Annotated in this window: 46 protein-coding genes (2 of these 46 cut by a window edge); 33 read left to right on the top strand and 13 right to left on the bottom strand. The window is 65.1% G+C overall.

Annotation, left to right across the window (positions count from 1 at the left end):
- Window positions 1-2,292, bottom strand: partial view of a S8 family peptidase gene (locus tag HGB41_RS12345; RefSeq protein WP_171084666.1) — the 5' portion only. It extends 912 nt beyond the left edge of the window; only the first 2,292 of its 3,204 coding nucleotides appear in the window; the start codon lies at window positions 2,290-2,292; its stop codon lies beyond the left edge, outside the window.
- 37 nt (window positions 2,293-2,329) lie between these two features.
- Entirely contained in the window at window positions 2,330-3,142 is an 813-nt protein-coding gene (locus HGB41_RS12340) for an NF038120 family PEP-CTERM protein (protein ID WP_212760911.1), read from the bottom strand.
- A gap of 501 nt (window positions 3,143-3,643) precedes the next feature.
- Here HGB41_RS12340 and gspG point away from each other — a divergent pair.
- The 11 genes from gspG to HGB41_RS12285 are packed head-to-tail and all read left to right on the top strand — an operon-like array spanning window position 3,644 to window position 13,233.
- Window positions 3,644-4,069, top strand: coding sequence for a type II secretion system major pseudopilin GspG (gspG, locus tag HGB41_RS12335; protein ID WP_229422988.1), 426 nt, complete (start codon window positions 3,644-3,646; stop codon window positions 4,067-4,069).
- A 46-nt stretch (window positions 4,070-4,115) separates the two neighbouring features.
- Window positions 4,116-5,306, top strand: a complete 1,191-nt coding sequence (locus HGB41_RS12330; RefSeq protein WP_171084660.1) for a type II secretion system F family protein — start codon at window positions 4,116-4,118, stop codon at window positions 5,304-5,306.
- 24 nt (window positions 5,307-5,330) lie between these two features.
- Window positions 5,331-7,013: a GspE/PulE family protein gene (locus tag HGB41_RS12325; RefSeq protein WP_171084658.1), complete on the top strand. Its 1,683-nt coding sequence runs from the start codon at window positions 5,331-5,333 to the stop codon at window positions 7,011-7,013.
- Window positions 7,006-7,827, top strand: a complete 822-nt coding sequence (locus tag HGB41_RS12320; RefSeq protein ID WP_171084656.1) for a hypothetical protein — start codon at window positions 7,006-7,008, stop codon at window positions 7,825-7,827. Before HGB41_RS12325 ends, HGB41_RS12320 begins: the two co-directional genes overlap by 8 nt.
- Complete coding sequence (locus HGB41_RS12315; protein ID WP_171084654.1) at window positions 7,824-8,387, top strand: PilN domain-containing protein; 564 nt, start codon at window positions 7,824-7,826, stop codon at window positions 8,385-8,387. The genes HGB41_RS12320 and HGB41_RS12315 overlap by 4 nt, the downstream gene beginning before the upstream one ends.
- Complete coding sequence (locus HGB41_RS12310; protein ID WP_229422987.1) at window positions 8,384-8,953, top strand: hypothetical protein; 570 nt, start codon at window positions 8,384-8,386, stop codon at window positions 8,951-8,953. Before HGB41_RS12315 ends, HGB41_RS12310 begins: the two co-directional genes overlap by 4 nt.
- Entirely contained in the window at window positions 8,950-9,519 is a 570-nt protein-coding gene (locus HGB41_RS12305) for a hypothetical protein (protein WP_171084651.1), read from the top strand. The genes HGB41_RS12310 and HGB41_RS12305 overlap by 4 nt, the downstream gene beginning before the upstream one ends.
- A complete protein-coding gene (locus HGB41_RS12300) occupies window positions 9,519-11,600 on the top strand; it encodes a secretin GspD/PilQ domain-containing protein (RefSeq protein ID WP_171084649.1) in 2,082 nt (693 codons plus the stop codon). The genes HGB41_RS12305 and HGB41_RS12300 overlap by 1 nt, the downstream gene beginning before the upstream one ends.
- 19 nt (window positions 11,601-11,619) lie before the next feature.
- Window positions 11,620-12,093 (top strand): type II secretion system protein, encoded by a 474-nt coding sequence (locus HGB41_RS12295; protein WP_171084647.1) that lies wholly within the window; start codon window positions 11,620-11,622, stop codon window positions 12,091-12,093.
- A 5-nt stretch (window positions 12,094-12,098) separates the two neighbouring features.
- Window positions 12,099-12,485 carry a type II secretion system protein gene (locus tag HGB41_RS12290; RefSeq protein WP_229422986.1) on the top strand — a complete coding sequence of 129 codons (387 nt, stop codon included), beginning with the start codon at window positions 12,099-12,101 and terminating at the stop codon, window positions 12,483-12,485.
- A gap of 1 nt (window position 12,486) precedes the next feature.
- Window positions 12,487-13,233 carry a type II secretion system protein gene (locus tag HGB41_RS12285; RefSeq protein ID WP_212760910.1) on the top strand — a complete coding sequence of 249 codons (747 nt, stop codon included), beginning with the start codon at window positions 12,487-12,489 and terminating at the stop codon, window positions 13,231-13,233.
- Window positions 13,234-13,245: 12 nt separating this feature from the next.
- Here HGB41_RS12285 and murJ read toward each other — a convergent pair whose 3' ends face one another.
- Window positions 13,246-14,796, bottom strand: coding sequence for a murein biosynthesis integral membrane protein MurJ (gene murJ, locus HGB41_RS12280; protein WP_171084643.1), 1,551 nt, complete (start codon window positions 14,794-14,796; stop codon window positions 13,246-13,248).
- Window positions 14,797-15,049: 253 nt separating this feature from the next.
- Here murJ and rpsT point away from each other — a divergent pair, with 253 nt between their 5' ends.
- Complete coding sequence (rpsT, locus tag HGB41_RS12275; protein ID WP_027864728.1) at window positions 15,050-15,316, top strand: 30S ribosomal protein S20; 267 nt, start codon at window positions 15,050-15,052, stop codon at window positions 15,314-15,316.
- Window positions 15,317-15,627: 311 nt separating this feature from the next.
- Complete coding sequence (locus HGB41_RS12270; protein WP_171084641.1) at window positions 15,628-17,862, top strand: NADP-dependent isocitrate dehydrogenase; 2,235 nt, start codon at window positions 15,628-15,630, stop codon at window positions 17,860-17,862.
- A gap of 168 nt (window positions 17,863-18,030) precedes the next feature.
- On the opposite strand, the gene HGB41_RS12265 is transcribed toward HGB41_RS12270, so the two are convergent.
- Window positions 18,031-18,579, bottom strand: coding sequence for a pseudouridine synthase (locus tag HGB41_RS12265; RefSeq protein WP_171084639.1), 549 nt, complete (start codon window positions 18,577-18,579; stop codon window positions 18,031-18,033).
- A gap of 254 nt (window positions 18,580-18,833) precedes the next feature.
- On the opposite strand from HGB41_RS12265, the gene icd reads away from it, so the two are divergent.
- Window positions 18,834-20,087, top strand: coding sequence for an NADP-dependent isocitrate dehydrogenase (icd, locus tag HGB41_RS12260; RefSeq protein ID WP_171084637.1), 1,254 nt, complete (start codon window positions 18,834-18,836; stop codon window positions 20,085-20,087).
- 90 nt (window positions 20,088-20,177) lie between these two features.
- Here icd and HGB41_RS12255 read toward each other — a convergent pair whose 3' ends face one another.
- Window positions 20,178-20,381, bottom strand: a complete 204-nt coding sequence (locus tag HGB41_RS12255) for a cold-shock protein (protein ID WP_171084635.1) — start codon at window positions 20,379-20,381, stop codon at window positions 20,178-20,180.
- 319 nt (window positions 20,382-20,700) lie between these two features.
- Here HGB41_RS12255 and clpS point away from each other — a divergent pair, with 319 nt between their 5' ends.
- The 5 genes from clpS (at window position 20,701) to HGB41_RS12230 (ending at window position 29,813) form a co-directional block, all read left to right on the top strand.
- Window positions 20,701-21,003 carry an ATP-dependent Clp protease adapter ClpS gene (gene clpS / locus HGB41_RS12250; RefSeq protein WP_171084632.1) on the top strand — a complete coding sequence of 101 codons (303 nt, stop codon included), beginning with the start codon at window positions 20,701-20,703 and terminating at the stop codon, window positions 21,001-21,003.
- Window positions 21,000-23,300, top strand: coding sequence for an ATP-dependent Clp protease ATP-binding subunit ClpA (gene clpA, locus HGB41_RS12245; protein ID WP_171084630.1), 2,301 nt, complete (start codon window positions 21,000-21,002; stop codon window positions 23,298-23,300). Before clpS ends, clpA begins: the two co-directional genes overlap by 4 nt.
- A 285-nt stretch (window positions 23,301-23,585) precedes the next feature.
- A complete protein-coding gene (locus HGB41_RS12240; protein ID WP_171084628.1) occupies window positions 23,586-26,945 on the top strand; it encodes a S41 family peptidase in 3,360 nt (1,119 codons plus the stop codon).
- A 306-nt stretch (window positions 26,946-27,251) separates the two neighbouring features.
- Window positions 27,252-28,856: a methyl-accepting chemotaxis protein gene (locus HGB41_RS12235; protein WP_171084626.1), complete on the top strand. Its 1,605-nt coding sequence runs from the start codon at window positions 27,252-27,254 to the stop codon at window positions 28,854-28,856.
- A 108-nt stretch (window positions 28,857-28,964) separates the two neighbouring features.
- The gene (locus HGB41_RS12230; RefSeq protein WP_229422985.1) at window positions 28,965-29,813 is read left to right on the top strand and encodes an oxygenase MpaB family protein; all 849 of its coding nucleotides are present in this window, start codon (window positions 28,965-28,967) and stop codon (window positions 29,811-29,813) included.
- Between the two features lie 10 nt (window positions 29,814-29,823).
- On the opposite strand, the gene HGB41_RS12225 is transcribed toward HGB41_RS12230, so the two are convergent.
- The 3 genes from HGB41_RS12225 to prpR all read right to left on the bottom strand — a co-directional run bounded on the left by HGB41_RS12225 (window position 29,824) and on the right by prpR (window position 34,300).
- Entirely contained in the window at window positions 29,824-30,996 is a 1,173-nt protein-coding gene (locus tag HGB41_RS12225; protein ID WP_171084621.1) for a trans-sulfuration enzyme family protein, read from the bottom strand.
- A complete protein-coding gene (locus HGB41_RS12220) occupies window positions 30,993-32,390 on the bottom strand; it encodes a pyridoxal-phosphate dependent enzyme (RefSeq protein ID WP_171084619.1) in 1,398 nt (465 codons plus the stop codon). The genes HGB41_RS12225 and HGB41_RS12220 overlap by 4 nt, the downstream gene beginning before the upstream one ends.
- Before the next feature lie 302 nt (window positions 32,391-32,692).
- On the bottom strand, window positions 32,693-34,300 hold the full coding sequence (prpR, locus tag HGB41_RS12215; RefSeq protein ID WP_171084617.1) for a propionate catabolism operon regulatory protein PrpR: 1,608 nt from the start codon (window positions 34,298-34,300) through the stop codon (window positions 32,693-32,695).
- Between the two features lie 190 nt (window positions 34,301-34,490).
- Between prpR and HGB41_RS12210 the strand changes: the two genes are divergently transcribed.
- From HGB41_RS12210 to HGB41_RS23845, 7 genes are all read left to right on the top strand, one after another.
- Window positions 34,491-34,799: a DUF485 domain-containing protein gene (locus HGB41_RS12210; RefSeq protein ID WP_171084615.1), complete on the top strand. Its 309-nt coding sequence runs from the start codon at window positions 34,491-34,493 to the stop codon at window positions 34,797-34,799.
- Window positions 34,796-36,457 carry a cation acetate symporter gene (locus HGB41_RS12205; protein ID WP_171084613.1) on the top strand — a complete coding sequence of 554 codons (1,662 nt, stop codon included), beginning with the start codon at window positions 34,796-34,798 and terminating at the stop codon, window positions 36,455-36,457. The genes HGB41_RS12210 and HGB41_RS12205 overlap by 4 nt, the downstream gene beginning before the upstream one ends.
- A gap of 251 nt (window positions 36,458-36,708) precedes the next feature.
- A complete protein-coding gene (prpB, locus tag HGB41_RS12200) occupies window positions 36,709-37,599 on the top strand; it encodes a methylisocitrate lyase (protein WP_171084611.1) in 891 nt (296 codons plus the stop codon).
- Window positions 37,600-37,623: 24 nt separating this feature from the next.
- On the top strand, window positions 37,624-38,784 hold the full coding sequence (gene prpC, locus HGB41_RS12195) for a bifunctional 2-methylcitrate synthase/citrate synthase (protein ID WP_171084609.1): 1,161 nt from the start codon (window positions 37,624-37,626) through the stop codon (window positions 38,782-38,784).
- 285 nt (window positions 38,785-39,069) lie between these two features.
- Window positions 39,070-41,676, top strand: a complete 2,607-nt coding sequence (gene acnD, locus HGB41_RS12190) for a Fe/S-dependent 2-methylisocitrate dehydratase AcnD (RefSeq protein WP_171084607.1) — start codon at window positions 39,070-39,072, stop codon at window positions 41,674-41,676.
- Window positions 41,677-41,766: 90 nt separating this feature from the next.
- The gene (gene prpF, locus HGB41_RS12185) at window positions 41,767-42,957 is read left to right on the top strand and encodes a 2-methylaconitate cis-trans isomerase PrpF (RefSeq protein WP_171084605.1); all 1,191 of its coding nucleotides are present in this window, start codon (window positions 41,767-41,769) and stop codon (window positions 42,955-42,957) included.
- 135 nt (window positions 42,958-43,092) lie between these two features.
- Entirely contained in the window at window positions 43,093-45,735 is a 2,643-nt protein-coding gene (locus HGB41_RS23845; protein WP_171084603.1) for a sensor domain-containing protein, read from the top strand.
- A gap of 204 nt (window positions 45,736-45,939) precedes the next feature.
- Here HGB41_RS23845 and xth read toward each other — a convergent pair whose 3' ends face one another.
- Window positions 45,940-46,707 (bottom strand): exodeoxyribonuclease III, encoded by a 768-nt coding sequence (xth, locus tag HGB41_RS12175; RefSeq protein ID WP_171084601.1) that lies wholly within the window; start codon window positions 46,705-46,707, stop codon window positions 45,940-45,942.
- A 560-nt stretch (window positions 46,708-47,267) separates the two neighbouring features.
- On the opposite strand from xth, the gene HGB41_RS12170 reads away from it, so the two are divergent.
- From HGB41_RS12170 to HGB41_RS12160, 3 genes are all read left to right on the top strand, one after another.
- Entirely contained in the window at window positions 47,268-47,621 is a 354-nt protein-coding gene (locus HGB41_RS12170; protein WP_171084599.1) for a phiTE_015 family protein, read from the top strand.
- 20 nt (window positions 47,622-47,641) lie between these two features.
- Entirely contained in the window at window positions 47,642-47,869 is a 228-nt protein-coding gene (locus HGB41_RS12165; RefSeq protein WP_171084597.1) for a DUF1653 domain-containing protein, read from the top strand.
- Window positions 47,870-47,936: 67 nt separating this feature from the next.
- Entirely contained in the window at window positions 47,937-48,395 is a 459-nt protein-coding gene (locus HGB41_RS12160) for a hypothetical protein (protein ID WP_229422984.1), read from the top strand.
- Window positions 48,396-48,512: 117 nt separating this feature from the next.
- On the opposite strand, the gene HGB41_RS12155 is transcribed toward HGB41_RS12160, so the two are convergent.
- A complete protein-coding gene (locus HGB41_RS12155) occupies window positions 48,513-50,015 on the bottom strand; it encodes a leucyl aminopeptidase (protein ID WP_171084594.1) in 1,503 nt (500 codons plus the stop codon).
- A gap of 72 nt (window positions 50,016-50,087) precedes the next feature.
- On the opposite strand from HGB41_RS12155, the gene lptF reads away from it, so the two are divergent.
- From lptF to HGB41_RS12135, 4 genes are all read left to right on the top strand, one after another.
- Window positions 50,088-51,257 carry an LPS export ABC transporter permease LptF gene (gene lptF, locus HGB41_RS12150; RefSeq protein ID WP_171084592.1) on the top strand — a complete coding sequence of 390 codons (1,170 nt, stop codon included), beginning with the start codon at window positions 50,088-50,090 and terminating at the stop codon, window positions 51,255-51,257.
- Window positions 51,254-52,438 carry an LPS export ABC transporter permease LptG gene (lptG, locus tag HGB41_RS12145; RefSeq protein ID WP_171084591.1) on the top strand — a complete coding sequence of 395 codons (1,185 nt, stop codon included), beginning with the start codon at window positions 51,254-51,256 and terminating at the stop codon, window positions 52,436-52,438. Before lptF ends, lptG begins: the two co-directional genes overlap by 4 nt.
- Entirely contained in the window at window positions 52,438-52,806 is a 369-nt protein-coding gene (locus tag HGB41_RS12140) for a sirohydrochlorin chelatase (protein WP_171084588.1), read from the top strand. The genes lptG and HGB41_RS12140 overlap by 1 nt, the downstream gene beginning before the upstream one ends.
- 203 nt (window positions 52,807-53,009) lie before the next feature.
- The gene (locus HGB41_RS12135; protein WP_171084586.1) at window positions 53,010-55,271 is read left to right on the top strand and encodes a DUF4214 domain-containing protein; all 2,262 of its coding nucleotides are present in this window, start codon (window positions 53,010-53,012) and stop codon (window positions 55,269-55,271) included.
- Window positions 55,272-55,422: 151 nt separating this feature from the next.
- Here the strand turns inward: HGB41_RS12135 and cobA are convergent, their stop codons facing one another.
- The 3 genes in view from cobA to cysD are tightly spaced (at most 16 nt apart) and all read right to left on the bottom strand, a layout consistent with a single transcriptional unit that may run on beyond the window.
- The gene (gene cobA / locus HGB41_RS12130; RefSeq protein ID WP_171084584.1) at window positions 55,423-56,157 is read right to left on the bottom strand and encodes a uroporphyrinogen-III C-methyltransferase; all 735 of its coding nucleotides are present in this window, start codon (window positions 56,155-56,157) and stop codon (window positions 55,423-55,425) included.
- A 16-nt stretch (window positions 56,158-56,173) separates the two neighbouring features.
- Window positions 56,174-57,484 carry a sulfate adenylyltransferase subunit 1 gene (locus HGB41_RS12125; RefSeq protein WP_171084582.1) on the bottom strand — a complete coding sequence of 437 codons (1,311 nt, stop codon included), beginning with the start codon at window positions 57,482-57,484 and terminating at the stop codon, window positions 56,174-56,176.
- Window positions 57,484-57,671, bottom strand: partial view of a sulfate adenylyltransferase subunit CysD gene (gene cysD / locus HGB41_RS12120; RefSeq protein ID WP_171084580.1) — the end only. Its footprint extends 751 nt past the window's final position; only the last 188 of its 939 coding nucleotides appear in the window; its start codon lies off the right edge, out of view; the stop codon is at window positions 57,484-57,486. Before cysD ends, HGB41_RS12125 begins: the two co-directional genes overlap by 1 nt.

The following is a 57,671-nucleotide window of genomic DNA, read 5'->3' as shown; positions in this document are numbered from 1 at the left end:
GGTAGCCGTGGCGTTATAGGTCGCAGGCTTGTCGCTGACGTTGGTGACGGTGCGCGTCATGGTCAGCTTGCCCAGCACGTTGCCGGCGGTCAGCGAAGCCAGGTTCAGGTTGTAGGCCGGGATGCTGCCGACTGTCTGGCAGGTCGACGCGCCCACAATGCCGCCCACGCCGCACAGGTAGCGCAGGTAGTCGGTGGTGCCGGCGTCGTACACCAGGCCAGGATCGGTGGCCTTGTTCGGCACCACATGGCCGGCGCCCTGGGCCCATGGCAGGCGGCCGTTGGCGGCGCCCGGCTGCCCGTCGTTGAAGGTAGCGCCGGCGGTGGTCATCAGGGCCGACTTGATGGCGGCTGGCGACCAGGTCGGGTGCAGCTGCTTGAGCAGCGCGGCCAGGCCGGCCACGTGCGGGCTCGACATCGAGGTGCCCTGGATCGAGGCCCATGCCGCTTCCGGCACCGCGCTGCCGTCGGCGATCGCGTTGCGCTCGGCTTCGGTCTTGACTGGCGTATAGCCGGCGATGATGTCGACGCCCGGCGCGGTCAGGTCCGGCTTGAGGATGTTGTTATAGCCACGGTTCGGGCCGCGCGACGAGAAACTGGCCATCACGGGGGCAGGAGCGCTGCCGATCTGCGGGCTCCAGGTGCCGATCGACACGGTCGCGTTGGCGTTGCCCTGCACATAAGTGCGCAGGGCGCTGCCGTCTGCCAGGCTCAGGTGAACGGTCGGAACGGCGTGGGTTTCGGATACCAGCGAGTTCGCGGTGTCGATCAGGACCATGCCCTTGCCGCCGGCTTCGGCCACGGCGCGGCTCTTGTCGACGCGGGCGCTGTTGCCACGCTCGCACAGGACGACCTTGTCGGCGACCAGGCTGGCGTCGAGCGCCCCGGCGGCAGTGCCACCGAAAGCAGTGCGGTCGGCTGCGGTATAGCACAGGCGGCGTGCCAACTGGTCGGCAGCGCTCAGGGTTGCAAACGGGACCAGGCCGGCGTCGCGCGCCGAAATCGCCGCCGTCAGCGGTAGCGCCGTGGTGTTCAGCGACGCGCCAACGTAAGAGACGCCGGCGCCGGTGGTGGCGGTGGCGCCGTTCAGGCGGTTGTGGGTCGACGCGCCGACGGTGGTGATCCATGGGCTCAGGTGGGCCACGGTATTGGCCGGCCCGGAGTTGCCGGCCGAGGCGGCCACGAACACGTTGGCATCGGCCGCGCCGAAGAAGGCCAGTTCGACCGCGTCGGCCACGCTGGTCTGCGAACCGCTGATCGAGAAGTTGATGACATTGACGCCGTCCATGACTGCCTGGTCGATCGCGGCCACGCTGTCCGAGCTGTAGCAGCTGTTGCGGGTGCCGCTGCCGTCCGGGTTGGTAGCATCGATGAAAGTCCAGCAGACCTTGTAAGCCGCGATGCGGGCGTGCGGGGCAACACCGCTGACCCTGTTCATCGACAGGCCATTGAGGTTCGCTGCCACGCCGCCATTGCCGCCCGCTGTGCTGGCGGTGTGGGTGCCGTGGCCGCCGTGGCCGCTCGGACCGTTGACCGAGTCGCGTGGCGAGGTGAAGTCGGACCAGTGCTGGGTACGGCCGCTCAGCTTGAAGGTCTTGTTGAAGAAGCGCGCGCCGATCAGCTTGTTGTTGCAATGGCTTGCGGCAAAGCCCTCGCCGGTCTCGCAGGCACCTTTCCAGCCGGCTGGGGCCGCGCCGAAGACTTCGGTGCCACCCGCATCGAAGGTCGGGTTGCCGTCGGCGTCGATGCGGTCGGCAAACGCCTTGTTCTCCGGCCAGATGCCGCCGTCGACGACACCGATGATGACTCCGTCGCCAGCTTTCTGCTTGCCGCCGGCCTGCTGGTTCCACAGGCCGTCGGTTGGCTTGTCGAGGCCCAGGAAGGCAGGGGTGTAGTTGGTGTCGAGCTGGCGCTCTTCGTCGGCGGTGATGGCGGCAACCGCCGGGTTGCCCTTGAGTGCCTTGACTTCGGCATCGGTCATCAAGGCTGCGAAACCGTTGAAGACGACTTTGTACTTGTGGGTGACCTGGGCCGCGGTGACGCTCGACAGCACGCTGTTCTGCTTCTGGTCGAGGTAGGCGACATAGGCTTGCACGTCGCCGGCACCGACGTTGAGCTGCTGGCCGGCGGCCGGCTTGGTTGCCTGCAGGCCGGCAACGCCGCCGGTGTAGGAGGCGACTGGCTTGTCGGCCAGTTGTACGATATAGGAGCGGCGCACGTCATCGGCGGAAGCGCTCATGGCCACGCTCGACAGCAGCGCGAGCACGGCGAGGGATACAGGACGCAGTTTCATATTATTTTTTCCTTGTTCGGTAGAGGTCGGCGGGCGCTTAGTTACTACCCTTGTTGCTGGCCTTGCGGCGGCGGGCGGCGGTGAGGCCGGCCACGCCCATCAGCATCAGGCCAATCGTGGCCGGCTCCGGCACTTCGGCCAGGTTGATGTTATCTACGGCGAACTGGGCCTGGTTCTGAGTAAGCTGGTGGTCTGTCTGGCAGACGTCACCATCGAACAGGCAGGCATTGATGGTCAGGCTGGTCAGCACAGCGGAACTGAAGGCATTGTCGACCGCGAGATCTGAGAACACGAAGGCGCCGCTCGCGTTCTGGCCAGGAAAATCGAACGAGTTGGTGATCTTGTCATTGGCGCTGGTGGTGCCGCTCAGGATCAGGCGGCCATAGCTGAAATTCACCAGTCCCTGGACCGGCGCCACGAAGGCAAACGACAGGCCTTGCAGCCGGAACCAGCTGTTGGCGAGCGTGCTGGTGATCCGGACGGAGCCGTCGTTCAGGCCGGCGTAATACGCGCCGTCGCCGTCGGCCGGGCAAGCGGTAATCAGGCAGGCGAAATCATTGTTCGACTGAATCTGGGCGCCGACGAATCCGACCTCGCCAGCATCCGCGGTCGAGCTGCTTTGCACTTGCAGCAGGAAATGCTGGTCCATGAACTGGTCGCCGGTGTTGTAAATAGTGTCGCCGTCCTTGAGCGCGCTGGTCACGACGTTCTGGACGTTTTCAAACGTGAGGACGGTTGCCTGCGCAGGAGCGAAGGCGCCCAGGGCAGCGACGACCGATGCGCACAGCAGGTTTTTCAGGACAGCGGGCACGGCGGAGGTGCGCGCATCGGTTTGGTTTTCGCGTTTCATCAGTCTGGTTACCTTTATTAGTTGGTTTGTTTGGTAGTGCCGATTGCTGTGCCGTTCCCAGCGTTTGTTTTCCACCCGCATTTTCCGTTACGGGTTGCAACCGAATATAGCAAAGGAAATAATGATTATGTAAAAAATTTTAACGTAGGAAATTTTTTGCGCAAGCAAGTGAGCCGTAGAAAATTCTGTTTCTCCTAACAAAGTGCGGTTTCAAGTAACCATCTTTTTCTGTCCGAAATCCGCCACATTCTTGTGGGCAACGATGACAGCACATCGGAAAGTATGGCAGGGCGGATATGCCCCGCCGGGAGACAGATCGCGCCAAGTTGACTGGCTTGAAAGAAAAGTTGTCGCGACTAATAAGGCCGTGGTAGCCTGCTCGGCGCAGGGCGTCGTAACCCTCCGGCCGGAGTGGCTTGGAACAGGGGGCACGCAGCCAGGATGCAATACACAAAGTCTTGTCGGTGGAGCAACAGAGGAGTCAGTCGGATGTATGCAGTAATGAAACAAAACCGGACCCAGCGCACCCGCGGCTTCACGCTGCTCGAACTGCTGGTGGTGATCGTGATCATCGGCCTGCTAGCCGCCTATGTCGGCCCGAAATATTTCTCCCAGCTTGGCAAATCCGAAGTCACGGTCGCCAAGGCCCAGATCGAAGCCTTCGACAAATCGCTCGACACCTACCGCCTCGACGTCGGCCGCTACCCGAGCGCCGAAGAAGGTCTGGGCGCCCTGATGACCGCGCCGCCGAGCGCCGGCGCCAAGTGGAACGGTCCCTACCTGAAAAAAGGCGTGCCGCAGGATCCATGGGGCCGCGTCTACCAGTACCGCTCGCCGGGCAGCAAGGCCGAGTACGAGATCCTCTCGCTGGGCAAGGATGGACAGCCTGGCGGGACCGGCGACAACGCCGACATCTCGTCGCAGTAATCCGCTGCTGCGCCACTTTTCCCAGTTCTAAGCCGGGCACGCCTCCATGCAGTTTGCCGTTCGTACCCTTGCGCCCGACATGTCGATCGCGAACATCGTCGTCGACGCCGCCGATGCGCTCGAAGCGCGCCGCCAGGTCGAGGCGCGCGGCCTGTTCGTGAGCGCCATCGAACCCGCGCGCGGCGGCACGCGCCTGGCGCGCCAGCGCGCAGGCAAGCTGTCCATCGTCCTGTTCAGCCAGGAGCTGCTGGCCCTGCTCAACGCGGGCCTCGGTATCGTCGAAAGCCTGGAAGCCCTGCTGGAGAAGGAAGCCAGCCCCGGCGCGCGCAGCGTGCTGGAACGCCTGCTCGGCGGCCTGCGCGAGGGCAAGCGCTTCTCCGCCGTACTGGCGGCCCAGCCTGATCTGTTCCCGCCTTTATATGTCGGCATCGTGCGCGCCGCGGAGGGCACCAGCGATTTGCCGCGCGCACTGACGCGCTACATCGACTACCAGCAGCGCATCGATATCGTGCGCAGCAAGATCGTCAGCGCCTCCATCTATCCCGTCATCCTCCTGATCGTGGGCGGCGGCGTGAGCGGCTTCCTGATCGGCTATGTGGTGCCCAAATTCGCCGAGGTCTACCAGGGGGCAGGGCGCTCGCTGCCGTGGATGTCGCAGCTGCTGCTCGACTGGGGCCAGTTCGCGTCCAGCCACGGCACTGCCATCGGGATCGCCGCCTTGGTGCTGCTCGGCAGCCTGGTGGCGGGCGTGCGCCACCTGCTCCGCAGCGGCGGCGTCGCCCGCCTGCTGGCGCGCCTTCCCGGCATCGGCGAACGCGCCCGCATCTACGAGCTCTCGCGCCTCTACCTGACGCTGGGCATGCTGACCGAAGGCGGCATCACCATCGTCAACGCCATCGAGACCGTGCAGCCGATGGTCTCCAGCACGGTGCGCAAGGGCCTGGCGAATGCGCGCGCCGCCATCGAATCGGGCCAGCCGCTGTCGAATGCTTTTGAAGCCAACGGCCTGACCACGCCGATCTCGCTGCGCATGCTGCGCGTGGGCGAGCGCACCGGCGACATGGGGCCGATGCTGACCCAGTCCGCCGCCTTCTACGATGGCGAGATCACGCGCTGGATCGACCGTTTCACGCGCACTTTCGAGCCGCTGCTGATGGCGGCCATCGGGCTGGTGGTCGGGGCGATCGTGGTCCTTCTTTATATGCCGATCTTCGATCTAGCCGGAGATATGTCGTAAATGCGATGTCATGAAAGCGAAACCATGAGCGCCGTACTCGACGCGACCCTGCTGGCACGCGCCCGCGCGCTGGCCAAGGGCTCCGCCCGCGGCCTGGTGGCCGAACTCGAAGGCTTGACCGGCCAGGAGCCGCGGAGAATCGTGCGCGACCTCGCCGCGCCCTTCGGGCTGCCCGTGATGGAAACTGCTGCCATGCTGGCGCAGTCGCCGGCCTTCGATTTGCTGCCGCTGGCGCAAGCGATGTCGCGCCACTGCGTGCTGCTGCGCGGCCTCGATGGCCGCCTGATTGGCGTGCTGGCCGATCCCTTCGACCTCGATTTGCAGACCTGGCTGGGCGCGCAGGCGCGCGCCAGCGCCAGATCCCCGCTCGACCTGTGCCTGGCGCTGCAGTCCGATATCCAGGCTTATTTGTCGAAGCAGGAAGAATCCGCGCGCGCGGTGGACAGCCTGGTTGGAGGGGGCACCGAGACGCGGCGCGACGGCAAGGCCAACCAGGTGCTGTCCTTCGCCTCGGTGTCCGAGGCCGGCAGCCCGGCCGTCAAGGTGGTCAACTCGACCCTGTACGACGCGCTCAAGGCGGGCGCCTCCGACATCCACCTGGAAAGCACCGCCGGCGGCCTGTCGGTGAAATACCGGGTCGACGGCGTGCTCGATCATGCGGCCACGGTGGGCGGCATCGAGCTGGCCGAGCACATCATCTCGCGCATCAAGGTGCTGGCCGAACTCGACATCGCCGAGCGCCGCATCCCGCAGGATGGCAGCTTCCGCGTCGAATCGGGCGGGCGCGACATCGACCTGCGGGTATCGATCATGCCGAGCATCCACGGCGAGGATGCGGTGATCCGTATCCTGGACAAGCGCGCCATGATCGAATCCTACGGGTCGCTGACCCTGGAAGCGCTGGGCTTCGACGCGCCCTCGCTGGTCACGCTGCGCAAGCTGGCGCAGGAAGCCTACGGCATGCTGCTGGTGACCGGCCCGACCGGTTCCGGCAAGACCACCACGCTGTACGCGGCGCTGACCGAAATCCACAACGGCCGCGAGAAGATCATCACGATCGAAGACCCGGTCGAATACCAGCTGCCGGGCATCCTGCAGATCCCGGTGAACGAAAAGAAGGGCCTGACCTTTGCCAAGGGCCTGCGCTCGATCCTGCGCCACGATCCCGACAAAATCATGGTCGGCGAGATCCGCGACCGCGAGACCGCCGAGATCGCGGTGCAGTCGGCGCTGACCGGCCACCTGGTGCTCACGACCGTCCACGCCAATAACGTGTTCGACGTGTTCGGCCGCTTCACCCACATGGGCATCGACCCGTATGCCTTCGTGTCGGCGCTGAACGGCATCTGGGCCCAGCGCCTGATCCGCATGAACTGCCCGCACTGCGCCGTGCAGTACGAGCCCGACGCGCTCGAACTGGCCTCGGTGCACCTGGAGCGCGCGGAAGTGCTTGATTACGTCTTCATGCGCGGCAAGGGCTGCGGCGACTGCCGCGGCACCGGCTACCGCGGGCGCCGTTCGATCGCCGAGATCCTGACGCTCAACGACGAGATCCGCGAACTGATCGTGGACAAGCAGCCGATCCGCCGCATCAAGGCCGCGGCCCATGCCAATGGCACCCGCAGCCTGCGCCTGGCCGCCCTCGACCTGGTCAAGCGCGGCGCCACCACCATCGACGAAATCAAACGGGTGACCCTGCATGCCTAATTGGCCCACCCAGCGACTTGGACAATCCCTGCGCCTCGGTATCGCCGCCGACGGCCTGGCGCTGCTGCGCGTGCGCGGCTTGCTGGCGGCGTCAAGCGAGGTGCTGGCGGTGCAGCCGGTCGAAGCCGGCGCGCCCGATGCGCTGGCCAATGGCCTGCGCGCGCTGCTGCAGGAAGCCGCCCCGCATGGATGGCCAGTGACCGTCGTGCTGGCCGACGAGCTGGTGCACCTGTGGCAGGTGCCGCCCCCAGGCGGCGCCTCGCGCCTGGGCGACTTGCAGGCCGCCGCCGCCTTCCGCTTCCAGGGCCTGTTCGGCGCCCCGGCGCACGAGTGGCGCATCAGCGCCGACTGGCATGCCAGCCGTCCGTTCCTCGCTGCAGCCGTCCCTACCGGCCTGGTGGAACTGCTGGAAGTCCTGGCGCGCGAACACCGGTTTACCCTGGTCGAGGTGGTGCCGCAATTCGTCGCCGCCATGAACGCCTGGCGCCGCGAGCGCCGTCCGGGCGCCTGGTTCGGCCTGGTGCACGGCGGCGTGCTGTCGCTTGCCGCCTTCGAGGGCATGGCGCTGGCGGCCGTGCGCACTGCCGTCATTCCGGCAGGGATCGGCCGCGACTGGCTGGAAGCCCATGTGGCGCGCGAGGCGCTGCGCGTGGGCGTGGGGCGTCCCGAACGCCTGCAGCTGTGCGGGGCAGTGCCAGCCGGCTGGGCCATTTCTGCCGCCCACCCGGAATTCGCCTGCACCTTGCTCGAAGACGACAGCGCCGGCGACTGGCCGCTGCACGTGCGCCTGGCGCGCACAGGAATCCCCGCATGAAACCTGTCCATATCGATTTCGCGCCGACATCGCTGCGCCGCACCCTGTTCCGCACTTCCGCCGGCAGCGCCGCGCTGCTGTTTGCCATCGCTTCCCTGTGCTTCGGCGCGGTGATGCAGTTCAAGGCCTACCAGGAAGAGCGCGAGCAGCTCGATGCCGTGCACCTGGCCCTGGCGGCGCGCAGCCAGGCCGCGCGCCCGGTCCAGCTGGCGGCCCAGCCAAAGCTGGCGCTGCCGGAAGCCCAGGTGCAGGCGGTCAACGACGCCGTCATGCAGCTCAACCTGCCGTGGCGCGATCTGTTCGACGCCGTGCGCGCGGCGACGCCGTCCAACGTCGCGCTGCTGGCGCTGGAACCCGACGCCAAGCGCCGCACCCTGCGCATCACCGCCGAAGCCCGCAACAGCGACGACATGCTGGCCTATGTGGCGCGGATGCAGGAGCAAAGCTGGTTCGGCTCGGTCGTGCTGACGCGCCACGAGATCGCGGAGCAGGACCCGAACCGTCCCCTGCGCTTCCAGGTCGCCGCACAGTGGGGCGGCCCACGAGAGGGCGCACAATGAACGGCGCGGCATTTTCCCTACTGTGGCTGCGCCTGCAACTGGCCTTGCGCCGCATGAATCCGCTGATTGGCGGCGCTGTGCTGCTGCTGGTGGCGCTCATCGGCGCGATGATGTGGACCGCCATGGCGCGCGCCGCCGTGCAACAGGAATATGCGGCGGCCCGCCTGCAGGCCGCCGTGCCGGCCCCACCGCCGCCGCCGGCTGCGCCGCCGAGCGCCGACCAGAACCTCGCGCATTTCTACGGCGCGCTGGGCGAGCGTGGCAAGGTGGAGCGCCAGCTCAAGCTGGTGTTCGCGCTGGCCGGGAAGAACGGCCTGCTGCTGCGCCAGGGCGAATACCGCAGCACCTACGACCGCAACGCAAAACTGTACACCTACCAGCTCAACCTGCCGGTGACCGGCAAGTATGCGGCGATCTGGCAGTTCGCCTTCGATGCGCTGCGCGCGGTGCCGCATGCCTCGCTCGACGACGTGAGCTTCCGCCGCGACGCGATCGGCGACGAGAACGTCGAGGCGCGCCTGCGCATGACGCTCTACTTGTCCGCCACCGCAGGAGTGCCGCGATGAAGCGCCGTCACATCGCCATGGGGGCTGCGCTGGTGCTGGCTGCCGGCCTGGTCGTATTCGGCGACCGCACGCCGGAAGACGCCGTAGCGGAACCGGTCGAGCGTGCCCCGGCCACGGCTGCCGCCGCACCGGTGCCTGAGGATGCCGTGCCTGCCGCCAAGGCCGGCGCACCGGCCATCCTGCGCCTGGTGCCGCGCGAGACCCTGATCGGCGGGGGAGAGGACCGCTTCGGCGCCAGTGAGGGCGAAAATACGGGCGACGACAGGGGCGCGGTATTCGGCCGCCAGGACTGGACCCCGCCGCCCCCACCGCCACCGCCGCCCGAACCGGCGCCGCCAGCGCCGGCTCCCGTCGCGCCGCCGCTGCCCTTTACGTATATCGGCAAATCGCTGCAGGACGGCACCTGGGAGATCTACCTGGTGCGCGGCGACCGTACCCACCTGGTGCGCGAAAACATGGTCATCGACGGCACCTACCGTGTCGACGCGATCAAGCCGCCGGTACTGACCCTGACCTACCTGCCGCTGAACCAGGTTCAACAGCTTAATATTGGAGTATTCGACTAATGGTTCGTTTCCGGAATACTGCGCTCGCAGCCAGCTTGATAGTCGTGCTGCTCGGCGGCTGTGCGGGGCAGCGCGCCTACCAGGAAGGCAATGCCCTGGTCGCCAAAGACCAGGTGGCGGCCGGCCTGGTGAAATACCAGGAGGCGGTCGCCGCCGACCCGAACAACGCGCAGTACAAGACGGCCTACCTGCGCGCGCGCGACAGCGCCGCCGGCCGTTTGATGGGCCAGGCCGAGCAGGCCCTGGCCGCCGGCCAGCCCGAGCTGGCGCTGCAGGACTACCGCCGCGTTCTGGCTTTCGACCCGGCCAACGAACGCGCCCGCGCCGGCCTGCGTGCGATCGAAGCCGACCGCCGCCACACCGGCACGATGGATGCGGCGCGCGCTGCCTTCGACAAGAACGAGCTCGATACCGCGCGCCAGAAACTGAACGCGGTCCTGACCGAACGCCCGGGCCACGAGCCGGCGCGCCAGCTGCTGCTTGAAGTGAACGAAAAGGCCGAGGCGGCACCGGCCGGCGAGGCCGCGCTGGCAGCGAGCTTCCGTAAACCCATCAGCCTGGAATTCCGCGACGCCCCGCTCAAGCAGGTGTTCGAGGTCATCTCGCGCCATTCGGGCCTGAACTTCGTGTTCGACAAGGACGTCAAGGCCGACAACCGCACCTCGATCTTCCTGAAGAACAGCACCGTCGAAGCGGCCGTCTACTACCTCCTGATGACCAACCAGCTCGAACGCCAGGTCATGGATGGCAATACCATCCTGATCTACCCGAACATCGCGGCCAAGCTGAAGGAATACCAGGAGATGACGGTCAAGACCTTCTTCCTGGCCAATGCCGACGCCAAGAACATCGCCAATACCTTCAAGACCATCCTGAAGTCGCGCGACGTGGTGGTGGACGAAAAGCTCAACCTGGTGATCCTGCGCGACAGCCCGGAAGCGGTGCGCGTGGCGACCCAGCTGGTGGCCCTGCAGGACGTGCCGGAGCCGGAAGTGATGCTCGATGTCGAGGTGCTCGAGATCAAGCGCAGCCGCATCACCGACCTCGGTATCTCCTGGCCTGGCTCGCTGTCTTTCGCGCCGCTGGCAGGCCTGGATGGCGCCCCGCTGACCATCGACCAGCTGCGCGGCCTGAACCGCGGCAATATCGGCGTGATCAGCGAACTGACCGCCACCGTCAATGCCAACAAGACCGACGGCGACTCCAATACACTGGCCAACCCGCGCATCCGCGTGCGCAACAAGGAGAAGGCCAAGGTCGTCATCGGCGACAAGATCCCGAACATCTCGACCACGATCTCGTCGGGCGTGGGCGGCTTCGCCTCGGAGTCGGTGAATTACGTCGATGTCGGCCTGACCCTGAACGTCGAGCCGACCATCTACCTGAACAACGAAGTGGCGATCCGCATCTCGTTAGAGGTGAGCACGCTGGGCGAATCGGTGACGACCCGCTCGGGCACCGTGGCCTACCGCATCGGCACCCGTTCGGCGACCACGCTGCTGCAACTGAAGGATGGCGAGAACCAGGTGCTGGCTGGCCTGATCAGCAACGAAGACCGCTCCAGCGGCAGCAAGGTGCCGGGCATCGGCGACCTGCCGATCCTCGGCCGCCTGTTCGGCAGCACCCGCGACCAGAACGACCGCACCGAGATCGTGCTGTCGATCACGCCGCGCCTGGTGCGCACCGTGCAGCGTCCTGCCGCATCGGCGTCGGAATTCGGCGCCGGCACCGAGGCCAGCTTCCGCCGCCGCCCCGACAGCACGGTGCGCGCGCCGGTACAGCTGCCCGGCGTGGCCGGCGCGGCCGCCGCCGCCGCTGCCGCCCGTGCCGCAGGCACCGTGCAGGGCGCGGTCCAGCCGCCTGCGGGCGCCGCCGCCGGCCCGGGCACGCCGGCTGCGCCGGGCTCGGTGCCGCCGTCGCAGCTGCCGGTGACGCCGCAAACCGGCTCGCCGCCATCGGCGCCGCCGGGTGCCGTCCCGGCGCCTGCGCCCGGCGCGGTGCAAGGCACGCCAACGGCCGTGACCATCCAGGTCATCCCGGTCCCGACGCCGCCTCCGTCGACCCCGCCTGCCCAGCAGTGACGCGACGGGTAACTCAGCCATGAATGCGCGGCGCGGCTTCACGCTCATCGAGCTGCTGGTGACGCTGGCGATCCTGGCCCTGCTGGGAACGCTGGTGGTGCCGGTGGCCCAGGTCACGGCCCAGCGCCGCGACGAAGTCGAGCTGCGCCGCGCCTTGCGCGAAATCCGTACCGGGATCGACGCCTACAAGAAGGCCAGCGACGAAGGCCGCGTAGCGAAGGCCGCCGGCGCTACCGGTTACCCGCCGCGCCTGGAGATGCTGGTCGAGGGCGTGCGCGACCTGCGCAGCCCGAAGCAGGCCCGTATCTATTTCATGCGGCGCCTGCCGCGCGACCCGTTCAATCGCGACCCGGAACTGGCGGACGCCGCCACCTGGGGCAAGCGCAGCTATGCCAGCGAGCCGGACGAGCCGAAAGAGGGCGACGACGTCTACGACGTGTATTCAATCTCGGAGAAGCCGGGCCTGAACGGAATACCCTACAACAAATGGTGAGCCCGATGCGCATTTCCCCGCGGCGCCCGCGCGCCTTTACCCTGATCGAACTGCTGGTGGTGCTGGGCATCGTGGCGCTGCTGCTGACGCTGGCGGTGCCGCGCTTCTTCCCGAGCATCGACTCCACCAAGGAAACGATCCTGCTCGAGAACCTGCGCAACACGCGCGCCATTATCGACCAATATCACGCCGATACCGGGCGCTATCCCGAGTCGCTCGAGCAACTGGTCGAGAAAAAATACCTGCGCGAGCTGCCGATGGACCCGATCACGGAAACGCGCGACGGCTGGATCGTCGAGCCGCCGCCGGAAGGCGAGCAGGGCGCGGTCGGCAATGTCCGCAGCAGCGCCCCCGGCAACGGCCGCAAGGGCACGGCCTACGCGGAGTGGTGAGGTGCTGAGCAGGGCAGCTTCGCGCCAGGCCGGGTTCACCTACCTCGGCCTGATCATCTTTGTCTTCATCATCGGCCTGGTCGGCGCAGCGACCATGAAGGTGGGCGCGCTGCTGCAGCGCGCCCAGGCCGAAACCGAACTGCTGGAAATCGGCTTTCAATTCAGCGCCGCGCTCAAGAGCTATGCCGAGGCCACCCCGCGCGGCCAGCCCCCGCAACCGCTGTCGCTGCAGGAACTGCTGCGCGATACGCGCTTCCCGAGCCCGCGCCGCCACCTGCGCAAGATCTTCGTCGACCCGGTGACCGGCCAGGCCGAGTGGGGACTGGTACGCGCCGGCGAGGGCGGCCGCATTCTCGGCGTGCACAGTTTGTCGCAACGGCAGCCGCTCAAGCTGGCGAAGTTCGACGAGCGCTTCCCCAATTTCGAGAACAAGGAACGCCTGGCGGACTGGAAGTTCATGGCCCAGGGGCAGGGCGCAGCGCCCACCGCACGGCCGGGTGCACCCCAGCCGCAGGTGACGATGGAGCCGCCGCCCGAGCTGCCGGCCGGGCCGGTGGCCGAACCGGTGGCGGCCCAGGCGCCGATGCAGGAACTGAAACCGCCGCCGCGCGCCGAACCGGAGCCGGAACCCGAGCCCGAACCGCCGCAGGACGAGCCGCCCGCGCAAGACGAGTCCGACGACGACAAGAAGGAAGAGAAGGACAAGGACGAGCCGAAGGAAGCTCCGGCCCAGGAATCGGGGCGCTAAGCCCCTTGTGGATTACTTGGAGCGGCGCTTGAAGTCGCGCGGCCGGAAGCCCAGCGCCAGCAGCACGGCGAAATAGGCCAGGGCGGCGGCGGCGATGATGCCCGCCAGTGCGCCGGCACGCAGCAGCGGCGTGGCACGCAGCGCGATCCAGTCGAACTGGGCCTGGGCGAACCACGACACCGCGCCCATCACGCCCACCGCGATCACCAGCTTGAGCACGAACTTGCCCCAGCCCGGCTGCGGCACGTAGATCTGGCGGCGGCGCAGTCCCGCATACAGGAAGGCTGCATTGATGCAGGCCCCGACGCCGATCGACAGCGCCAGGCCGGCCACGCCGAACAGCGGCACGAACACCAGGTTCATCAGCTGGGTGGCGACCAGCACGCCGACCGCGATCTTCACCGGCGTGCGCACTTCCTGGCGCGCGAAGAAGGCCGGCGCCAGGGTTTTCACCAGGATGAAGCCAAGCAGGCCGGCGCTGTAGGCCATCAGCGGCATCGACGAGGCAGCGACATCGCCGGCGTCGAATTTACCGTAATGGAAGAGGGTGGCGATCATCGGTGTCGCCAGGGTGGCCAGGCCGACCGCCGACGGGATCGCCAAAAGAAAAGTAAGGCGCAGCCCCCAGTCGAGCAGGGACGAGTATTCCTGGGTGTCGCCCTCGGTATTGGCCTTGGCCAGCCCGGGCAGCAGGATGGTGCCCAGCGCCACGCCCAGCAGTGCGGTGGGCAGCTCCATCAGGCGGTCGGCGTATTGCAGGGCGGTGACCGCGCCGGCGGCCAGCCCGGCCGCGATGGTGGTATTGATCAAGAGGCTGATCTGGGCTGCCGCGACGGCGAACACGGCCGGGCCCATCTTGCCCAGCATGCGATGCACGCCGGCGTCGCGCAGGCCTTTGAGCGGATTGAGCGAGATGCGCGGCAGCATGCCGAGCTTGATCAGCGAGGGCAACTGCACCGCCACCTGCAGCACGCCGCCGATGCAGACGCCCACGGCCATGGCGTAAATCGGCTGCTCGAAATAATCGGACATGACCAGGGCGGCAAAGATGAACGACAGGTTCAGCAGCACCGGGGTGATGGCCGGGATCTTGAACTGGCGCCAGGTATTCAGGATGCCGCTCGACAGCGCCACGAAGGCCATGCAGGCGATGTAGGGGAACATCATCTGGGTCATGACGACCGCGGCATCGAAGGCGGCCGGTTCACGCTGCAGCCCGCCGCCGATCCACAGGATCAGGACCGGGGCGGCCACGATGCCGGCGATGCTGACCAAAATGGTCGCCCAGATCAGTACCGTGGCCACATGGTCGACCAGGGTCTTGGTTGCGTCCTGGCCGTGCCTGGTCTTGTATTCGGTCAGGATCGGGACGAAGGCCTGGGAGAACGCACCCTCGGCGAACAGGCGCCGCAGCAAATTTGGCAGGCGAAAGGCGATGTTAAAGGCGTCGGTGAAATTCGAGGCGCCGAAGGCGGCCGCGAACAGGCTGTCACGCAACAGGCCGGTGACGCGGGACACCATGGTCATGCTGGAAATGGCAGCGAGGGTACGGAGCAGGTTCATGGGCGGGGATTATACTTGGGCAACACCAAGCCAGTCCGGGCGCACGGGGTCGCGAGAGCAATTTATTCGTTTTACAGGCGTGGTGCGGACGACAATTATTGATTTATGAATTGCCGATACCCGATTCCTTCGCTATAATCGTGGGCTGTACTGAATTCTGTTAGCAGACACTAATCGTTGGGCAGGCACCGAAAGCGCCGGTTTCACTCGCTAATGTTTGCAAACGCAACTTGACCCCGATTTAGGAAATTTCATGGCAAATACCGCACAAGCGCGCAAACGCGCTCGTCAAGCAGTTAAGCAAAACGCGCACAACTCGTCGCAGCGTTCGACCCTGCGCACCGCAATCAAGGCAGTTCGCAAGGCCATCCAGGCTGGCGACAAGGCCGCAGCAACCACCATCTTCCAGCAATCGGTGTCGACCATCGACAGCATCGCTGACAAGAAGATCATCCACAAGAACAAAGCAGCGCGCCACAAGAGCCGCCTGGCTGCAGCCCTGAAAGCACTGTCGGCTTAATAGCCCCGTGCGTGCGGCTCCGGCCGCGCAGGCAGTTCTGTGCAGTAGAAAGACCCGTCCGACCTTTGGTCCGGCGGGTTTTTTTGCTTGCCGAACCATATCTTTGCCATGCCGCGGCGGCCCCATCCTGAGGCGTAGCGGGCGTCCCTCCCGGCCAATGGCGGATATCCTAAAACCGTGGCGCCCAGTAAAATACTGGTGCATAATGTGAAACGCTCGTCTTATGTCTTATAGAAGACTTGGATTTTGAGACCGATATTCACACCTGTTTTAGACACCGCGCCCACCCGCGCGCATCGAGGAAAAAGCGTATGAGCAGTGATTCGACCATCATCTACACCCTGACCGACGAGGCGCCGCTGCTGGCGACCCACGCCTTCCTGCCAGTGGTCAGCACCTTCACCAAGCCTGCCGGCATCACGGTCGAGCAGAGCGATATTTCGGTCGCCGCCCGTATCCTGGCTGCTTTCCCGGAAAACCTGACGCCGGAACAGCGCGTGCCGGATTCGCTGGCCGAGCTGGGCAAGAAGACGCTCGAGCCGAGCGCGAACATCATCAAGCTGCCGAACATCTCGGCCTCGGTGGGCCAACTGGTCGCCGCGATCGAGGAACTGCAGGCCAAGGGCTACAAGCTGCCCGACTACCCGGCCAACCCGAAGACCGACGAAGAGAAAGAGATCAAGGCACGCTACGGCAAGTGCATCGGCTCCGCGGTCAACCCGGTCCTGCGCGAAGGTAACTCGGACCGCCGCGCACCGCGCGCCGTGAAAGAGTACGCACGCAAGAACCCGCATTCGATGGCCCCATGGTCGCCTGCCTCGCGCACCCATGTCTCGCACATGACCCACGGCGACTTCTACCACGGCGAAAAATCGCTGACGGTGGCCGGCGCGCGCGACGTCAAGATGGAACTGATCACCAAGAGCGGCCAGACCATCGTCCTGAAGCCGAAGGTCGCGCTGCAGGATGGCGAGATCATCGACTCGATGTTCATGAGCCGCAAGGCGCTGCTGGACTTCTACGCAGCCCAGATCGACGACGCGAAAGAAACCGGCGTGCTGTTCTCGCTGCACGTCAAGGCGACCATGATGAAGGTCTCGCACCCGATCGTGTTCGGCCACTGCGTGCGCATGTTCTACAAGGAAGCGTTTGAAAAGCACGGCGCCCTGTTCGACAGCCTCGGCATCAACGTCAACAACGGCATGGCCGACCTGTACAACAAGATCGCCGACCTGCCGGCCTCGCAGCGCGAAGAAATCGAGCGCGACCTGCACGCCTGCCAGGAACACCGTCCGGCGCTGGCCATGGTCGACTCGACCAAGGGCATCACCAACTTCCATTCGCCGAACGACGTGATCGTCGACGCATCGATGCCTGCGATGATCCGCGCCGGCGGCAAGATGTACGACGCCAATGGCAAGCTGAAGGAAGTCAAGGCCGTCATCCCGGAATCGACCTTCGCCCGCATCTACCAGGAGATCATCAACTTCTGCAAATGGCATGGCGCCTTCGATCCGAAGACCATGGGCACCGTCCCGAACGTGGGCCTGATGGCGCAGCAGGCCGAAGAATACGGTTCGCACGACAAGACCTTCGAGATGCTTGAGGACGGCGTCGCCAACATCACCGACATCGCCACCGGCGAAGTGCTGCTGTCGCAGAACGTCGAGACGGGCGACATCTGGCGCATGTGCCAGGTCAAGGATGCCCCGATCCGCGACTGGGTCAAGCTGGCCGTGACGCGCGCGCGCAACTCGGGCATGCCGGCCGTGTTCTGGCTCGACCCGTACCGTCCGCACGAGAATGAACTGATCAAGAAGGTCCGCACCTACCTGAAGGATCACGACACGACCGGCCTGGACATCCAGATCATGTCGCAAGTCCGTGCGATGCGCTACACCCTGGAGCGCGTCAAGCGCGGCCTGGACACCATCTCGGTGACCGGCAACATCCTGCGCGACTACCTGACCGACCTGTTCCCGATCCTGGAACTGGGCACCAGCGCCAAGATGCTGTCGATCGTCCCGCTGATGGCCGGCGGCGGCATGTACGAAACCGGCGCCGGCGGTTCGGCGCCAAAGCACGTGCAGCAGCTGACCGAAGAAAACCACCTGCGCTGGGATTCGCTGGGCGAGTTCCTGGCCCTGGCGGTGTCGCTGGAAGACCTTGGCCTGAAGACCGGCAACAAGCAAGCCAACGTGCTGGCCCAGACCCTGGACGCCGCCACCGGCAAGCTGCTGGACAACCGCAAGTCGCCATCGCCGAAAACCGGCGAGCTCGACAACCGCGGCAGCCAGTTCTACCTGTCGATGTATTGGGCCCAGGAACTGGCCGCGCAAACCGACGATGCCGCACTGGCAGCCAAGTTCGCGCCGCTGGCCAAGCAGCTGAGCGAGAACGAGGCCAAGATCGTCGCCGAGATGCTCGAAGTGCAGGGCAAGCCGGCCGATATCGGTGGCTACTATAAGGCGGATGAAGCGAAGGTGAAAGCCATCATGCGCCCAAGCGCGACCTTCAATGCGGCGCTGGAAGCGTTTGCTGCCTGATCGCCAGCGGGAGCTGATGTGAGAACGCCGACCTGAGGGTCGGCGTTTTTTTTGCTCTCGTAGGGTGGGCGGCTTGTCCGCCCACGCGGTGATTGTTAACGGCTCCGCTTTCGTGCCGGATGATTTTGCTTCAAACGATCACCGCGTGGGCGGGAGGACCCGCCCACCCTACGGGTATCGGACTTCGATGAACTCCCCCGGCATCAAGGGATGCGTCGCCAGCGAAAACGGCCCGATACTGCTGCGCACCAGCCGCAGTGTCGGCAAGCCTACCGCCGCCGTCATCCGGCGCACCTGGCGGTTCTTGCCTTCTTCCAGCGTGATCGCGAGCCAGCTCGTAGGCTTGTCCGCGCGCGCACGGATCGGCGGGTTGCGCGGCCACAGCCATTCCGGTTCGGCGATCCGCACTGCCTTGCAGCGCTTGGTCACGAAATCGCCCAGGTCGAGCGGCGCCTGCAGGCGCGCTAATGCGTCCGCGCTTGGTACGCCATCCACCTGCACCAGGTAGGTCTTGGCTTCCTTGTGGTCCGGGTGCGCGATCTTGTGCTGCAGCTTGCCGTCGTCGGTGAGCAGCATCAGGCCTTCGCTGTCGGCATCGAGGCGGCCGGCGGGATAGATATTCGGGATCGTCACGTAATTGGCCAGGGTTTCGCGGCCGTCCTGCGCCGAGAACTGGCACAGCACCTGGAATGGTTTATTGAAGAGTATCAGTGCCATGAATTGCAAATGGGAGCAAATAAAGAAGGAATAGGCTAGGGAAGAGGCACGACATGGCGCCTCGGAAAATACTGGTGCATAATGCAAGACGCAACCAGCGTCTTATACAAGACTTGCAGCCGCAGATTTTGCCAGCCTGCGCACCGTAGTTCCGCGTGTGAGTTCCACTTTTTAGTTCCGCATTTTAGTTCATGTTGGCAGGCCCGCCCGACGCCGCGCCGGCGGCCTGCCCCGCGACCACTTGGGAGAAGACGATGTACCAACATATCAAGGTCCCGGCCGACGGCCAGAAAATCACCGTCAGCGCCGATTTTTCGCTCAGCGTGCCGGACAATCCGACCATCCCCTATATCGAAGGTGACGGCACCGGCGTCGACATCACCCCGGTCATGATCAAGGTGGTCGATGCGGCGGTGGCGAAGGCCTATGGTGGCGCGCGCAAGATCAGCTGGATGGAAATCTATGCCGGCGAAAAATCGACCGGCATCTATGGCCCGGACGTGTGGCTCCCAAGCGAAACCCTCGAGGTGCTGAAGGACTACGTGGTCTCGATCAAGGGTCCGCTGACCACGCCGGTCGGCGGCGGCATCCGTTCGCTCAACGTCGCGCTGCGCCAGGAACTCGACCTGTACGTCTGCCTGCGCCCGGTGCGCTATTTCGCCGGCGTGCCTTCGCCGCTGAAGCAGCCGGAAAAGACCGACATGGTGATCTTCCGCGAGAACTCGGAAGACATCTACGCCGGCATCGAATGGGCCGAGGGCTCGCCGGAAGTGAAGAAGGTGATCAAGTTCCTGACCGAGGAAATGGGCGTCAAGAAAATCCGCTTCCCGGAGAGCTCGGGCCTCGGCGTCAAGCCGGTTTCGCGCGAAGGCACCGAACGCCTGGTGCGCAAGGCAATCCAGTACGCGCTCGACAACGACAAGCCTTCGGTCACGATTGTCCATAAGGGCAATATCATGAAGTACACCGAAGGCGGCTTCCGCGACTGGGCCTATGCGCTGGCGCAAAAGGAATTCGGCGCCGAGCTGGTCGATGGCGGCCCATGGTGCAAGATCAAGAACCCAAAGACGGGCCGCGAGATCACGGTCAAGGATTCGATCGCCGACGCCTTCCTGCAGCAGATCCTGCTGCGTCCGGCAGAATACAGCGTGATCGCCACCCTGAACCTGAACGGCGACTATATCTCCGACGCGCTGGCCGCGCAGGTTGGCGGCATCGGCATCGCGCCGGGCGCCAACATGTCCGATTCGGTGGCGATGTTCGAAGCCACCCACGGCACCGCGCCGAAGTATGCGGGCAAGGATTACGTGAACCCGGGTTCGCTCATTCTCTCGGCCGAGATGATGCTGCGCCACATGGGCTGGATCGAGGCAGCCGACCTGATCATCAGCTCCATGGAAAAGGCGATCACATCCAAGAAGGTCACCTACGATTTCGCGCGCCTGATGGAAGGCGCGACCCAGGTCTCGTGCTCGGGCTTTGGCGAAGTGATGATCGAGCAGATGTAAGGGGCCGGTTGGCGAAAGCACTGCCCGTGAGGGGCAGGGCGAAAAAAAACCCCGCAGCAGCGGGGTTTTTTGCTTCCGGGAGGGGAACGATTAGTTACCCTGGATGTTGGAAGCTTGCTTGCCTTTCGGGCCTTGCGTGACTTCGAATTGGACTTTTTGACCTTCTTTGAGGGTCTTAAAACCGTTCATGTTGATTGCGGAAAAGTGCGCGAACAGATCTTCGCCGCCGTCATCAGGAGTGATGAAGCCAAAGCCTTTGGAATCATTGAACCACTTAACAGTACCAGTTGCCATAAAAGAACCTTCAATTAAAAACAAATCACACGAGCCATAAAAGCAAGAAGCCTCTTGCCCCCTCCTAGCCTGCTCACTTCTTATCAACGAGACTAAAAGTACAGTGTTGACAACTGCATTGTTGGTGGAATAACCACGTAAGTCAAGCGCTTTTGAGCAGGTGTTGCCAAATTTCCTACAGCAGAGCTAACCCGGCTCTTGATTTCGTCAATTGGATCGCCATCTGCGCATTCAGGAGAAAACAAGTAAGATGGAAAGCACATGAGAACGAGCTGATGTTTACGCTTGGCACCGATACCGAAAGCATTAGAATACGCCCATGGCTACGAAGCATGAAACCGAACAGCTGCTGGAGCGGCAGACCGTAAAACCGCCACCTTTGTACCAGGTGGCATTGCTGAACGACGACTACACGCCGATGGAATTCGTGGTAGCGGTGATCCAGGAGTATTTCAACAAGGACCGCGAAACGGCTACCCAGATCATGCTTTCCGTGCACCGTCATGGGAAAGGGGTCTGTGGAGTGTTTTCCAAAGATATAGCGTGTACCAAAGTGGAGTTTGTCTTAACGCATGCGCGTAAGGCAGGGCATCCCCTGCAATGCGTGATGGAGGAAGTATGATTGCGCAGGAACTTGAAGTATCCCTACACATGGCCTTTGTCGAGGCGCGCCAGGCACGCCACGAGTTCATCACCGTGGAGCACTTGCTGCTCGCGCTGCTGGACAATCCTTCGGCCGCCGAAGTCCTGCGTGCGTGCGCGGTCAATATCGAAGACCTGCGCAAGACCCTGACTAATTTCATCGGGGATAACACCCCGACCGTGCCCGGCACGGGCGAGGTCGACACCCAGCCGACGCTTGGTTTCCAGCGCGTGATCCAGCGTGCGATCATGCACGTGCAGTCGGCGTCCAACGGCAAAAAAGAAGTCACCGGCGCCAACGTGCTGGTGGCGATCTTCGGCGAGAAAGACTCGCACGCGGTCTACTACCTGCACCAGCAGGGCGTGACCCGCCTCGACGTGGTCAACTTCATCTCGCACGGCGTGCGCAAGGACCAGCAGCTCGACACCTCCAAGGCGTCCGAGGGCGTGGAAGAAGCGCAGGTCGAAGGCCAGGCCAAGGAAAGCCCGCTCGACCAGTTCACCCAGAACCTGAACAAGGCGGCCGCGGACGGCAAGATCGATCCGCTGATCGGGCGCGAGGAAGAAGTCGACCGCGTCATCCAGATCCTGTGCCGCCGCCGCAAGAACAATCCGCTGCTGGTGGGCGAAGCCGGTGTTGGCAAGACCGCCATCGCCGAAGGCCTGGCATGGCGCATCGTCCAGGAAGACGTGCCCGAAATCCTGCAGAACGCCGTCGTGTATTCGCTCGACATGGGTGCGCTGCTGGCCGGCACCAAGTACCGCGGCGACTTCGAGCAGCGCCTGAAGGCCGTGCTCAAGCAGCTCAAGGACACCCCGAACGGCGTCCTGTTCATCGACGAGATCCACACGATCATCGGCGCCGGTTCGGCCTCGGGCGGTACGCTCGATGCATCGAACCTGCTGAAACCGGCACTGGCCAATGGCCAGCTCAAGTGCATCGGCGCGACCACGTTCACGGAATTCCGCGGCGTGTTCGAGAAAGACCACGCACTGAGCCGCCGTTTCCAGAAGGTCGACGTCAACGAACCGTCGGTCGAGCAGACCGTGGCGATCCTGCGCGGCCTGAAGTCCCGCTTCGAAGAGCACCACGGCGTGAAATATTCGGCATCGGCGCTGACCACCGCGGCCGAGCTGGCGGCGCGTTTCATCAACGACCGCCACCTGCCCGATAAAGCCATCGACGTGATCGACGAGGCCGGCGCTGCCCAGCGCATCCTGCCGAAGTCGAAGCAGAAGAAAACCATCGGCAAGACCGAGATCGAGGACATCATCGCGAAGATCGCGCGGATCCCGCCGCAAACGGTCAACCAGGACGACCGCAGCAAGCTGCAGACCATCGACCGCGACCTGCGCAACGTGGTGTTCGGCCAGGACCCTGCGATCGATGCGCTGGCATCGGCCATCAAGATGGCGCGCGCCGGCCTGGGCAAGCAGGACAAGCCGATCGGTTCCTTCCTGTTCTCGGGCCCGACCGGTGTCGGCAAGACCGAGGTGGCGAAGCAGCTGGCCTTCATCCTGGGCATCGAGCTGATCCGCTTCGACATGTCCGAGTACATGGAGCGCCACGCGGTGTCGCGCCTGATCGGTGCGCCGCCGGGCTATGTCGGCTTCGACCAGGGTGGCCTGCTGACCGAAGCCATCACCAAGAAGCCGCATGCGGTGCTGCTGCTGGACGAGATTGAAAAAGCCCACCCGGACATTTTCAACATCCTGCTGCAGGTGATGGACCATGGCACGCTGACCGACAACAACGGACGCAAGGCCGACTTCCGCAATGTGATCATCATCATGACCACGAATGCGGGCGCCGAAAGCCTGACCAAGCGCTCGGTGGGCTTCGTGGATTCGAAGCAGGCCGGCGACGAGATGGCCGACATCAAGCGCATGTTCACGCCGGAGTTCCGCAACCGCCTGGACGCGACCATCAGCTTCCGTGCGCTCGACGAAGACATCATCCTTCGCGTCGTGGACAAGTTCCTGATGCAACTGGAAGAGCAGCTGCACGAGAAGAAGGTGGAAGCCATCTTCACCGAGAAGCTGCGCAAGTTCCTGTCGAAGAAGGGCTTCGATCCGCTGATGGGCGCGCGCCCGATGTCGCGCCTGATCCAGGACATGATCCGCAAGGCGCTGGCCGACGAGCTGCTGTTCGGCCGCCTGGTCAACGGCGGGCGCATCACCGTGGACCTGAACGAGAAGGACGATGTCGTGCTCGAGTTCCCGGAGGGCGACGCACTGCCGCCGCCGGCTCCGGCCGAGACGGTCGAGATCGAGTAAATCGGTCTGTGATGAGAAAACCGCGCTTTCATAGTGCGGTTTTTTTTGCGCTGAGGGTCCGCCTGCAAACTTGGATCCCGGCCTTCGCCGGGATGACGTGCGTAGGCGCAAGGGGAGCTTACCTTGGGAGCCCGCGCCGTTAGACCGTCGTTCCGGCGAAGGCCGGAACCCAAGTGTGTAAGCACCTCGACAAGTCCATTTTTTGCATGTATGCACATCGTGCACACCGCTGACCTGTGGCAAACTCTTCCTCTTCAGCAACCCTCGTCCCCTGTGAACGTGAACATGAACGTGTCCCGCACCATCCTGGCTTTCTCCCTGGCGCTCATCGGCAGCCAGGCTGCCGCTACCGATCCTTATTTCCGTTCCCCAGCCATGCGCGGCGACACCGTGGTCTTCACGGCCGAGGGCGACTTGTGGCGCACCACCACGGCGGGCGGCAAGGCCACGCGCCTGACCACCCACCCGTCGGCCGAGACGCATGCCGCGATCTCGCACGACGGCAAGTTCGTCGCATTCGCCGCCTCGTACGAGGGCGCGCAGGAAGCCTATGTGATGCCGATCGAGGGCGGCCTGCCCAAGCGCATCACCTTCGAGAACGGCGGCGTCACCGTGCTGGGCTGGACCGCGCAGGGCGAAGTATTGGTGAGTACCGAAAATTCGGTTGGCCCGGCCAAGCACCGGGTGGTGGCGGCACTCGACCCGGCCAAAATGAGCCACCGCGTGCTGCCGCTGGCCGACGCCAACGATGCCGTGCTGTCGGACGATGGCCGCAGCGTGTTCTTCACGCGCATGGGCCTGTCGATGACCAACGATAACGTGCGCTCTTACCGCGGCGGCGCCCATGCCCAGCTGTGGCGCTTCGACCTCGGCTCAAAAGCCGAGGCGACCCCGCTGTTCAAGGACGACAGCGGCAACAACCGCCGCGCCATGTGGTGGCGGGGCCGCATCTACTTCATCAGCGACAGCGGCGGCGCCGACAACATCTGGTCCGCGCTTCCGGACGGGAGCGATCGCCGCGCCCTTACCAGCCACAAGGACTGGGACGTGCGTACCGCCTCGCTCGGGGACGGCCGCATCGCCTACCAGCTGGGGGCCGACCTGCGCGTGGTCGACATCGCCAGCGGGCTCGATTTGCGTATCGAGGCCAGTCTGGTCTCCGACTTCGACCAGCAGCGCACCCGCCGCGTACGCTCGCCGCTGGACGCGCTGACCGGCATCGAGCTGGCCAACAAGGCCCAGCGCATCGTGCTGACCGCACGCGGCCGCGTGACCATTGCCGGCACCGGCAGCCACCGCCGCGTCGAGATCGCGGTGCCGGAAGGCGCCCGCGCCAGGTCCGCCGTGTTCAGCCACGACGACAAATGGGTGTATGCCTTCGTCGACACCACCGGCGAGAACGAGATCTGGCGCTACGCGGCCGACGGCTCGGGCAAGGGCGAGCGCCTGACCATCGACGGCGCCAGCCACCGCTCCGGCATCTACCCGTCGCCGGACGGCAAATGGCTGGCCCACACCGACAAGAAGGGCCGCACCTGGCTGCTCGACCTGGCGGCGAAAACCAATGTCATCATCGACGATGCCAACCAGGTCGGCGCCGACCGTCCGGACCAGGTGGTGTGGTCGCCGGACAGCCGCAACCTGGCGTTCGTGCGGGTCGGCAGCAGCGAGCAGCGCAACCAGATCGGCATGGTCAACATGGCGTCGAAGACGATGGCCTTCGTGACGACCGACCGCTATACGGCCGATTCGCCGGTGTTCTCGTCGGACGGCAAGTGGCTGTACTTCCTGTCTTCGCGCCATTTCAATGTCGGTAACGCCGGCCCCTGGGGCGACCGCAACATGGGGCCAGTATTCGACCGCCGCGTCGGCGTGTACGCGCTGGCCCTCCAGCCCGGCGTGCGCTTCCCGTTCAAGCCCGAGGACGAGCTGACCAAGCCGGAAGCGGCTTCGCCAGAGGCGGCGGCCAAGGCCGCAGTCAAGACGCCGGGCACGGACGAAGCGGACAGGAATGCAGCCGTGGCCGCAGCCACCGCCGCTGCCACGGCTGCAGCCATTGCCGCCACTCCCGACAATGCCAAGGGCCCGGTGCCCGCGGTCGACTACGCCGGCCTGCGTGAGCGCCTGTACGAAGTGCCGATCACTCCGGGCAACTACCGTGCGCTCGCCATCGACGACAAGCGCCTGTACATCCTGGAGTCGGACAACGGCCGCAGCGGTTCCATCAAGACGCTTGAGATCGCCCGCAGCAGCCCGCAGCCCGAAGTCTTCGCGGCCAACGTGCGCGAGTTCGGCCTGAGCACGGACCGCAAGCACGTCTTCTACCGCACGTTCGCGGCCGCCGGCCCGGGCGACATGCTGATCGTGGCCGCGGGCGCCAAGGCCCCGGCCGACCTGGCCAAGGCCAAGGTCAAGATCGACGACTGGGCAGTGAGCACCAACCCGCGACTGGAGTGGAAGCAGATGTTCAACGACGCCTGGCGCATGCACCGCGACTTCCTGTACGACGCCAACATGCGCGGCGTCGACTGGAATGCCGTGCGCGCCCGCTACGCGCCGCTGGTCGAACGCGTGACCGACCGGGCCGAGCTGGACGACGTGCTGGGCATGATGGTGGGCGAGGTCGGCGCGCTGCACTCCCAGATCCGTCCGGGCGACCTGCGCCGTGCGGGCGGCGAAGGCGTGCCGTCTAGCCTGGGCGCGGTGCTGGCGCGCACGCAGGAAGGCTTCCGCGTCGACCGCGTCTACCGCAGCGAACCGGAACTCCCAAGCGAGCGTGGCCCGCTTGCCGCACCGGACGTCGGCATCAAGGAAGGCGACATCATCCTGGCGGTCAACGGCAAGTCGCTGGCGGAAGCGCGCGACATCGCCGACCTGCTGCTCGACCAGGCGGACAAGCAGGTGCTGCTGCAGGTGAAGACTCCCGGCAGCAAGCCGCGCGCGACCATCGTCACCCCGGTATCGATGGCGCGCCACGCCAGCCTGCGCTACGCCGACTGGGAACAGGGCAGGGCGCAGCAGGCGGATGCGGCGTCGAAAGGCAAGATCGGCTACCTGCACCTGCGTGCGATGACGGCGCGCGACATCAACGCCTTCGCGCGCGACTTCTACGCCAACATCAACAAGGAAGGCCTGGTGATCGACGTGCGCCGCAATAATGGCGGCAACATCGACAGCTGGATCATCGAGAAGCTGCTGCGCCGCTCATGGGCGTTCTGGAGCTCGAACGGCAACCAGCCCCAGTCGAACATGCAGAACTCCTTCCGCGGCCACCTGGTGGTGCTGATGGACGAACTGACCTATTCGGACGGCGAGACCTTCGCCGCCGGCGTCAAGGCCCTCAAACTGGGGCCCCTGGTGGGCAAGCGCACGGCCGGCGCCGGCGTCTGGCTCAGCGATGGCAACGGCCTGGCGGATAACGGCATGGCGCGCGTGGCCGAATTCGGCCAGTTCGCGGCGGATGGCGAATGGCTGATCGAAGGCGTGGGCGTGAGTCCCGACGTCGAGGTCGACAACCTGCCGCACGAGACCTTCACGGGCCGCGACCGCCAGCTGGAGGTGGCGATCGAACTGCTGGAGAAGAAAATGAAGGAGCAGCCGGTGAAGCAGTGGAAGCCGGCGGCGATTCCGGCGCTCAAACGCTGATTTTCGTAGGGTGGGCGGGTCTCCCGCCCGCGCGTTCAAACGGTGGGGGCTTTGTGTCGCGGCCATTTTATTCATGCGCTGGTTGAACGCGTGGGCAGAATCTGCCCACCCTACGATGCGCGTGTCATTCCGCGTCGCGGCAAGGGGCCGCGTGGCATTTCCGCGCCGTGGCCACGGGGGAACTTGGCATTGCCTGATGCGGCAACGGCGAGCGTGACATTCGCCCAACCCGGTGTCATCCAATTTCATCACCCTGTCATACTGAGTTTCTAAACTGCAAGTATCCGATCCACTCCAAAACCTGCCATGTACCCCGCGAAGCTCCAGACCGGCACCAAGATCCTCGGCGCCTTCGGCATCGTCGCCTTCCTCCTGCTCATCATCTCCGCCGTCGCCCTGTGGCGCATGCAGGCCACCGATGCGCTCACCACGGACCTCGTCTACGACAAGCTTGCCAAGCAGCAACTCAGCTCTGACCTGCTCGGCATCGAGCGCCTGAACGGTTCGCGCACGATCTCGATCGCGCGCAGCGACAGCCTCGAGCTGGCGGACTACTTCCAGGCCCAGCTGGCCGGAGGCAGCAAGGCCGCGGCCGGGATCGAAGCCACGCTGGCGAAGCTGCCGCATACCTCCCATGAACGCACGCTGGTCGAGACGGCCGCGAAGCACAAGGCGGCCCTCGGCAAGATCCAGGCTGCGCTGTTCCAGGCCAAGGAATTCGGCCAGACCGGCGTCGTCGACCAGCTCGTCACGGGCAGCTGGGAGCCGGCCAACAAGGCGCATATCGCGGCGCTCGAAGCGCTGCTTGCCTTCGAGACCTCCGAGGCGCTCCGCCTGGCCGAGGAGTCGGCATCGGCCTCCACCTTCAGCAAGGCGCTGCTGCTGGCGCTGGGCCTTGGGGCGCTGGCGGTCGGCGTGCTGCTGGCCTGGAGGCTCACCCGCGACATCGTCGCCCCGCTGCGGCAGGCCGCGGCGCTGGCCGAGCAGGTGGCGCACGGCGACCTGCGTCCGCTCATCGATCACGATCGCGGCGACGAGATCGGCCGCCTGTTCGATGCGCTCAACGGCATGACGCACGGCGTCTCCAGCACGGTGTCTCAGGTGCTGCAGGGCGCGCAGGCCATCGATTCGGCCTCGGGCGAAATCGCCGACGGCAACCACGACCTGTCGCGCCGCACCGAACGCCAGGCCAGCGCGCTGACCCAGACCGTCGCCGCGATGCAGGACCTCAGCGAAGCTATCGCCCGCAACAATGCCAGCGCCCGCGACGCCAACCTGCTGGCGCAATCGGCCTCGAATGTCGCGACGAAAAGCGCGCAGGCGGTCGAACAGGTAGTGGCGCGCATGGGCGCCATCAAGGCCTCGGCCGACAAGATCGTCGACATCACCGGCATGATCGACAGCATCGCCTTCCAGACCAATATCCTCGCCCTGAACGCGGCGGTCGAAGCGGCACGCGCCGGCGCGGAAGGGCGCGGCTTTGCGGTGGTGGCAGCCGAGGTGCGCAACCTGGCCCAGCACTCGGCAACGGCGGCGAAAGAAATAAAGAAGCTCATTGGCGAATCGAGCCAGGAGATCACGGCCGGCACCAGCATTGCCGGCACGGCTGGCGACACGATGCGCGCAGTGCTCGAGCATGTGCATGACGTGGCCGGCATCCTCGGCGCGATTCACACGGCCAGTGCCGAACAGGCCAGGGGCGTGGCGCAGGTGAGCCAGGCGATCGCCGAGATGGACGAATCGACCCAGCAGAATGCCGCGATGGTCGAGGAGGCGGCGGCCGCGGCCCAGTCGATGCGCCAGCAGGCGGCCGAGCTGTCGGAACTCGTGGGCACCTTCAAGATGCGCGCGGCCGAACCTGCACCAGCGGCCACTGCGCGCGCTTTGGCCTTCGCAGGCGACGGGGCTTAAGCTTCTGCATGGGTATCCTGATGTATGCTTGCCGATCATCGGTGAGTACGCGGGACGCCGGCTACCCGGTAAGGAGAAATGCCCATGCTGGATATCCTTCGGGACCTGATGCGGCCACCAGAGGGCATGGCCTTCGACTTCAGCCAGCCGGCCGGCGAGCCTGCGCTGACGCCGGCACATGGCGTCTCCTGGCGCGTCTTCGCCAATCCCGTCTCGCTGTTCGTCGGCGGCGTGGTCGCGGTATTGCTCGAACTGGCCGAGCCGTCGGTCCGCACTGGGGTCTGGGAGTACAGCAGCTTCCGGCGCGATCCCGGCATGCGCCTGCGGCGCACCGGCTCGGCCGCCATGATGACCGTCTATGGCCCGCGCTCGGCGGCCAGACAAATGATTGCAAAGGTGGTGCGGATGCATGGACATGTGGCGGGAATCACGCCCGGCGGGCGGGCCTACCGGGCGAACGATCCGCACCTGCTCGATTGGGTGCATGCCACCGCCGCCTTCGGCTTCACCGAGGCCTACCACCGGTATGTGCAAGCCCTTTCCACGGCAGAGAAGGATGCCGCCTTTGCGGAAGGTGCTCCTTCCGCGCGCCTGTACGGCGCTAGCGGCGCCCCGGAAAGCTGGAGCGAGTGGGAAGCACTGCTAGGCGCAACCGCCCCCGGGCTGGAGGGATCGGCGATCCTGCATGAGTTCCTGAAGATCATGGCAGGAGCCCCGATCCTGCCTGCGCCGCTACGGCCGCTGCAAGGGCTGCTGGTGCGTGCGGCTTTGGAGATCACGCCCGAGCCGGTGCGTTCGCTGCCGCAGCTGCGTGGACGCGGCCTGCGTTTCGGCGAGGCCGCGCTGGTGCGCACGCTGGCACGGGTGGCCGCCCGGCTGCCGTTGGGCGATACGCCGCCGGTGCAGGCTGCCCGGCGGCTTGCGGCGGGCAGCGGCGACGCGCCCCCCCGGTCGTGATGCCCCGTGCCTAGATCGCGGCCAGCGCCCGCCGCAGGTCTTCCTGCTGGTCTTCCAGGTGCTCGATCCCTACCGACAGCCGGATCAGCCCATCGCCAATGCCCAGCTCCGCGCGCTGTTCGGCCGGAATACTGGCATGGGTCATCAGGGCAGGGTGCTCGATCAGGCTTTCCACGCCGCCCAGGCTTTCTGCCAGCGTGAACACTTCGCAGGCCTCGAGGAAGCGGCGTGCGCCGGCCAGGTCAGTGGCCAGGTCGATCGACACGATGCCGCCGAAGCCGTTCATCTGGCGCCGCGCCAGCGCATGCTGGGGATGCGATTCCAGGCCCGGGTAAAACACCTTGCGCACCTTCGGTTCGCGCTCCAGCCACTGGGCCAGGGCCAGTGCGTTGGCGCTGCTGCGTTCCACCCGCAGGGCCAGGGTCTTGATCCCGCGCAGCACCAGGAAGCTGTCGAAGGGGCCCTGGATGGCGCCCACGGCGTTCTGGATGAAGCCGAGCTGCTCGCCCAGTTCCTTGTGGTGTTCTTGCGTGCCGACCACCGCCACGCCGCCGATCACGTCGGAGTGGCCGTTCATGTACTTGGTGGTCGAGTGCACGACGATGTCGAAGCCCAGTTCCAGCGGGCGCTGGACGATCGGGCTGGCGAAGGTGTTGTCGCAGACTGTGATGATGCCGCGCGCGCGGCACAGCTGCGCAATCGCGGCCAGGTCGGCGAGTTTCAGCATCGGGTTGGTCGGGGTCTCGACCCACACCAATTTCGTTTCAGGCGTGAGGGTCCGGGCCAGTGCGTCCGGGTCGGTCAGGTCGGCGTAGCTGAAGCTATGGCCAGCACTCTTGCGGCGCACGCGCTCGAACAGGCGGAAGGTGCCGCCGTACATGTCGTCGCCCGCTACGATGTGCGAGTTCGCAGGCAGCAGTTCCAGCACCGCCGCAATCGCGGCCAGGCCGGAGGCAAAGGCGAAGGCCGCGCCGCCGCTCTCGATGTCGGCGACGCAGCGCTCCAGCGCCCAGCGGGTAGGATTGTGGGAGCGGCCGTAGTCCAGGCCCTTGTGCACGCCCGGGCTCTCCTGGCGGAAGGTCGAGGTGGCGAAGATTGGCGGCATCACGGCGCCGGTCGACGGCTCCGGCGACTGCCCGCCGTGGATCACGCGGGTGGAGATGTGTTTCTTTTGTTCAGTCACGACAGCGTCCTTCGAAGATGGTTGAGCAGGTCGAAGCGGGTGATCAGGCCGTAGAAGTGACCGCCATCGGCAATCACGGCGGTCAGCCCGCGGTCGAGGATCTCGCGCAGCTGGCCCATGCCCGATGACGGGTGCAGGGTCTGGAGCGTCGAGGTCATGGTGGTGGAGACCGGCGCGTTGAATTGGCCAAATGCGTGGCCGGCTTCCTGGGTGGAGGTCACGTGCAGCAGCAGGTCGGATTCGTCGATCAGGCCGGCCAGGCTACCATCGCGGTCGATCACAGGCAGCTGCTGCAGGTCGCTGCTGCGCATGCGGTTGAAGGCGGTGAGCAGGGTGTCGGTCGGCGATACGGTCACCACTTCGCCGTCATCGTAGCGGCGGCCGATCAGGTCGCGCAGGTCACCCAGTTTCGGGCGCGTGAGCAGGCCCTGGTCGACCATCCAGCCGTCGCTGTAGACCTTGGTAAGGTAGCGGGTGCCGGTATCGCAGACGAAGGTGACGACCCGCTTGGGACGGGTCTGTTCGCGGCAGTAACGCAGCGCGGCGGCCAGCAGGGTGCCGGTGGACGAGCCGCCCAGGATGCCTTCCTGCTGCAGCAGCAGGCGCGCGGTGCTGAAGCTTTCTTCGTCGGTGACCGTATAGGCTTTTTTCACCCGTGACAGGTCGGCGATGCCGGGAATGAAGTCTTCGCCGATGCCCTCGACCGCCCACGAGCCGGCGTCGGTGCGCAGCACGCCGGTGTTGATGTAGTCGGCCAGGATCGAACCCTTGGGGTCGGCCAGGACGAATTCGAGGTTGGGCTGAGTCTTGCGGAAATAGCGCGACAGGCCGGTGAGGGTGCCGGACGAACCGACGCCCACCACGATAGTGTCCACCCGGTGATTGACCTGGTCCCAGATTTCCGGCCCGGTGGTGGTTTCGTGGGCGCGCGGGTTGGCCGGGTTGTTGAACTGGTCGGCGAACCAGGCGCCGGGAATTTCTTTCGCCAGGCGCGCCGCATAGTCCTGGTAATACTCGGGATGACCCTTGCCGACGTCGGAGCGCGTCAGGTGGATCTCGGCGCCGAGCGCCTTCAGGTGCAGGATTTTTTCGGCCGCCATCTTGTCGGGCACGACCAGCACCACGCGGTAGCCCTTGATGCGCGCGACCAGGGCCAGCCCCAGGCCGGTATTGCCGGCCGTGGCTTCGACCACGGTGCCGCCGGGCTGCAGGTGGCCATCGTGTTCGGCCTGCTCAATCATGGCGCGGCCGATACGGTCCTTGATGGAGCCGCCGGGATTTTGCGATTCGAGCTTCAGGAACAGCTGGCAAGGACCCGTGTCGATCCGGGTTACCTCGATCAGCGGGGTATCACCAATCAGCGAAAACAGTGCAGCTTGCGACGCATGTTGCATATTGCCTCCGGAAGGCCGGGCAGGGCCCGGGCAGTGCTTGCGAAGAGCTGGCGCTTAGAAGGTGGGTATGGGCGCCAAGCCATGTAAAAAAGTCATGATAATGCGTTTGCGACCACTGGTGTTGATCTCGTAGGGTGGCAGGTATCCAGCCAACTTTAGATCCGTCGATATCCGTAGGTTGGGCAGATTCTGCCCACGCGTTCAACCAGCCCGTGAACAACCGCGTCGCCGTGTTTCTGGCGTGATTTGAACGCGTGGGCAAGGTAGTTCAGGCCAGTGGCCTGAACTACGATTTGCCCACCCTACGGGTTTTCGGTCTTCAAACGGCGCCACAGGGTCGTGCGGCTAATGCCCAAATGCTTTGCCGCTGCATCGCGTTGGCCACCATAACGTGCCAGGACGGCTGCAATGCTCTCGCTTCCCGACATCGACACAGGAAGGGTCGCCTGCATTCCTAACTCCGGAGCAATCGACAACAGGAAACTCGGCGTCAGCGCCTGCAAGGGTTCCGCCGCCAAAAACAACGCCAGCCTTTCCATCAGGTTGCGCAACTCGCGCACATTGCCCGGCCAGTCATAGGCCTCCAGCAGCGCGGCGCAGGCAGCGACCTCGGCATGCAGGTTCGGGTGCGGCCTTGCGTCCAGCGCCGCCAGCGCATTCTTGAGCGACCATTCGGCCAGCGGCGCGATATCGGGCAGGCGCTCGCGCAGCGGCGGCAGCCTCAAGCGCAGCACGGCCAGGCGGTAGAACAAATCGGCGCGGAAGCGCCCCTCGCGCACCCGCGCTTCCAGGTCGCAGTGGGTCGCGCTGACCACGCGCACGTCGATCGGCACCGGGCGGGTACCGCCGACCCGCATCACTTCGCGTTCTTCGAGCACCCGCAGCAGGCGGGTCTGCAGGGCGAGCGGCATTTCACCGATTTCATCGAGGAACAGGGTGCCGGTGTTGGCCGCCTCGAACAGGCCGGCATGGCCGCCGCGGCGGGCACCGGTGAAAGCGCCTTCCTCGTGGCCGAACAGTTCCGATTCCAGCAGCGATTCGGCAATCGCGCCGCAGTTCACGGCCACGAAGGGACGGTTGGCGCCGCGCCGCGGTCCTTCGCGGTGGATGGCCTGGGCCACCAGTTCCTTGCCGCTGCCGGTTTCGCCGTGGATCAGGACCGTGGCGGGCGAGCGCGCATACAGCACGACCGTCTGGCGCAGCCGCTCCATGGCGCTTGACTCCCCACGCAGGTCGTGCAGGCCGCGCCGCGCACGGCGGGTCTCCGGCGCCGGCGTGCGGCGCCCGCGGTTCGCTTCCAGCTGGGTCAGGCGCGCCATTTCCAGCGCGTCGTCGAAGGCCTGGCGGATCGACGCGGCCGAATACAGGAATACGGCGCTCAAGCCAGCTTCCTCGGCGAGGTCGGTAATCAGGCCGGCGCCGACGATGACCTCGATGCCGGCAGCCTTGAGCTGGTTGATGCCGGCGCGTGCATCCTCCTCCGTCACATAAGTGCGCTGGGCAATGGCGATGCCGAAAGTCGAGGCGAACTCGGCCAACTCGGGCAGCGGTTCCTGGTAGGTGATCACGCCGATGCGGCCTGACACCTGCCGTGCGCGCGAGAGGGCCTGCATCACGTCGAAGCCGCTGGCCTTGGCCACGACCACCGGCACCGAGACGCGCCCCTTCAGGTAGGCGGCGTTCGATCCGGCGGCGATCACGACGTCGCAACGCTCGGTGGCCATGCGTTCGCGCAGATGTCGTGCAGCTTCATCGAACCCAAGGTGCAGTGGTTCGATCATAGCTAGGTGATCGTATTCGAGGGTGATGTCGCGGAACAGGTCGGACAGGCGCGAGACCGAGACGGTCCAGATCACCGGCTTGTCGCTGTCCGCGGCGCCGCTAGCCGGATTGCGGGTGGAGTAACTCATGTTTCAAGTGTAGTCGATTTCATGCCGGGCGTTTCAGCCTGAAACATTGTTGCAGCGCGAAGTAGGGCGGCGCGTGCGTAAGCAAGTAAGTTAGTGGTAAGCGCGTAAAGTAAGTAAGTAAGTGGTAAGCGCGTAGGAGTAAGCTGGGTCAAGCCCGTGAAAAGGCAACACGAGAACATCAGGAGACAACATGGAACAAGATCTCGTACAGCGGATCAAGGCTGATCCGGACTACCACACGCTGGTCCGGACGCGTTCGCGTTTCGGCTGGACCCTCACCTGGGCGATGATGATCGTCTACTACGGTTTCACGTTGCTGGTCGCTTTCAACAAGGAGTTCCTCGGCACCCGCATCGGTGAAGGCGTGATGACCTGGGGCATCCCGCTTGGCTTGTTCGTCATCGTGTTTACCGTTGTGATCACCGGTATCTACGTGCGCCGCGCCAACGGCCGCTACGATGAGCTGACCGCAGCCATCCGGGCGAAGGTGGGCGCATGAAGACCACGCTTCGTGCTTCGGCAGCGTTGATGCTGCTGGCCGCAGCCGGCGCCGCCATGGCCGCACCCGACCTCGGCCAGGCCACCAAGCAGGCCACCAACTGGACCGCGATCACCATGTTCGCGGCCTTCGTCATCTTCACGCTCTTCATCACCAAGTGGGCGGCGTCCAAGACCCGTTCGGCATCCGATTTCTACACTGCCGGCGGCGGCATCACCGGCTTCCAGAACGGGCTGGCGATTGCAGGCGACTTCATGTCGGCCGCGTCCTTCCTTGGCATTTCGGCGGCCGTCTTCCTCGACGGTTTCGACGGCCTGATCTATGCCATCGGCTTCCTGGTCGGCTGGCCGGTCATCACCTTCCTGATGGCCGAACGCCTGCGCAACCTCGGCCGCTTCACCTTCGCCGATGTCGCCGCCTACCGCTTCCACCAGAAGCCGATCCGTGTGTTCGCAGCCTCCGGCACCCTGGTAGTGGTCCTGTTCTATCTCATCGCGCAGATGGTGGGCGCCGGCCAGCTCATCAAGCTGCTGTTCGGCCTCGAATACTGGATCGCGGTCGTGATCGTCGGCGTGCTGATGATGGTCTACGTGCTGTTCGGCGGCATGACCGCCACCACCTGGGTCCAGATCATCAAGGCCGTGCTCCTGCTGTCGGGGGCCTCGTACATGGCCTTCGCGGTCCTGGCGCAATTTAACTTCAGCCCGGAAAAGCTGTTCGCCACCGCCACCGACCTGCACGCCAAGGGCTTCAGCATCATGGGCCCGGGTAATTTTGTGAAAGACCCGATCTCGGCGATCTCCTTCGGCATGGCGCTGATGTTCGGCACTGCCGGCCTGCCGCACATCCTGATGCGCTTCTTCACCGTCCCGAGCGCCAAGGAGGCGCGCAAGTCGGTGTTGTGGGCGACCACCTGGATCGGTTATTTCTACATCCTCACCTTCATCATCGGCTTTGGCGCGATCGTGCTCGTCGGGACCAATCCGGAATTCAAGGATGCAGCCGGGAAGCTGCTGGGCGGGAACAACATGGCGGCGGTGCACCTGGCCAAGGCCGTGGGCGGCGACATCTTCCTCGGCTTCATTTCGGCGGTGGCCTTCGCGACCATCCTCGCGGTGGTGGCGGGCCTGACCCTGTCGGGCGCCTCGGCGGTGTCGCATGATTTGTATGCCACCGTGTTCGCCAAGGGCACGGCGACCAGCAGCAGCGAACTGCGGGTGTCGAAAATCACCACCATTTGCCTCGGCTTCATTGCGGTGCTGCTGGGCATCGCCTTTGAAAAGCAGAACGTGGCCTTCATGGTGTCGCTGGCATTCGCCATCGCGGCCTCGGCCAACTTCCCGGTGCTGTTCATGTCGGTGTTGTGGAAGAACTGCACCACGCGCGGTGCGACGGTCGGTGGTTTCCTTGGCCTGGGCACGGCGGTGGTGCTGACAGTGGTGTCGAAGTCGGTCTGGGTCGACGTGCTGGGCAATGCCGAAGCCATCTTCCCCTACACCTCGCCGGCGATCTTCTCGATGCCGATTGGCTTCTTCGGCATCTGGTTCTTCTCCATCACCGACAAGAGCCCGCGCGCGGCCATCGACAAGGCCGGCTTCGAAGCGCAGGAAGTGCGCTCGGAAACCGGCATCGGGGCGTCTGGGGCCAGCGGGCACTGAGCCTTTGGCACTCACAGGCTGTCTGCTTTGCCCCAACCCCGCTACGGCGGGGTTTTTTGTTGGTATCATGTTCCATTTGACGTTTCACTGTGAAACATAATGAAACGCAATAGTTGAAGAATGCGCGGACTAGCCGGCCCAAACGCTGCCAAGTGCTTGAATTCCAAGGCACGGGGCTGCCCGCACAGGCTGGCACGCCCCTTGCATTAGAGCCAGGGTAGTCGTTCAACGTATCATTCGAAAGGTTAAGCATGAGCCAGTATTCCGCCGGTGCGGCATTCCGCAAGGCAGTCCAGGAAGAATCCCCGCTGCAGGTCGTCGGCGCCATCAATGCCAACCACGCACTGCTGGCCAAGCGTGCCGGCTTCAAGGCGATCTACCTGTCGGGTGGCGGCGTGGCCGCCGGTTCGCTGGGCCTGCCGGACCTGGGCATCTCGAACCTGGACGACGTGCTGGTCGACGTGCGCCGCATCACCGACGTCTGCGACCTGCCGCTGCTGGTCGACATCGACACCGGCTTCGGCGCCTCGGCCTTCAACGTCGCGCGCACCGTGCGTTCGCTCAGCAAGGCTGGCGCAGCCGCCTGCCATATCGAAGACCAGGTCGGCGCCAAGCGCTGCGGCCACCGTCCGGGCAAGGAAATCGTCAGCCTCGACGAGATGGTCGACCGCGTGAAAGCGGCGGCGGACGCCCGCATCGACGAGGACTTCGTCATCATGGCGCGCACCGATGCGCTGGCCGTCGAAGGCCTGGACGCCGCGATCGAGCGCGCCGTCGCCTGTGTCGAAGCCGGCGCGGACATGATCTTCCCGGAAGCCATGACCAGCCTCGCCATGTACAAGCAGTTTGCCGACGCCGTGAAGGTGCCGGTGCTGGCCAACATCACCGAATTCGGTTCGACCCCGCTGTTCACCGTCGAAGAACTGAAAAGCGCCCACGTCGGCCTGGTGCTGTACCCGCTGTCGGCCTTCCGCGCCATGAACAAGGCGGCCGAAAACGTGTACAACGCCATTCGCCGCGACGGCACCCAGCAGAACGTGCTGGAGACGATGCAGACCCGCGCCGAACTGTACGACCGCATCGATTACCACAGCTACGAGCAGAAGCTCGACGCGCTGTTCGCCCAAAAGAAAAGTAAATAAGAAACCAAATAAGGAGCCGCACGCATGAGCACCCAGAACAACGATACCCCAACGTTCAAGCCGAAGAAATCGGTGGCCCTGTCCGGCGTCGCCGCCGGCAATACCGCGCTGTGCTCGGTCGGCAAATCGGGCAACGATCTGCACTACCGCGGCTACGACATCCTGGACGTCGCCACCAGCTGCGAGTTCGAGGAAATCGCCTACCTGCTGGTGCACGGCAAGCTGCCGACGACCGCTGAACTGAAGGGCTACAAGGCCAAGCTGAAATCGCTGCGCGGCCTGCCGCAGGCGGTCAAGAGCGCGCTCGAGGCGCTGCCGGCCGGCGCCCACCCGATGGACGTGATGCGCACCGGCGTGTCGGTGCTGGGCTGCACCCTGCCGGAAAAGGACGACCATAATATCCCGGGCGCGCGCGACATCGCCGACCGCCTGATGGCATCCTTCGGCTCGATGCTGCTGTACTGGTACCACTACAGCCACAATGGCAAGCGCATCGAAGTAGAGACCGACGACGACTCGATCGGCGGCCACTTCCTGCACCTGCTGCACGGCCACGCGCCGAAAGAGGAATGGGTCCGCGCCATGCACACCTCGCTGATCCTGTATGCCGAGCACGAGTTCAATGCCTCGACCTTTACCGCCCGCGTGATCGGCGGCACCGGTTCGGACATGCACTCGGCCATCACCGGCGCGATCGGCGCCCTGCGCGGCCCGAAGCACGGCGGCGCCAACGAAGTGGCGCTGGACATCCAGAAGCGCTACGAGAACGCCGACGAAGCCGAAGCCGACATTCGCAACCGCGTGGCCAACAAGGAGGTCGTGATCGGCTTCGGCCACCCGGTCTACACCATCAGCGACCCGCGCAACGTGGTGATCAAGGAAGTGGCGCGTTCGCTGTCCTTGGCATCCGGTTCGATGAAGATGTTCGACATCGCCGAGCGCCTGGAATCGGTGATGTGGGAAGTCAAGAAGATGTTCCCGAACCTGGACTGGTTCTCGGCCGTTTCGTACCACATGATGGGCGTGCCGACCGCCATGTTCACGCCGCTGTTCGTCATCTCGCGCACCTCCGGCTGGGCCGCGCACGTGATCGAGCAGCGCATTGACAACAAGATCATCCGCCCGAGCGCGAACTACGTCGGTCCGGAAGACCTGCAGTTCGTGCCGATTGCGGATCGGAAGTAAGGACAGTACTACCAGCCTCAAGACCGTCGTACCGGCGAAGGCGGGAACAATGTCACTGGCATTGTTCCCGCCCAAGTTTGCTTGCGGGCCACTTGCGCCAGTTCGGACGGCCCGCAACAGTAGCCCGTCGTACCGGCGAAGGCCGGTACCCAAGTTATGCGTCGGCAGCCCGCGTGCAAAATTGGATCCCGGCCTGCGCCGGGATGACGGTTTCAAGGGTGGCTAAGTAATCGGACGCGTCGAGCATATCGAGCGGACCGGCAAACGAGCACACGAGATACAGACATGAATACCAATCACCGCAAACCCCTGCCTGGCACCTCCCTGGACTACTTCGACACGCGCGGCGCGATCGATGCGATCCAGCCCGGCGCCTACGACACGCTGCCCTATACCTCGCGCGTGCTGGCCGAGAACCTGGTGCGCCGCTGCGATCCGGCCACCATGACCGACTCGCTCAAGCAGCTCATCGAGCGCAAGCAGGACCTCGACTTCCCGTGGTTCCCGGCGCGCGTGGTCTGCCACGACATCCTGGGCCAGACCGCGCTGGTCGACCTGGCCGGCCTGCGCGACGCCATCGCCCTGCAGGGCGGCGACCCGGCCATGGTCAACCCGGTGGTGCCGACCCAGCTGGTGGTCGACCACTCGCTGGCGGTCGAATGCGGCGGGTTCGACCCGGACGCCTTCGCCAAGAACCGCGCGATCGAAGACCGCCGCAACGAAGACCGCTTCCACTTCATCGAGTGGACCAAGAAGGCCTTTCAGAACGTCGACGTGATCCCACCGGGGAACGGCATCCTGCACCAGATCAACCTGGAGCGCATGTCGCCCGTCATCCAGTCGGAACAGGGCGTGGCCTATCCGGACACCCTGGTCGGCACCGACTCGCACACCCCGATGGTCGATGCGCTGGGCGTGATCGCCATCGGCGTCGGCGGCCTCGAAGCCGAAAGCGTCATGCTGGGCCGCGCCTCGTGGATGCGCCTGCCGGACATCATCGGCGTGGAGCTGACGGGCAGGGCCCAGCCCGGCATCACCGCCACCGATATCGTGCTGGCGCTGACCGAATTCCTGCGCAACTCGAAAGTGGTCTCGAGCTATCTCGAGTTCTACGGTGCGGGCGCATCGAGCCTGACCCTGGGCGACCGCGCCACCATCTCGAACATGGCCCCGGAATTCGGCGCCACCGCCGCGATGTTCTACATCGACGAGCAGACCATCAAATACCTGCGCCTGACCGGCCGCGAGGAAGAGACCGTGCACCTGGTCGAGACCTATGCCAAGGAAGCCGGCCTGTGGGTCGACAGCCTGAAAACGGCGCAGTACGAGCGCACGCTCTCCTTCGATTTGTCGAGCGTGGTGCGCAATATCGCCGGGCCGTCGAACCCGCACAAGCGTGTGCCGACCTCGGAGCTGGCCGCGCGCGGCATCTCGGGCGTGGTGGAGAACGAGCCAGGCCTGATGCCGGACGGCGCGGTGATCATCGCCGCGATCACCAGCTGCACCAACACCAGCAACCCGCGCAACATGATCGCGGCAGGCCTGATTGCGCGCAACGCGAACCGCCTCGGCCTGCAGCGCAAGCCCTGGGTGAAAAGCTCGCTCGCGCCCGGCTCCAAGGCCGTCGCGCTCTACCTGGACGAAGCCGGCTTGAGCGCAGAGCTGGACAAGCTGGGCTTCGGCGTGGTGGCCTTTGCCTGCACCACCTGCAACGGCATGAGCGGCGCGCTCGATCCGGTCATCCAGCAGGAGATTATCGACCGCGACCTGTACGCGACCGCTGTGTTGTCGGGCAACCGCAACTTCGACGGCCGCATCCACCCATATGCGAAGCAGGCCTTCCTGGCGTCGCCGCCGCTGGTGGTGGCCTATGCGATTGCCGGCACCATCCGCTTCGACATCGAGAAGGACGTGCTGGGCCTGGACGCTGCTGGCCGCGAAATCCGCCTGGCCGACCTGTGGCCGCTTGATGAAGAGATCGACGCCATCGTCGAATCCAGCGTCAAGCCCGACCAGTTCCGCAAGGTCTACACGCCGATGTTCGCGCGCGTGCTTGATGACGGCGTCAAGGTCAGCCCGCTATACGACTGGCGCCCGATGAGCACCTATATCCGTCGTCCGCCCTACTGGGAAGGCGCGCTGGCGGGCGAGCGTTCGCTTGCCGGCATGCGTCCGCTGGCGGTCCTGGGCGACAACATCACCACCGACCACCTGTCGCCGTCGAATGCCATCATGCTGGACTCCGCCGCCGGCGAATACCTGGCGAAGATGGGCCTGCCGGAAGAGGACTTCAACTCCTACGCCACCCACCGCGGCGACCACCTGACGGCGCAGCGCGCGACCTTTGCCAACCCGACGCTCAAGAACGAAATGGTGCGCAACGAGGACGGCAGCGTGAAGGCGGGTTCGCTCGCGCGCGTCGAGCCGGAAGGCCAGGTGACGCGCATGTGGGAAGCCATCGAAACCTATATGGAGCGCAAGCAGCCGCTGATCGTGATCGCCGGCGCCGACTACGGCCAGGGCTCGTCGCGCGACTGGGCGGCCAAGGGCGTGCGCCTGGCGGGCGTGGAAGCGATCGTGGCCGAAGGCTTCGAGCGCATCCACCGCACCAACCTGGTGGGCATGGGCGTGCTGCCGCTGGAATTCAAGCCGGGCGTGAACCGCTTGAGCCTGGGTATCGACGGCACCGAGACCTTCGACGTGGTGGGCGAGTGCACGCCGCGTACCGATTTGACGCTGGTGATCCATCGCCGCAGCGGCGAGCGTCTCGAGGTGGTGGTGACCTGCCGTCTCGATACGGCCGAAGAAGTCGCGATCTACGAGGCGGGCGGGGTTCTGCAGCGCTTCGCGCAGGATTTCCTGGAGTCGTCAGCTCCCAAAGCCGCCGCATAATCGCAATCGTGGTTCAACCGCCACGCTACGATTAATCGATAATCGTAGCGTGGGCGGGTTTCCCGCCCACGCTACAAAACCAGACATCCTATGCCCCACACCCCCCAAATCAAGATCCCCGCCACCTACATGCGAGGCGGCACCAGCAAAGGCGTCTTCTTCCGCCTCGACGACCTCCCTGAAGCCGCGCGCGTTCCCGGCCCGGCGCGCGATGCCTTGCTGCTGCGCGTGATCGGCAGCCCCGACCCTTACGCCAAGCAGATCGACGGCATGGGCGGCGCCACCTCGAGCACCAGCAAGACCGTGATCGTGGAAAAGAGCGAAAAAGAAGGCCACGACATCGACTACCTGTTCGGCCAGGTCTCCATCGACAAGCCTTTTGTGGACTGGAGCGGCAACTGCGGCAACCTGTCCTCGGCGGTCGGGTCGTTTGCCATCGCCAGCGGCCTGGTCGACCCGGAGCGCATCCCGCATGACGGCATGGCCACGGTGCGCATCTGGCAGGCCAACATCGGCAAGACCATCATCGCCCATGTCCCGGTGGCTGCTGGCTGCGTGCAGGAAACCGGCGACTTCGAACTCGATGGCGTGACCTTCCCGGCGGCCGAAGTGCAGCTCGAATTCCTCGACCCGGCAGCCGAGGAAGAAGGCGCAGGCGGATCGATGTTCCCGACCGGGAACCTGGTCGACGAGCTGGTAGTCCCCGGCGTGGGTACCCTGAAAGCGACCATGATCAACGCCGGTATCCCGACCATCTTCGTGAATGCCGAAGCGCTCGGCTACGACGGCACCGAACTGCAGGACGCGATCAATGGCGACCTGCGCGCACTGGCCATGTTCGAGACCATCCGCGCACACGGCGCGCTGCGCATGGGCCTGATCTCCAGCATCGAGGAGGCGGCCAAGCGCCAGCACACGCCGAAGGTGGCTTTCGTCGCCAGGCCGGCCAGCTATGTCGCGTCGAGTGGCAAGCAGGTGGCAGCCAGCGAGGTCGACCTGCTGGTGCGCGCGCTTTCGATGGGCAAGCTGCACCACGCGATGATGGGCACGGCCGCGGTGGCGATCGGCACTGCCGCCGCGATCCCTGGCACCCTGGTCAACCTGGCGGCCGGCGGCACGGCGCGCAGCGCGGTGCGCTTCGGCCACCCGTCCGGCACCCTGCGCGTGGGCGCCGAGGCCGTGGAGCAGAACGGCGAGTGGAGCGTGTCCAGGGCCATCATGAGCCGCAGCGCCCGGGTGCTGATGGAAGGCTGGGTGCGCGTGCCGGGCGACTGTTTCTGACCGGTTGATAGAAGTTGCAATTGACGGGCCATAACAACATGGCCCGTTTATTGTGCTTGTTAGTTTTGGAACATCGGCCAGTTGTGGTTTATGATTGCTAAAAGGCAACCCAGCCGTTAGCAGACAAGAATTACAATGGACGGACTATCCAGCAAGCACCCGCTCACGGCCGGGAGCGCCCCCATCGACACGCCCCGGCACACCCAGCTCGAGGCTGCCGCGCTCGAGCAGGAAATGCTGCATGTCGCGCTGCGTGAGCAGCGCGCCATCCTGGAAAACGCGCCGGTGGGCATCGTCTTCACGCTGCCGGGCCAGTTCAAGTCCTGCAATCCCCGCATCTGCGAGATGCTCGGCTATACCCATGCCGAGCTGTCGCGCCTGCACCCGGTCGATGTCTTCGGCTCGGCGCGCGACTACCAGGCGCTGGTGGCCGAGGCCTATCCGGTGCTGGCCGCCGGCGGCCTGTTCGAAAAGCCTGAGCACCCATTCCGCCGCCGCGACGGTTCGATGATGTGGGCGCGCCTGCGCGGCCGCGCGGTCGATCCCGGCGCGCGCGAAGCCGGCACCATCTGGATCGTGGAAGACGTCACCGACGTGCGCCAGACCCTGATCGAGGTGCAGGCGATCATGACCAATGCGACGGTCGGCATCATGTTCGTCCGCAATCGCATCATCCAGCGCTACAACCCGGCCTTTGCCCGCATGTTCGGCTACCGCGACGGCGAGGCGCTGGGCCGTTCCACCCGCATCGTCTACCGGGACGACCAGGCCTTCCACGACTTCGGCGCCACCGCCTACCCGCAGCTGGCGCGCGGCATTCCCTACCGCAGCGAGACCGAACTGGTATGCAAGGACGGCTCGCCCATCTGGGGGCAGCTCAACGGCTACCTGTTCAATCCGGACGACCCTGACCTGGGCACGATCTGGATGTTCGAAGACCGAAGGCAGGAGCGCTTCGACGAGATCCAGCTGCGCAATGCGCTGCTGGAGAACCGCGCCATCCTCGACAACGCGGTGCTCGGCATCGCGGTGGTGGAAGAGGGCGTGACCCTGCACTGCAACTCCAAGATGGAAGAGCTGTTCGGCAGCCCGGCCGGCGGCATGGACGGCACGCCGGTGCGCGCCCTGTATCCGGACGAAGCGGCCTGGGGCCTGGCGCGGGTGGAGACCGCGCGCAGCTTCGGGGCCGGCCAGGTGCACACCGCCGAATACCTCTTGAGCCGGCGCGACGGTACGCGTTTCTGGGCGCGCCTGTCGGGCCGCCTGTTCGACGCCGCCGACCGGCGCGGGCGCAGCGTCTGGCTGCTCGACGACGTCACCGCGCGGCGCGAAGCGGCCGACGCGATCCGCCGTGCGCGCGACGAACTCGAGATCCGCGTGGCCGAGCGCACCGCCGAACTGGCCGGCGCCAATGCGCTGCTGCAGGAAGAAATCAACGAGCGGCGCCAGGCCGAGGCGCGCGTGCACCACATGGCCTACCACGACAGCCTCACCGGCCTGCCGAACCGCGCGCTGCTGTCCGACCGGCTCGATCTTGCGCTCAAGGCGGCCCAGCGCAATGGCCGCAAGCTGGCCGTGATGTTCCTCGACCTGGACCGCTTCAAGAACATCAACGATTCGCTCGGCCACGCCACCGGCGACCACCTGCTGCGCGAAGTCGCCAGGCGCCTGTGCGCGGCGGTGCGCGACAGCGATACCGTGGCGCGCCTGGGCGGCGACGAATTCGTGGTGCTGCTGCCGGACATCAAGGGCGCCCAGGAGTGTGCCGGGGTCGCCGACAAGATCATCGGGGCGCTGGCCACGCCTTTCCCCTTCGAGGGGCACAGCCTGCACATCTCGCCCTCGATCGGCATCTGCCTGTGCCCGGACAATGGCGCCGACGTCGACACCCTGATGCGCCACGCCGATGCCGCGATGTACCACGCGAAGGCGGCCGGCCGCAACAACTACCAGTTCTTCGACCAGCGCCTGAACCAGGCCGCCGCGCGCCGCTTCGAGCTCGAATCGAACCTGCGCAGCGCACTGGCGCATAAGGAGTTCGAGCTGCACTACCAGCCGATCATCGACACCACCACGCGCCGCCTGCACGCGCTCGAGGTGCTGCTGCGCTGGAGGAAAGGGGGAAGCGACACCCTGGTGGGACCGGACGAATTCATCCCGATCCTGGAAGAGAACGGGATGATCGTGCCGGTCGGCGAGTGGGTGATCCGCACTGCCTGCGAGCAGATTATGGCCTGGCAAGGCCAGGGGCTGGCCGCGGTGCCGCTGGCGATCAACCTGTCGGCGCGCCAGTTCATGCACGACGGGCTGGTGGATTCGATGCGCCGCATCCTGGGCGAGACCGGCATCGACCCTTCGCTGGTCGAGTTCGAGCTCACGGAAACGGCGCTGATGCAGCACGGCGGGCGCACGCTCGAGATCCTGCGCCAGATTAACGGCATGGGCATGCGCCTGTCGATCGACGACTTCGGCACCGGCTATTCGAGCCTGGCCTACCTGAAGCGCTTCCCGGTCCGCAAGATCAAGATCGACCGCGCCTTCGTGCGCGAGCTCGAAGCCAGCGCAGAAGATCGCGCGATCGTCGCCGCCGTGATGGCGCTGGCGAACAGCCTGCAGCTGTCGGTGGTGGCGGAAGGCGTGGAGACGGAAGGGCAGTACGCTCTCTTGAGAAGCCACGGCTGCCAGTTCGCGCAGGGGTATTTGTTTGCGCGGCCGCTGCCTGCGGGTGAAGCGGCGCAGTTGTTGGCCAGCTCGGTGCTGGAAGCGATCGAGCGTTAACCCGCCGACCTTACCGATGTGCGTAGGGTGGTCGGCTTCGCCGACCGCGCATTCAAACGGTGTGTAAGGAAACGCGACGCGGTTTGGCAAGCGATCGTTGAACGCGTGGGCGGGAGAGCCCGCCCACCCTACGGGTAAGGGGCGGCTTTTGCGTAGTCGGCATTCAAGCAATGGCCAGGGTTACGAACCCCCGCCAAGCGGTCCTCAATGATCCAGCGTTGCCACCACGGGGGCGTGGTCCGACGGCTGTTCCCATTTGCGGGTCTCGCGGTCGATGTGGCAGGCCGTGCAGCGCTTGGCCAGCGCTTCGCTCAGCAGGATGTGGTCGATGCGCAGCCCGCGATTGCGGCGGAAGGCCATCTGGCGGTAATCCCACCAGCTGTACTGCTTCTCGGGCTGCTCGAACAGGCGGAAGGCGTCCGCCAGGCCGAGGGCCATGAAGCCTTGCAGCATGGCGCGTTCCGGCGGCGTGAAGTGGATGTGGTTTTCCCATTCGGCCGGGTCGTGCACGTCGCGCGCTTCCGGTGCGATGTTGTAGTCGCCCAGCACGGCAAGCCGCGGGTGGGCGCGCATCTCCTCGGCCACCCAGGCATGCAGGCCCGCGAACCACGCCGTCTTGTAGGCGAATTTGTCGCTGCCGATGTCCTGGCCGTTGACGACATAGGCGCAGATGATGCGCATGCCGCCGATGGTCGCGGCGATGAGGCGCTGCTGCTCGTCCTCGAAATGCGGATTGTTCTTCTGGACGTCTTCGATCGGGTGCTTCGACAGGATCGCCACGCCATTATAGGTCTTCTGGCCGCTGAAGGCGACCTCGTAGCCGGCCGCATTTATTTCCGCCACAGGGAACTTATCATCGGTCAGCTTGGTCTCTTGAATGCAGAGCACGTCTACCGGATTGGCTTCCAGCCAGGTGAGCAGGTGCTGCAGTCGGACTTTCAGCGAATTGACGTTCCAGGTAGCGATCTTCATGGGCGGCGGCGGGTCGTGGTGGGTAAAGGCGGCATGATAACCGTTTGCCGGGCAGGGCGGACAGGGCAAGGGACCTGCCGCCGCAAGCGTCCGGCTTCCCAGTTCTTGTCGCAGCCGTATTCCCCGTTACGGCATTTGCTTGTGAAACATATGCTCCGCGAATAATCTACGTCATGTGACACTTGTATTTATACGAGTAGTCCTATTTTTGTTGCTAATCCGCTCATAAGCTTGTGTCGCCAGCAATCTGCTATGCTAGAATAAATTAATAGAATAATAAATATTCTTGCTGAATATCGTGAGCGGACTGTCGGACGGTAGAAGCGTTCGTGAAAGCATCAAACTAGAGCGGCAGGATGTAACACTGTTTCTGCATGGGAATAAAGTAATTGCGCTAGTGCAACTAACGTTGTACTATTTGCAGATTGAAACATGTTCGGACGACATCATGCCTTTGCGCAATCGTGCGCACCATTTGGCACCATGCAACATGGTACTATTTGAAAATATTGTTTTTTCAATAGCAAGTGAAACCGAACGACGAATTACAAAGGACTGAAATGCGCACTGCATTCGAAGCGTGGGCCCAACGCGAAGGCCATATCGTTCGCCGCCGCGAAGACAAGCCCGAGGAATACCTCGTGTATGAAACCCAGCGCCGCTGGGTGATCTGGCAAGCGGCCCTGACGCATGGCGCCAAGGCGGCTGCCGAAGCACCGTCGAAGTTCGTTGCCAAGGAACCGGAGCACAAGCCTGCCGTCACGCAGGACGAAGCACTGGTGCGCAACCGCGTGCTCAACGAAGTCCTCGACGCATTCAGCGAACTCGATGAGGCCGCCGGCATTGAAGGCGTGCTCAAGGTGATCCAGGGCCTGAAGAAAAAGCAGAAGGCGCTGGAAGAAGCCAAGGCCTGAACATCGGCTCTGCATTCAGCTTGAAAGCCGGCCCGCAGCGTTACCGCCACTACAAGGGCGGTGTCTACGAGCTGGTCTGTGAAGCGGTGCTGGAGGCGGACCACACGCCCGTGATGGTCTACCGCGGCGCCGATGGCAAGGTCTGGGTGCGTCCACGAGACGCATTCTTCGAGACCGTGACGGTCGACGGCGTGGTCCTGCCACGCTTCGCACCGCTCGACACGCCTCCGGACACCCTAAACGCCTGAGCATCACCCTTCAGCATTTGCTCTTGCCTGCCGTTAATAGGGCATGAAGCAAACCTTGGTGGGTCACATGTCGCGTTTAATTTCCCCTATTAGTGCCCTTGTGTTCGCTGCGCCGCTCGTCCTGGGCGGCTGCGCGACGCTGTCCGATTCCCCGCAACAGCAACTCGAACTCCATGCCGTGCTCGACTATAAAGAAGTCGGCGGGGTCGGCTGCGTGCTGGGCAATGACATGGGTCGCTGGTTCGTCGTCCTGCCGGGACGGGTGACCGTCACGCGCAGCACGAAGCCGCTGGTCATCAGCTGCAAGAAGGATGGCATGGGCCTGGCGCAGGAAACCATCGGCTCGCGCGCGGATACGAGCAGCCTGATGGGCAATGTGGTGATCAGTGCGGGACTTGGGCATTTGGTGGACCGGCATTCGGGGGCGGGGTTCTCGTATCCGGCGAATATGACGGTGCTGATGGAGCCGGTGAAGTCGCGTGCGGACCTGGCGGCGACGCAGCGGGTCGAGAGCCCCATGTTCTGACCGGGCAGCAGGAAAAACAAAACAGCCCCGCAAACGGGGCTGTTTTTATTGGTGAAATAAAATTTCAGCTAGGGCGGCGGAGTGAAAGAATATTTCACCGCCGCAGCCTTCATCGGATCACACCCGATTCATCAGGAAGGTCGTCAGCAGCGGCACCGGACGGCCGGTCGCACCCTTGGCCGCGCCCGACTTCCAGGCCGTGCCCGCGATATCCAGGTGGGCCCAGGTGTAGTTGCGGGTGAAGTTCTCCAGGAAGCAGGCCGCCGTGATCGAGGCTGCGCCCGGGCTGCCGATATTGGCCAGGTCGGCGAAGTTCGACTTGAGCTGCTCGTTGTAGATCTCGCCGAGCGGGAAGCGCCAGGCCACGTCGCCGGCCTGCTTGCCCGCGTCCATCAGCTCTTCGGCCAGCGCATCGCTCGCATCGTCGTGGCGGGTGAACAGGCCGCTGGTGTGGTGGCCCAGGGCGACGATGCAGGCGCCGGTCAGGGTCGCGATGTCGACCACGACCGCCGGCTTGAAGCGCTCGGCATAGGTGAGGGCGTCGCACAGGATCAGGCGGCCTTCGGCGTCGGTGTTCAGGATCTCGATGGTGAGGCCGTTCATCGAGGTCACGATGTCGCCCGGCTTGGAAGCGCGGCCCGACGGCATGTTCTCGCAGGCGGCCACGATGCCGATGACGTTGAGCTTGAGGCCCATCTCGCCGATCGCGCGGAAGGTGCCCAGCACCGAGCCGGCGCCGCACATGTCGTACTTCATCTCGTCCATTCCCGGACCGGCCTTGATCGAGATGCCGCCTGTGTCAAACGTGATGCCCTTGCCGACCAGGACCACCGGCGCATCCTTCTTGCTGCCGCCCATGTGCTTGAGGACGATGAACTTCGGTGCTTCGTCGCTGCCCTTGGCCACCGACAGGAAGCTGCCCATCTTCAGCGCTTCCAGCTGCTTGCGCTCCAGGACTTCGATGTCGAAGCCGAATTCACCGGCCAGCTCGCGGGCGGTGTTGGCAAGGTAGGTCGGGGTGCAGACGTTCGGCGACAGGTTGCCCAGTTCCTTGGTCAGCTGCATGCCGTTCGAGATCGCCACGGCCTGCGCCAGCACAGGCTTGAGCTGGGTAACCGCGTTGGCGGCATCAAACGCGATGGTGATCTTGCGCACGCCGGCAGGCGCCGGATCCTTCTTGCTCTTTTGCGTATCGGTGCGGTGTTCGGTCTCGTTGGCCGCGATGACCAGTGCGCGCACGGCCCAGTTGACGTCGCGGTCTTTCACATCCGCGACCGGGAATGCGATAATGGCATCCTGGCTGCCCAGGGTGCCGAACACTTTCATGGCGGCGCCGATGGCGGAGCTGAAGCTTTTCTCGCTTACGGCTTCAGCGGTACCCATGCCCACCAGCAGCACGCGCGCCGCAGCCACACCGGCCACGCCACGCAGCAGCAGGGTCGAACCGGCCTTGCCGCTGATGTCGCCGGACTTGAGCGCCGCGGTGATGTCGCCGCCGGCATCGAGGGCCTTGGCAGCCTGCGACAGTTTCTTGTTTTCGAACACAGCCACTGCCAGCACGCCGGCTTTTGCGGCGGCCAGGGTGTTCTTGGTGTCGAATGCTTTTATGCTAAAGTCCATTTTTGGTTCTCCGTTTTGATGTCTGCGGCGTGCTGCCAACCGCCGTGCCTAACCTGCAATTATATCTATTGAATGATCTTTCGACGCGCCCTGCAACGTGAATTGCTTAGTTCGGCCGGGGCGACCTTCACGGTGCTGTTCACCGTCCTCGTCACCTGGACCCTGATTTCCGTCCTCGGCAAGGCCGCCGGCGGCAAGGTCGCCTCGAGCGACGTGCTGGCCCTCATCGGTTTCGCCATCCTGAATTATCTGCCAACCATCCTCACGCTCACCACCTTTATTTCGGTGCTGGCCGCGGTCACGCGCAGCTACCGCGATTCCGAGATGGTCGTGTGGTTCGCCTCGGGCATGTCGCTGCGGCGCTGGATCCGCCCGGTGCTGGGTTTCGGCCTGCCGGTGATGCTCGCGGTGGCCCTGCTGTCGCTTTACGTCGCTCCCTGGGCCGCGCTCAAGCGCACCGAATTCGTCGAGCGCTTCCAGAAGCGCGAAGACCTCAAGCGCGTGGCCCCCGGCCAGTTCCGCGAATCCTCCTCAAGCGACCGCGTGTTCTTCGTCGAGCGCTCCACCGCCGGCGCCACCGTGGTGCAGAACGTCTTCGTCAATTCGAACGACGGCAAGGCCAATTCGATCGTGGTCGCCAAGGAAGGCGTGATCGAGACCGACCCCGAGGGTGGCCAGTACCTCGTCCTCTCCAACGGCCGCCGCTACCAGGGCACGCCGGGGCAGGCAGATTTCCAGTCGATGGAATTCGAGCGCTACAAGATGCGGGTGGCGACCAAGATGCCGGTGCTCGGCGCCGACACCCCGATCAATGCGCTGCCCACGTCGGCGCTGCTGAAGGTGGAGAACCAGTACACCCGCGCCGAACTCCTGGCGCGGATGTCCGCGCCGATCGTCTGCCTGGTGCTGATGCTGCTGGCGATCCCGCTCGGCTTCGTGAACCCGCGCGCCGGCAGCTCGGCCAACATGATCCTGGCGCTGCTGATCTTCTTCACCTATAACAACCTGAACAAGCTGCTGGAGAACAGCGTCAAGCGCGGCAAGCTCGAATTCGCGATGGCCTGGTGGCCGCTGCACCTGGTGGCCGCGCTCACCGTGCTGGGACTGTTTGCCTGGCGCCTGAATGTCAACCACCGCTGGCATCCGCTGGTGCTGCTCAATGCCTGGAAGCGCCGCAGGATGGCGAAGAAACACGTCGCGAGCCGGGCGCCGACGCCGCTGGCGAAGGTGGAGGCCGAATGAAAACCCTGCAACGCTATTTCGCGGTCAGCATCGCCCAGGCAGTCGCCTTCGTGCTGGTTGCCTTCCTGGCCCTGATCTCCTTCATGGACCTGACCGGCGAACTGCCGTCGGTGGGCAAGGGCGGCTACGAGATCGGGCACGCTCTGCTCTACGTTCTGCTGCTGGTGCCCGGCAACGTCTACCAGGTGATGCCGGTGGCGGCCCTGATCGGCACCATCTACACGATGGCGCAGTTTGCGGCCAGTTCGGAATTCACCATCATGCGCGCCTCGTCGATGTCGACCCGGATGGCGGCCTGGATGCTGTTCAGGATCGGCATCGTGTTCGTGGTGATCACCTTCGTGTTCGGCGAACTGATCACCCCGCGCACCGCGCCGCTGGCCGAGCGCGTGCGCCTGGCCGCCAAGGGCTCGACCCTGTCGGCCGACTTCAGGTCCGGCATGTGGACCAAGGACAGCATCCATGCCGAGGGCGTGCGCGGCCCGGTGGTCGGCACCCGCTTCTTCAACGTGCGCCAGATCCGCCCGGACGGCCAGCTGGTCGACGTGCGCCTGTACGAGTTCGACGCCAACATGCGCATGCGCGCGCTGATCACGGCCAAGGGCGGCAGCTACAGCGGCAACAACACCTGGCGCCTGACCGAAGTATCGGAAACCATGTTCTCGAACAGCCGCACCTTGCCCGCGCCGGGCGCCCCGGTGCCGCAGGGGCAGAGCATCCAGGCCACCTTCGGCCAGGACACCGCGGCAGTCAGCACGCGCACCCTGGCCTCGTTCGACCTGGCCTCGGAAATCACACCCAAGATCCTCTCGGTCTCGCGCTCGGATCCCGAACGCATGTCGGCCAACGAGCTGGCGGTGTATACCAAACACCTGGCCGAGAACCGCCAGGAGACCGAGCGCTTCAAGACCGCCTTCTGGAAGAAGATCATCGACCCGCTCTCGATCCTGGTGCTGATGGCGCTCGCGCTGCCCTTCGCCTACCTGCATACCCGCAGTGGGGGCGTGAGCCTCAAGATCTTCGTCGGCATCATGATCGGCGTGAGCTTCCTGCTGCTGAATGCCTTGTTCGCCCACCTTGGCGTCCTGACCACGCTGCCGGCCTTCTTCACGGCGGCCGCACCGAGCACCCTGTTCCTGCTGCTGGCGCTGGGCGCCCTGTGGTGGGTGGAGCGACACTGATGACCCGTGCCCTTGTCCTGTTCGCCCACGGCGCCCGCGCCGCCTCCTGGGCCGCGCCTTTCGAGCGCCTGCGTGATTCGACCCAGGCGCGCCTGACCGATTGCCGCGTGCTGCTCGCCTTCCTCGAGCTGATGGAGCCGCGCCTGCCGGCCACGGTCGATGCGCTGGTGCTCGAAGGCGTCGACGACATCACCGTGGTGCCGGTGTTCCTGGGGCAGGGCGGCCACCTGCTGCGCGACTTGCCGCTGCTGGCCGACGAAGTCCGCGCGAAGCATCCCGGCCTGCGCCTGCAGGTAGCCGGCGCCATCGGCGAAGACGCCGGCGTGCAGGCCGCCATGACGGATTACTGTATCCGCTCGCTCGCGTAACAGGAAGGGGCCAGGCGCTCCAGTTTATTCAATATTTAGGCGTTAACACCCTTGGCAAAAGGGGCAAGATTCCGTTGGATTGGCGCCATATTGCCGCACGGAATTTAATTTCCCTCTTTAAATAAAAGTTGTCGTGGGACATCATGATTTCTGTTGCGGCTCCTGCTTCCTGCGCGGGCCCGGTCCACCAGAAACCTGCCCCCATGAGCATCGATACTACTGATTACGCGCCGGTCGGCATCGTCGACAACCGCGACATCCTGCTGAACACCCTCGCTACCGGCGAAGTCGCCGCGACCCTGACCGCGATCGACTGGGGCCAGCTGTGGGGCGGGCGCTGGGTGATCGACGGCCAGTCGGTGGCTGGCCTGTTTTCGATCTCCTACAACCCTGCGACCGACGTGACGGCGCGCCTGATTGTGAACAATGCCGCGCTGATCCCCGGCGCCGGTTCGGCGGCCACGGTGACCGTGCACTACTACGACCGCTACCAGATCGACAGCAACGGCAACCCGCTGCCCGGCAAAGGCATCGCCGAAACCCTGGTCTACAGCTTCGAAGCCGGCAGCACGCGCGACCTGGCCAGCTTCGGCAGCGATACGGTGCTGGGCGCCGCCACGGCCACCGCCAGCCCGGACCTGGCGACCCTGTCGACCGGCAGCTTCATGTCGGTGTGGCAGGCGGCAGCGGGCGGGGGCGCCATCATGGGCCAGGTCCGCAGCGCCGGCGGTGTTGCCAGCGGTGCCGCCTTCGCCATCAGCTCGAGCAGCGACGCCGCCGCCGAGGGTGCACCGGCAGTCGCCGCACTCGCGGGCGGACGCTCGGTGGTGGCCTACACCAGCCTTGACGGCGCCGGCACCCATATCGCCTTCCGCATCGTCGACGCCAACGGCAACCCCGGCGCTGAAATCGCCGTGAGCGGCGCGTCCTACGATACCGCCATGCCCGACGTGGCGGCGCTGGCCGACGGCTCCTTCGCCATCGCCTGGCGTAGTAGCGGCCAGGTGCACGTGGTGACGGCCGACGCCAACGGCAATCTCCAGGGCGGCGAACAGGTGTACGGCAGCCTCGGCACCGCCTTCAGCCCGAGCATCGCGGCGAGCGGCAATAGTTATGTGGTGGCCTGGGGCGAGATCGGCGACGGCAACGTGTATGCCGCCACCGCCGGCGGCGCGCCGCTGCTGGTGAGCGGCGACGGCCTGGCCGCCAGCGTCACGACGGCGGCCCCGCTACCAACCGTCACCGCGCTGGCAGGCGGCGGCTTCGTGGTGGCCTGGGACAGCTATGCGAACAACCCCTGGGGCTTCGCAGCCAGCGACATCTTCTTCCAGCGCTTCGATGCCGCCGGCAACCGGGTCGGCGAGATGACGCAGGCGAACATCGACGGTGGCGGCAGCCGTTACGATGCCTCGGCCACGGCGCTGAGCGACGGCGGCTTCGTCATCGCCTGGCAGTCGGAGTCGGGCGACTTCGACGCCAGCGGCCTGTTCGGCCGCCGCTTCGGCGCCGACGGCAGCGCGCTTGAAGCGCGCGAGTTCGCGCTCAACGAAATGCGCCAGGGCGACCAGGCCAACCCGGTACTGAGCGCGCTGGCAAACGGCGGCTTCGCGGCCGCATGGGTCGACACCCAGGACAACGGCACGGTGCAGGTCGAGGCCCGCATGCTGGCCGGGACCGATCCGGGCGTGCCGGCGCCGGCAGTCTCGCTGCCGAGCGTCAGCGTGTCGGCGCCTGCACCGTCACCTGCCCCGGCACCAGGCCCTGCGCCGGCACCGGTGCCAGCGCCAGCGCCAGCGCCGGCGCCCCCGATCAGCTCCGGCAGCAGCTCGGGCAGTGGTTCGTCCACCGGCGCCGCCGTCAGCGGCACCGGGGGCGCCAACCTGATCAAGGCCCTGGCGGGTGGCCAGACGATCGACGGCCTCGGTGGCATCGACACGCTGGAATACGCCGGCTACAAGGGCCTGTTCGACATCCAGCGCACCGCAGGCGGCGTCACGGTCAACGACCGCTTCGGCAACAGCGGCGTCGATACCCTCGTCAATGTCGAGCGCCTGAAGTTCGCGGATACCTCGGTCGCCCTGGATATCGATGGCATCGCCGGTCAGGCCTACCGCCTGTACACGGCCGCATTCAACCGCGCACCCGACAAGGGCGGGCTCGGTTACTGGATCAAGATGATGGACGGAGGCCAGGCGCTGGACCAGGTGGCCGCCGGCTTCACCAACAGCCGCGAATTCGCGGACCTGTACGGCGCCAATGCCAGCGACGCCCAGTTCGTCGAGCTGCTGTATCAAAACGTGCTGCACCGCGCTGCCGAAGGCGCAGGGCGCGATTACTGGATGGGCGTGCTGGCCGGCGACATGCCGCGCGAGCACGTGCTGGGGCTGTTCAGCGAAAGCGCCGAGAACCAGGCGCAGGTGATCGGGACGATCACGAACGGGATCGAGTTTACGCCCTGGGGCTGACGGCGCCGTTATCCGCGCATCGTAGGGTGGGCAAGTTCCTTGCCCACGCGGTGATAGTTAGCAATCGATCAGACGGATAGGCAGATCTTGTGATGTTTGAACGCGCGGGCGTTCGTAATTCCGGGCATTTCCCGAAATTACCCCGCCCACCCTACGGTTGATGCTCGCGTTTTGCTAAGGCTTCGCCCAGCATCACCAGCACCGGCCCATGCCCCGGCTCCAGCCCATGCGCCAGGTCCGCCAGCGTCAGCCGCATGATGCGCTGGTCCACCCGGCTGCAATTCTCCACCACCACCACCGGCAAGTCCCCCCGCCGCCCCGCCGCCAGCAGCCGCTCGGCGGTGGCCGCAGCTTCGCGCCCGCCCATGTACTGCACCAGCGTGTCGGTCTCGGGCAGGGCGGGTGGTGCGGCATTCCGCTGTTCGGGATGATCAGGCGCGGTACTGGAAGTGAAAAAGGCGACGCTGCGCGCCACGCCGCGCTTGGTCAGCGGCTGCTTGGTCGCCGCCGCTGCCGCCACCGCGGTGGTGATGCCGGGGACGATTTCGACTTCGATACCGGCAGCTTCCAGCGCGCGCAGCTCTTCGTCGGCACGCCCGAACAGCATCGGGTCGCCGCCTTTCAAACGCACGATAAGCTGGTACTTGCCGGCGCAGTCGACCAGCTGCTGGTTGATCAGGGTTTGCGCCATCGACCGCTGGCCCGAGCGCTTGCCGACCGCGATCAGGTCGGCTTTGCCGCACAGCTCCAGCATCTCGGGGATGACCAGGGCGTCGTAGAGCACGACGTCGGCCTGGGCCAGCAGGCGCGCACCGCGCACCGTGATCAGGTCTGCCGCACCGGGGCCGGCGCCGACTAAATAAACTTTGCCCAGTGCCGCCCCCATACGTCTCCTTCGCTGATTACGCCTGATCCAGACGGATCATACCCGCTGCGACGGTCTGGTGCGTGACTTCGTCGATCAGGATGAAGGCCCCGGTAGCGCGGTTGTCGGCATAGGCATCGGCCGCCAACGGCTGCTGCACGGTCAGGTGCACGCGGGCGATGTCGTTCAGCTTCAGGCCATCGGCCGGGTGGCGCTGCTGGGTGTTGACGTCGAGGATGCTGTCGACCTTCGTGATCTTGGCGCCGGTCTGGCGGGTGCCGTGCTTGATCCAGTACTTGCGGCGCGCATCGAGCGGCTCGTCCGACATCCAGCACACGTCCGCCACCACCTGTTTCAGCTGGGTAGCCGGGCTGCTGCTACCGGCCAGAAGGTCGCCGCGCGAGATGTCCAGGTATTCGTTCAGCAGCAGGGTCACCGACTGGCCGGCCGCGGCCGACTGCAGCGAGCCGTCGAAGGTGACGATCTCTTTCACGGTAGCGGCCTGGCCGGATGGCTGCACCACCAGCTTGTCGCCGACCGCCACCTGGCCCGATTCGATGCGGCCCATGTAGCCGCGGAAGTCGTTCGCTTCGTGGCCGTTGTGGCGCGCCACCAGCTGCACCGGGAAACGGAAGGGGGCGGCGTGCGATTCGTCGTAGACCGACAGCGACTCCAGCAGCTCGATCAGGGTCGGGCCTTCGTACCAGGGCATCTTGGCGGAGGCATCGACCACGTTGTCGCCGCCCAGGGCCGACAGCGGGATCGGGGTGACGTCGGTCAATCCGAGCGAGGCCGCGAATTCGCCATAGGCCGCGACGATGCGGTCATAGACGGCCTGGTCGTAATTCACCAGGTCCATCTTGTTGATGGCCACGATCACGTGCTCGATCTGCAGCAGCTTGGCGATGGTCGAATGGCGCTTGGTCTGGACCAGCAGCTCCACGCTGCCATCGTCGCCCAGCTTTACCTTCGAGACGTCCACCAGGATGATCACGGCATCGGCGGTCGATGCGCCGGTCACCATGTTGCGGGTGTACTGCTCGTGGCCCGGGGTGTCGGCGATGATGAACTTGCGCTTGGGCGTGGCGAAATAGCGGTAGGCCACGTCGATGGTGATGCCCTGTTCGCGCTCGGCTTCCAGGCCGTCGGTCAGCAGCGACAGATCGATGGTGTCGCCCACGGTGCGCTTGTGCTTCGAGCGCGAGACGGCCGCCAGCTGGTCGGCGAAGATGCCCTTGCTGTCGAACAGCAGGCGGCCGATCAGGGTGCTCTTGCCGTCATCGACGGAACCTGCGGTGATGAAGCGCAGCAGGCCGCTTTGATTCAGATTGTCTGTCATGGCGTTCATCAGAAATATCCTTGCTTCTTGCGTTTTTCCATCGAGGCTTCGGAGGTCTGGTCGTCCATCCGGGTCGCGCCGCGCTCGGTCACGTCGGTGACGGCGGTTTCGGCGATGATGTGTTCGACCGTGCTGGCATGCGAGGCCACCGGGCAGGTGCAGGAGATGTCGCCCACGGTCCGGAAGCGCACGGTGC

It is taken from the genome of Telluria aromaticivorans (genome assembly GCF_013003915.1).
In the GTDB taxonomy this organism is placed as follows: Bacteria; Pseudomonadota; Gammaproteobacteria; order Burkholderiales; family Burkholderiaceae_D; genus Telluria; species Telluria aromaticivorans.
The sequence above is the reverse complement of the archived record's forward strand: the minus strand, read 5'-3'. Positions and strand labels throughout refer to the sequence as shown.

Coding starts and splice junctions, on each gene's coding strand:
- HGB41_RS12155 (WP_171084594.1), bottom strand. CDS start 50,015: ATGGACTTTAGCATAAAAGCATTCGACACCAAGAACACCCTGGCCGCC.
- HGB41_RS12160 (WP_229422984.1), top strand. CDS start 47,937: ATGTCGCGTTTAATTTCCCCTATTAGTGCCCTTGTGTTCGCTGCGCCG.
- HGB41_RS12310 (WP_229422987.1), top strand. CDS start 8,384: ATGAACGGCGCGGCATTTTCCCTACTGTGGCTGCGCCTGCAACTGGCC.
- icd (WP_171084637.1), top strand. CDS start 18,834: ATGTACCAACATATCAAGGTCCCGGCCGACGGCCAGAAAATCACCGTC.
- HGB41_RS12315 (WP_171084654.1), top strand. CDS start 7,824: ATGAAACCTGTCCATATCGATTTCGCGCCGACATCGCTGCGCCGCACC.
- rpsT (WP_027864728.1), top strand. CDS start 15,050: ATGGCAAATACCGCACAAGCGCGCAAACGCGCTCGTCAAGCAGTTAAG.
- HGB41_RS23845 (WP_171084603.1), top strand. CDS start 43,093: ATGGACGGACTATCCAGCAAGCACCCGCTCACGGCCGGGAGCGCCCCC.
- HGB41_RS12170 (WP_171084599.1), top strand. CDS start 47,268: ATGCGCACTGCATTCGAAGCGTGGGCCCAACGCGAAGGCCATATCGTT.
- HGB41_RS12205 (WP_171084613.1), top strand. CDS start 34,796: ATGAAGACCACGCTTCGTGCTTCGGCAGCGTTGATGCTGCTGGCCGCA.
- lptG (WP_171084591.1), top strand. CDS start 51,254: ATGAAAACCCTGCAACGCTATTTCGCGGTCAGCATCGCCCAGGCAGTC.
- HGB41_RS12340 (WP_212760911.1), bottom strand. CDS start 3,142: ATGAAACGCGAAAACCAAACCGATGCGCGCACCTCCGCCGTGCCCGCT.
- gspG (WP_229422988.1), top strand. CDS start 3,644: ATGAAACAAAACCGGACCCAGCGCACCCGCGGCTTCACGCTGCTCGAA.
- HGB41_RS12330 (WP_171084660.1), top strand. CDS start 4,116: ATGCAGTTTGCCGTTCGTACCCTTGCGCCCGACATGTCGATCGCGAAC.
- HGB41_RS12270 (WP_171084641.1), top strand. CDS start 15,628: ATGAGCAGTGATTCGACCATCATCTACACCCTGACCGACGAGGCGCCG.
- HGB41_RS12305 (WP_171084651.1), top strand. CDS start 8,950: ATGAAGCGCCGTCACATCGCCATGGGGGCTGCGCTGGTGCTGGCTGCC.
- HGB41_RS12125 (WP_171084582.1), bottom strand. CDS start 57,484: ATGAACGCCATGACAGACAATCTGAATCAAAGCGGCCTGCTGCGCTTC.
- murJ (WP_171084643.1), bottom strand. CDS start 14,796: ATGAACCTGCTCCGTACCCTCGCTGCCATTTCCAGCATGACCATGGTG.
- HGB41_RS12210 (WP_171084615.1), top strand. CDS start 34,491: ATGGAACAAGATCTCGTACAGCGGATCAAGGCTGATCCGGACTACCAC.
- HGB41_RS12300 (WP_171084649.1), top strand. CDS start 9,519: ATGGTTCGTTTCCGGAATACTGCGCTCGCAGCCAGCTTGATAGTCGTG.
- HGB41_RS12235 (WP_171084626.1), top strand. CDS start 27,252: ATGTACCCCGCGAAGCTCCAGACCGGCACCAAGATCCTCGGCGCCTTC.
- HGB41_RS12255 (WP_171084635.1), bottom strand. CDS start 20,381: ATGGCAACTGGTACTGTTAAGTGGTTCAATGATTCCAAAGGCTTTGGC.
- HGB41_RS12265 (WP_171084639.1), bottom strand. CDS start 18,579: ATGGCACTGATACTCTTCAATAAACCATTCCAGGTGCTGTGCCAGTTC.
- HGB41_RS12220 (WP_171084619.1), bottom strand. CDS start 32,390: ATGCAACATGCGTCGCAAGCTGCACTGTTTTCGCTGATTGGTGATACC.
- HGB41_RS12230 (WP_229422985.1), top strand. CDS start 28,965: ATGCGGCCACCAGAGGGCATGGCCTTCGACTTCAGCCAGCCGGCCGGC.
- HGB41_RS12320 (WP_171084656.1), top strand. CDS start 7,006: ATGCCTAATTGGCCCACCCAGCGACTTGGACAATCCCTGCGCCTCGGT.
- prpC (WP_171084609.1), top strand. CDS start 37,624: ATGAGCACCCAGAACAACGATACCCCAACGTTCAAGCCGAAGAAATCG.
- HGB41_RS12295 (WP_171084647.1), top strand. CDS start 11,620: ATGAATGCGCGGCGCGGCTTCACGCTCATCGAGCTGCTGGTGACGCTG.
- HGB41_RS12240 (WP_171084628.1), top strand. CDS start 23,586: ATGAACGTGTCCCGCACCATCCTGGCTTTCTCCCTGGCGCTCATCGGC.
- HGB41_RS12325 (WP_171084658.1), top strand. CDS start 5,331: ATGAGCGCCGTACTCGACGCGACCCTGCTGGCACGCGCCCGCGCGCTG.
- acnD (WP_171084607.1), top strand. CDS start 39,070: ATGAATACCAATCACCGCAAACCCCTGCCTGGCACCTCCCTGGACTAC.
- clpS (WP_171084632.1), top strand. CDS start 20,701: ATGGCTACGAAGCATGAAACCGAACAGCTGCTGGAGCGGCAGACCGTA.
- HGB41_RS12135 (WP_171084586.1), top strand. CDS start 53,010: ATGAGCATCGATACTACTGATTACGCGCCGGTCGGCATCGTCGACAAC.
- prpB (WP_171084611.1), top strand. CDS start 36,709: ATGAGCCAGTATTCCGCCGGTGCGGCATTCCGCAAGGCAGTCCAGGAA.
- lptF (WP_171084592.1), top strand. CDS start 50,088: ATGATCTTTCGACGCGCCCTGCAACGTGAATTGCTTAGTTCGGCCGGG.
- xth (WP_171084601.1), bottom strand. CDS start 46,707: ATGAAGATCGCTACCTGGAACGTCAATTCGCTGAAAGTCCGACTGCAG.
- clpA (WP_171084630.1), top strand. CDS start 21,000: ATGATTGCGCAGGAACTTGAAGTATCCCTACACATGGCCTTTGTCGAG.
- prpF (WP_171084605.1), top strand. CDS start 41,767: ATGCCCCACACCCCCCAAATCAAGATCCCCGCCACCTACATGCGAGGC.
- prpR (WP_171084617.1), bottom strand. CDS start 34,300: ATGAGTTACTCCACCCGCAATCCGGCTAGCGGCGCCGCGGACAGCGAC.
- HGB41_RS12290 (WP_229422986.1), top strand. CDS start 12,099: ATGCGCATTTCCCCGCGGCGCCCGCGCGCCTTTACCCTGATCGAACTG.
- cobA (WP_171084584.1), bottom strand. CDS start 56,157: ATGGGGGCGGCACTGGGCAAAGTTTATTTAGTCGGCGCCGGCCCCGGT.
- HGB41_RS12140 (WP_171084588.1), top strand. CDS start 52,438: ATGACCCGTGCCCTTGTCCTGTTCGCCCACGGCGCCCGCGCCGCCTCC.